The following is a 51,996-nucleotide window of genomic DNA, read 5'->3' as shown; positions in this document are numbered from 1 at the left end:
TTCGTCAATGTCCATTCAGGGATTTTAATTATTTTCACGAGTCAAAAGTTAACATCACTATCGTCTGTTTACAAGAAATTTCTGTCAAATGTGAATTTGTCAGGAAAGATGTGGGTAATGATCAGCCTTTAGGGAGCGGCTATGCCTGGGTCGCCTTCTTTGGCATACCTTTCTTGGCGACGCAAGAAAGGTATGTAGCTGTCGGACTAGTCCCGACCGGCAATCGTTAATGACGTGTAACGTATTTGAAAACAGATGCGTAAAGCACTACGAATTTGAAATTAATATACCTAACAGCAGGCAACGAACGCCGCTGGATTCCTGCCAAAAACACGCAGGAATGACGTCAATAAAATTGTGCTGGCATTGAAGACAACGCAGCTTGTATGTACCTTAATCCCTTCAACACATTGCGACAAAAAAATAAGAAATGGGGAGCGAGCTCCCCATTTCCATAATTGCATTTATAAAGACGTTGAATCAGGTTTAATGCTGCGCACCACCACCCAGATAAGCCGCTTTCACCGCCGGATCATTCTGCAAACTGGCCGCCGGACCATGTACCGATATCCTGCCATTTTCCAGCACATAACCATAGTCCGCCACGGCCAGAGCAGCAGCCGCAAACTGCTCCACCAGCAGCATGGTCGTGCCCTGCTCTTTCAGGCGTACGATGATGCGGAAGACTTCATCGACCAGGATAGGTGCCAGTCCCATGGAGGGTTCATCCAGCAAGACCACGTCAGGATTGAGCATGACCGCTCTCGCCATCGCCAGCATTTGCTGCTCACCGCCAGACAAGGTACCCGCCAGTTGGTTCTTGCGCTCCTTCAAGCGCGGGAACAATTCCATGGCTTTTTGCAGATCACTTTCTATGTCGCCACGCGGGCGGCTGCGGGTGAAACGCGGGAAGGCACCGAGCAAAAGATTATCGGTCACTGACATGGTGGCAAACACACGCCGGCCTTCTGGCGAATGGGCCAATCCTGCCCTGGCGATCTTGTGTGAATCGAGGCCGGTGACATCTTTACCGGCCAGTGTCACCGTACCTTCTTTGGGTTTCAACATACCAGAGATGGCGCGCATGGTGGTGGTCTTGCCGGCACCGTTGGAACCAATCAGCGTGACAACTTTACCCTTGGGCACTTCCATGGAAATACCATGCAAGACTTCGACCTTGCCGTATGCCGCATGCAAATTTGATATAGTTAACATTGCTCTCTCCTCAGGCGGCTGCGGTTTCAGCGACGCTGCCACCGAGATAGGCTTCAATCACTTTAGGGTCGGCCTGCACTGCTGCAGGTTTGCCCTCTGCGATTTTCTGGCCAAAATCCAGCACAGTCACGGTATCGCAAATCGACATGACCACATCCATATGATGTTCAATGAGGATGATGGTGATGCCATGTTCCCGTATCTTGCGGATGATGGCGATCAGGTCCTTGATGTCAGGCGCAGTTAAACCAGCAGCAGGTTCATCGAGCAGCAACAGCTGCGGATTGAGACCCAATGCCCGGCCAATTTCGAGCAGGCGTTGTTTGCCGTAGGGCAGATTGCGCGCCTCTTCATTGGCCAGGTCAGCCAGGCCGACGAATTGCAGGATGCTGGCAGCACGCGCTCTTGCCAGCCGCTCTTCGCGCAGATAGCGTGGCGTGTGCAGCATGGCATCGACCACATTACTGCGGAACGTGCTGTGCAAGCCCACCAGGATGTTTTCTGTCGCCGTCATCTCGCCAAACAATTGCACGTTCTGGAAAGTACGTGCCACACCACCCAGGGCAATGGCAGAAGGCGTGCTGCCAGAGATGACTTTGCCGCCAAACTCCACGACGCCATCGGTAGGCTGGTAAATACCGGTCAGCACATTCATCATCGTGCTCTTGCCTGAACCGTTGGGGCCGATCAAACCATGTACCGTGCCTTTGTTGATTTGCAGATCGACCTGGTTCAGCGCTTTCAAGCCACCGAATTGCATGAGGATTTTCCGGCCAGTCAGCAACACACCGACGCGGGTATCGCTGGCGTTGACAATGGCGTTACCGGCATTGGTCTCTGCGCTTTCTACATTGACGACCAGATGCTGCTGTCCCTTGCCCAGCAAGCTGTTGACGAAGCCGACGATGCCATCCTGCAGGTAGTACACCACGAACAAGGTCATCAGACCAAAGATGGTCAGACGCCAGTCAGTGATGTTTTCCAGTTTGTAGGAGAACAAGGCCATGGCCACAGTCGCACCGACAGGTACGATGAGTTCCCTGACTGTTTTGCGTTGCTTGGCGATAGCCGCACCACCAGCGAGCACGGCGATGACTGCAGCGACGGTTGCAATCTTGCGGAACAATTCGATGTCGGCCAGCAGTGATGGCAACATCACGACAATCAAGGCCCCCAGTAATGAACCGGTACGGGTTTTGCGCCCACCCATGATGACTGCCAGCAGGAACATGATGGTCAGTTCAAAGTTGTAGGTATTCGGTGAAATATATTCTTCCGAATAGGCATACAGGCTGCCTGCAAGGCCAGCCAGTGCGGCGCTGATGACGAAGGCAATGACTTTGTACTTGTAGACAGAAACACCCATGCAGTCAGAAGCGATTGGGCTGTCACGCAAGGCCTGGAAGGCACGGCCATAATGAGAGCGCAAGATGCGGTGAACCACAATCAGTGCCAGCACCAGCATAATGGCAACCAGATAGAAGAAACCAACCTCACCCAGCTTTTGCCCAAAGATGACAGGCTTGGTGAGCTTGATACCCATTGGCCCTTCAGTCAGGAAACTCATTTCATTGATGAGTATCTGGATGATGGTACCAAAGGCCAGTGTCACCATGGCCAGGTAAGGCCCGGTCACACGCAAGGCAGGCAGGGCCAGCAAGGCACCAAATACAGCCGTAACGGCGATACTGCAAGGGATGGCGACAAACACCGACATGCCCAGCTTGAACACCAGCACGCCCGTTGTATACGAGCCTATGCCAAACAAACCGGCATGACCGAGTGACACCTGACCAGTGTAACCAACCACGATGTCCAGACCAAACAGGAGGATGGCGTAGATCAGTATGGTCTCTGCCAGATGCAGGTAATAAGGGTTATGCATTACCACGGGTGTCAGCGCCAAAGCGCCTAGACCGAGGATGGAAAGAGCGAGAGTCTGCTTATTCATACTTGCGCCTCACACTTTCTTGATGACAGCTTTGCCAAACAAACCGGCAGGTTTGACGGCCAGCACCAGCAGCAACAGGACCAGGCCCGGTACTTCCTTGTAGCCGGTAGAGATGTAGAAGCCGGTCAGAGTTTCGGCAATGCCCAAAATCAGGCCGCCGACGATCGCACCCACACCAGAAGTCAGGCCACCGATAATTGCTACGGCAAAGGCTTTTAAACCGAGCGCTGAGCCCATGGTGGCACCGGTCAGTGTCAGAGGTGCCACCAGCACACCTGCGAAGGCGGCGGTAGCAGATGACAGCGCATAAGAGAAAGTGATAACCATGCTGGTATTGATACCCATGAGGCCAGCGGCATCCCTGTCATTCGATGTGGCGACGACGGCTTTGCCGTAAATGGATTTGCGGTTAAAGAACTCAACCGCCAGCATCATTGCCAGGGCACCGATGACGACCACGACCTGCATGGCCTGCACGTTGGCGCCAAACACTTGGAAAGGTGCGGCAGACAAGGGGGACGGAAAGGTGAGATCATCCTTGCCCCAGATATTTTCTGCGACATTCTTGAAAATGATGGCAAGTGCAATCGTGGACATGATCCAGCCAAATTCTGATTTGATCTTGATGGCCGGGCGCACACCTATCCATTCAACGACCATGCCTTGCAGGCCGCCAAAGATCAGGACTATCGGTATCATCAACCAATAGTTCATATACGGGCCGCCATGTACATTGCCGACCACGCTGAGACCGACCAGGGCACCCAGCATCAGGGCTTCACCCTGGCCAAAGTTCAAGGTGCCTGAAGTCGCAAATGTGAGCTGATAGCCAAATGCGATGACAGCATAAATCATCCCCAGGGCTATGCCACTGAAGACGAGCTGAAGTAAAATTTCCATGTTGTTCACCCAAGGAGTGCAGCCTGCCAGGACCATCCACACCATGCTGGATCGGCTTGAAGCTGTCTATCTGAATAACAGCCCAGTCATATTGCACAATACTCTGTGCAGGTGACCGGGCTGAGGGCTAATCCAGGCGCTGAGGCAGCGCCGTGTCTTTATTTACCCTGGACGATGTGGCCGCCTTTGGCTTCGCCCATGACAGGCATGCCAGGCTTGATGGCTTCATGATCGTCATGCGTGTAAGGCTTGTTGTAGGTGGTGATCACGCCTTCCACTTTTTCAGTCAGGTTTTCCAGTGCTTCGCGTACTTTGACACCGTCAGTACCGCCAGCTTGCTTGATCGCTGCAGCCAGCAGGTAGATGGAGTCATATCCCTGGGCGGCAGACACGGCGGAAGGCATACGGTCAACCTTGTAGGCCTTTTGATAGGCTTCGATGAAGGCTTTGCGTTTTGGTGTGTTTGGGTCTTGAATGAAAGTTTGCGGCATGGTCGCGCCATCACCGTTTTTGCCGGCGTTGTCGAGGAAGTTACCCATGGACAAAGTCCAGCTACCGATGATAGGTACTTTCCAGCCCAGTTTTTCCATACCGTTGGCGATTTGTGCCAGCTCAGGGCCAATGCCATAAGTCAGCACGGCTTGTGCGCCGCCCTGCTTGGCTTTCAACAACTGGGCTGTCATGTCGACATCCTTGATATTGAATTTTTCTACGGCGACTGGCTTGATGCCTTTGGCACCCAGGGTTTTTTCCAGATCTTCACGACCCAGTTGACCATAGTTGGTTGAGTCAGCCAGGATGGCGACCTTGGTGAATTTGTTCTTGACCACGGCTTCGTCAACGATCATCGCAGACTGGATGACATCATTGGCCGCCGTGCGGAAGATGTAATTATCTTTGTGTTCAGGTCCCACGAACTGCTTGGTGATCACACTGCCTGTCGCCACATTGTTGATGACAGGGATTTTGGCTTCCTGATAAAACCGCTGCGATGCCAGTGCCACACCGGTATTGATATAACCGACTGTAGCAACCACTTTTTCTTTGTTGATGAGCTCTTGGGCGACCTGCACACCGCGTTCATTTTTGGCTTCATCATCGCGTTCTACCAATTGCAATTGTCTGCCCAGCACCCCGCCTTTGGCATTGATTTCACTGACGGCGAGCTTGACGCCATCACGCATGGATACACCCATAGGGGCTGAACCACCAGTGAAAGGGCCGGCAACACCTATTTTGATAGGTTCTGCTGCATTGCTTGCAGCAGCCAGACCCAGAACAATAGACGCGACGAGGGCTTTGACTTTGTATGACATGTTTGTCTCCTGATTTTTTATATAGGTACTTCAAAAACTGAATTTATGAATTACACATATAAATTAACAGGAAATGAGAAAAATCTCATGCTTCGTTCTACTTAAGTAATACTACGCAAAAATGCGTAGTCAGTAGTAATGCCGGGAGTACAGAAGGAGCAAAGCCTTATGCAGTAAGGCTTTGAGCAGATAATTGCATGCCGCATGCTGCAAAATGGTGCATGCGTTTGTTACAGAAAGAAACTCTTTCAAGCTTTCGATGAAAGATTTTCATGTTACCTGCATTAAAAAATTTCTTCCTGAGAATGGAGTGCTGCAAAAAAGCCGCAACATTTTCATCGGAGCGGGATACTGCGTATCTGCGGCTCGTGGTTTTATTTGGGGGACAAGACCTATCTGCTGTCTTGTCACGCTGCATTGAGATGAATCTGAAGCTTATTTCAATAAACTGAATACCTTGCTGATAGCCTTGCTGCCAGCACCGAGCGGGTCCTGACGTATGGCTTTTTCTTCTTCAGCAATCATGAGGAACAAGGCATCCATGGCTTTTTGGGTCACATAGCCCTCAACCGTTGCTTCTTGTTTGGCGACTGCACCAAACTTTTGTGCCTGGCCCATGACGGCATTGTATTTGGCCGACAAGCCAGCCTTGTCAGTCACGCCTTTGACCATAGGCAAAAATTTTTCACTTAAAGACGTGGAAGTTTTTTCCCTGAAGAAATCCGTAACGGAAGTTTCACCGCCAGTCAGGATATTTTTGGCGTCAGTCAGGCTCATGGATTTGACGGCATTCACGAGCAAAGGTTTAGCCATGGGCACGGCAGATTCTGCGGCGCGGTTCATGGAGACAACCAGTTCATCAAGCTGCTGGCCCTTGCCTGTCATTTGCAGGATAGGGCGGGCTTTTTCAAGGATGGATGGGAGTTGTATCTTGACCTTGTCATTATTCAGGAAGCCACCATCGACACCCAGCTTGCTGACGGCTGCGGATGAACCCTTGTCCAGCGCAGCCTTCAAGCCTGTACTGGCGTCCTGGTTGCTGAGATCAGCGAACGACATGGCGTGGGCTGCTGTAGTGGCGATAACAAAGCTGCTGGCAAGCAGCAGGCGGGCAAATATAGTTGGCATGGACGGCACGGTTTCCTCCTGGTAAAGACTTGGTATTCTATACAAAGTACAGTCTATATCCAGAGTTTAAAACTACAAATTATGTAAAGACAACACAGGGAGAGAAATGTCCGACAACTGGAGATGACTGCAAAGCCAGTTTTCTCTGGTCGCTAAATTTCATCCACCATGTATAAGCGTTTGTGTTCACGCATGGCATAGCGGTCTGTCATGCCGGCGATATAGTCGGCAATTTTTCTGACTTGCAATTGCTGTTGCTCTTCGCTGCCTGCCTGGCTTACCTGATAATCTGGCGGCAGCAGGTTGGGCTGAGCATGCAGGGCATCAAATAACCCGGTGATGGTACGCCTGGCCTTGAAGGTCATACGGTTGACCTGGTAATGGCGGTACAGGTTTTCAAACAAAAACTGCTTCAGGGTTTGCGCTTCCTGGTACATGCTGTCTGAGAAAGCGATCATTCTTTCCATATTGCGGACGTCATCGACTGAGCGCGGCTGACAATCCTGGATTTTCTGTGCCGATGTCTCAATCAAATCGACGATGAGGGTGTTGATCATGCGGCGTATGGTCTCGGCGATGCCACGGCGGCCACTGATGCCGGGATAAGCTGCATCGACAATTGCACGGTGACGCGCATAAATGTCCACTTCAAGCATCTGTGACTCAACTAACAGGCCAGAGCGCAAGCCGTCATCAATATCATGATTACTGTAGGCGATGGAGTCTGCCAGGTTGGTGACTTGCGCTTCCAGCGCCGGACGTTTTTTATCGATGAAACGTTGCCCTACGTCACCCAATAATCTGGCATTCGTGAGGGAACAATGTTTGAGTATGCCTTCGCGGGTTTCATACGTCAGGTTAAGGCCATCAAAAGCACCATAGCGCTCTTCCAGCTCATCGACCACACGCAGGCTTTGCAGATTATGTTCAAAGCCGCCAAAAGGCTTCATGCAAGCATTCAGGGCATCCTGACCTGCGTGACCAAAAGGCGTGTGCCCGAGATCATGTGCCAGTGAAATTGCTTCTACCAGATCTTCATTCAGGCGAAGGTTGCGGGCGATTGAGCGGCCTATCTGGGCGACTTCCAGGCTATGCGTGAGGCGGTTGCGGAACAGGTCACCTTCATGATTAACGAAGACCTGAGTCTTGTATTCGAGGCGGCGAAAAGCGGTACTGTGGATAATGCGGTCACGGTCGCGCTGGTATTCGCTGCGCGAGGAAGAGGACTCTTCAGTGTAACGCCGCCCTCGCGAACTGGCAGATTGTGCAGCATAAGGAGCGAGGTGGGCGTCAGTGAACATAGGCCTTAATGAGTAATGCAGCTACGCAGGGTTTGTAGCAAAATCTCTTTGGGTACGGTGGTGATGTGCGCTTGCCCCAGGGGTTTTAACAAGATGAATTTGATTTTGCCGCCTTCATTTTTCTTGTCGACTTCCATCAACTCCAGCCAGCGGTCGTCACCAAGATCAGGCGCTACGGCTGGCAAACCTGCCGCTTCCACCACTTGCTTGATACGAGTCTTGGTCACGTAATCGATATAACCCAGGCGGCAAGATAAATCCGCGGCCATGACCATGCCACAGCCTACTGCTTCGCCATGCAGCCATTTGCCATAGCCCAGGCCAGATTCTATGGCGTGGCCAAAGGTGTGGCCAAAATTCAGGATGGCACGCAAGCCGCCCTCACGCTCGTCCTGACGGACGATATCGGCCTTGATTTCGCAGGAGCGTAAAATCGCATGCGTCAGTGCCTTGGGGTCTTTGGCACGCAGGGCGTCCATATTGGTTTCTATCCAGTCGAAAAACACAGGATCGATGATCGCACCATGCTTGATGACTTCGGCGAGGCCAGCGGAGAGTTCATTATCAGGCAGGCTTTGCAGGCTGCCGATGTCTGCTATCACGGCCTCGGGCTGGTAAAACGCGCCTATCATGTTCTTGCCCAGCGGGTGGTTGATGCCAGTCTTGCCACCAACGGATGAATCAACCTGGGACAGCAAGGTAGTGGGAATCTGCACGAAAGGCACGCCGCGCATATAAGCAGAGGCGGCAAAGCCTGTCATATCACCGATGACACCACCGCCGAGTGCCAGCAAAGTGGTCTTTCTATCGCATTTATGCTCAAGCAGGGCATCAAAAATCAGCATCAGGCTGGCCCAGTTCTTTTGCTCTTCACCATCAGGCAATACCACGGACAATACTTCCTTACCAGCGGCGCGCAGAGAGGCTTCCAGCGTGGCAAGATAAAGCGGAGCAACAACGGTATTGGTGACGATGACAGTTTTCTTGCCCTTGATTTTCGACTGCAGGAACTGGCTATCGGATAACAGGGAAGTACCTATGGCGATGGGATAGCTGCGTTCACCCAGATCCACGTTCAGGAGCGTGGTAGTACTACTGCTGGCGGTGCTTTCTGCTGACATAGTTGTTTTGCTATTGCTAAGTAGAGCGTCAGGAATGTCGAACAATTTTTCCTGCGCTAATTTATCCAGGACGGTTTGCACCAAAAATTGTACATTGGGCCTGCCGGTCTCAATGCTGATGTGGGCAACTTCCTGGTAGAGGGGAGCTCGCTGGGATTCCAGCTCTTCAAGTTTCTTGCGCGGGTCTGCAGTGCGCAAAAGAGGACGGTTCTTGTCGTGACGGGTACGCTGCAGAATGCTGTGTATACCTGCCCGCAAATAAATGACAATGCCGCGTTCATGCAGATATTGACGACTCTCTGCATTCAACACGGCACCACCACCTGTAGCCAGGACTATATTTTCTTGCCTAGTCAGGTCACGGATCACATCCGCCTCCCGCTGTCGAAAACTAGCCTCGCCTTCAATCTCAAAAATCACGGGAATCGAGACACCAGTACGTGCCTCAATTTCGTGATCAGTATCAATAAAACGTTTATTGAGTTTTTTTGCCAGGGCCCGGCCAACCGTGGTTTTGCCGGAGCCCATCAGGCCTACGAGAAAAATATTCTTCAAAACTGTTTACCTGGCTTGTTACTTTTGCTGACCTCCCCCAGACTTTACAGCCCAGGAGAGTATTTCCGGTTCGAAGCAAATAAACTAAGTTTATCAGTGTTTCTTGCTCTTACCAGATATTAACAGCCACCAGTGGTCAGATTCAGTATCCTCATGGTGCTGGTAACAGTTGCATTATTACTGTCTTTGACGGTAATAATAACCGGAGTGTCAGCAGCCACACAACGTGTACCCTGTGTACCCAGGCCTACATTTATGGTACGGCCATTAAACGAGAGCGGGTTCAAAGGATCAGGATTTGTACCAGCAACACTACTCAACAGCGTGTTGTTAGTAAATACCTGGAAAGGAATAGTACCGCCAGAGATGGTCAATGCGATGACACCGTTGTTGGTTTCATTGATGCTCCAGTCTACAGGATTGACACCCAGAGCGGCAGACACTGCGTTGACAACCACTGGCACTGTGAAAACAGTACCTTGCGCATCTGCCACTGTAAGATTAGTGGTGCGTCCGACATTGAGCAAAGCAACAGTGACTGTTCCGGCGCTATTCAGCGTTGCACCACTGACAACCGCCACATTTGTTGGGTTGGTTGAGGTTGTTGTATAAGGTGCACTACCACCAGAAATTGTGATAGCAACTGTATCTCCCACATTGCCAGTAATGGAGATCGGCAACACTGACAAGTTCGCATTTTGACCAGTAACAACCGTAACTGCAACACTAATGGGAGCGCCAACGCTATCAACCAGTCTGACTGTCGCAGTACCTGCGGCAACAGCCGTAATTGTCATCGTGCTGCCAGAAACTACGACAGTCGCAACACGAGTGTCACTACTAGTCGCGAAGTAAGGTGCTGTACCACCACCTACGGCATAGACCGGTGCAGCACCGGGTGCCAGAGAAATCGTCGTAGGTGCAGTACTAAACAAGGCTACAGTCGCACCTGTACCAACGCTGACAGCAATCGTGACAGGGTTCCCTGCCGCATCTTTTACGATGATATTGGCAGAACCGGTTGCAACACCAGTAATGGTGAAATTAGTACCGTTAAGAGTAGCTGTTGCAATCGCAGGATTGCTGCTGCTGATCGAATACGGTGCAGAACCACCACCAATTTGATAAGCAGGACTAGAACCAACAGCGATCGTCACTGCACTAGGTGCGGTTGTGAAAATGGCGTTCACATTACCCGAACCCAAAGTGACATTGATTGGGAGTGTTGCACCTGCCGCATCACGCAATATAACGACAGCCTTACCTGATCCAACGCCAGTCAATATCAAATTATTTCCCGAAGCCGACGCTGTAACAACGGAGGTATTACTACTCGTTGCCGTGTAAGGAGCGCTACCGCCACCCATGACATAAGTGCCACTACCATTGACAGCCAAAGTAATATCGGTAGGCGCAGTCGTATAGAACGCAGCACCAGAACCAATAGTAACGTCTATTGACACATTGGCACCCAGACTATCTTTCACTATGACTGTCGTTTTACCCGCAGAAACACCATTGATAGTAAATTTATTTCCATTGATACCTACGCCAGCAATCTGGGTGTTTCCACTCGTAACTGTGTAGATCTGACTACCGCCACCAATAGTGAATGTCGGGCTGGATGTCCCTATACCAACAGTCAGGATAGCTGGCGCAGAAGTGAACAAATCTGCCGTTGACCCTACTGTCACCTTGATTGTGACATTACCAGATGTTGCATCACGAAGAATTACATTCGCGGTACCAACACCCACGCCAGTAACAGTCAATTTTGTGCCCGAGATATTGGCAGTTGCAACGGCAACATTGCTGCTTCCCACGCTATATGGACCATTACCGCCACCAACTACGTAGGTTACAGCCGAACCAACACCCACATTGATATCAGTGCCAGAGGTAGAAAACAGTGCATCCACCGAACCGACGGTAACCTGGATTGTTACCAGCCCACCGATGGAGTCACGTACACTCACCGTGGCCTTACCACCGCTAACGCCAACTATAATGAAACGGTTACCCGAGACAACGACGTCTGCGATCTGATTATTGCTGGAGCCAACTGTATATGTAAGGCTACCACCACCTATCGTATATTCAGCCGATTGTGCACCGACACCTACTGTCACCGCATCTGGTGCATTAGTAAACAGTGTCAGACCACTACCAATAGTCACTTCGATTGAAACAGAAGCACCCGACGAATCTTTTACCGTCACGGTTGCCGAACCACCACCACCGCCTTTGATGGTCAAGGTCTTGTCAGAAACTGTGACGATAGCAGCACCATTACTACTGTTTGCGGAGTAGCCTGGAACACCCCCACCTATGGTGAAGGTTTGGGTCGCACCTGGCGCTACCGTAATTTTGTCAGCAGCAGTTGTAAACAACTTGGCACCGTTACTGGTATTACCAGCAGAACCTCCGCCACCGCCACAGGCCGTGAGGCCTATCAGTAAGATCAGTGCGAATAAACCGCGTATATACTTCATCATGAAACACCTATATTTTTTACGAATTCAGAAAATCGGTAGCCATTCTATGACACACATCTCAAGCCCAGAACTCTTTATTGTTTGTTGCTAAACTTCTCAGCAACAATCTTGGGAGTAATAAAAATCAGCAATTCAGTTTTGTCATTAGTGCGGCCAGTGGTTTTAAACAAATTGCCAAACAATGGAAGATCGCCAAAGAACGGTACTTTTGTCACACTATCACGCTCGGTTTGCTGGAAGATACCACCCAGTACAACAGTGCCGCCATTTTCTACCAGAACGATGGTTTTCACCTCTTTGGTATCAATCGCAAACCCCGCCCTGGTTTCCTGTCCAACACTATCTTTATGGACGTCAACATCCAGGATGACATTTCCATCAGGCGTAATTTGTGGCGTCACTTCCAGTCGCAAAGTGGCTTTACGGAAGAAGATGGAGGTCGCACCACTTGAAGTAGCAACCTGATATGGCAACTCTGTACCTTGTTCTATCGATGCTTTCAATTGGTCGGCAGTCACAACGCGAGGACTTGACACTATTTTACCCTTACCATCAGCTTCCAGAGCTGACAATTCCAGATTCAGGAAACGGTTGGCAGCAGAGGAGAACAAACTGACAGCCAAACTACCCGGATTCAGGCCATTAATACCTGCCGCAGGCAAGCTAACAAATTGCGTGTTCGGAATAAAACTTTGATCAGTCACTTTTGCTTGCAGAGTTTGCTCACCGACACCAAGGTAGTTACCAGTCAGCGCCACTCGCTGATTTCCAGCGACCTGATAGCCAGCATTTCCGCCTGCGAAGCCCCGCATGTCAATAAAACCCAGTTTAGCTCCAAGATTCTTGCTGAATTTATCATCGGCTTCGACAATACGCGCTTCTATCAATACCTGCCTTGAAGCGATATCGGTTTTGGCAATCAACTTGCGCACCTCTTCCAGTTTGGAAGGAATATCAGTCACAAACAATTGATTGGTACGTGGCTCAATGACTGCACTACCCCGCTTGGACAGAATACGGTTGGTACTGCCGCCATCCACACCAAAAACCTGTTTGAAAGCTTCTGCTTTTTGATAGTTGAGTTGGAAGGATTCAGTTTTTACTGGCTCCAACTCTGCGATTTGCGCTTTTTGCTCAAGTTCAAGTTTTTCTTTGGTCAGCAACTCTTCTTTTGGCGCAATCCAGATGACAGAACCATTCTTGCGCATATCCAATCCCTTGGATTGCATGATGATGTCGAGTGCCTGATCCCAAGGCACGTCCTTCAGACGCAAGGTAATCGTGCCGTTGACTGTATCGCTAGCAATAATATTAAGGCTGCTGACTTCTGCAATGATTTGTAAAATGGCACGTATTTCAATATTCTGGAAGTTGAAAGACAAGCGTTCACCACGGTAGCCTTGTGTACCTTGCGTCAGCTTGTTCGGATCTTCTTTGATCGGTTTGACTTCGACGACAAATTGGGTGTCGCTTTGATAAGCACTATGCTCCCACAATCCGGTCGGCTCAATGACCATACGGACATTTTCACCATTTGGGGTCGTTGTAATCAGTTGCACTGGCGAGCCATAGTCTGCAACGTCAAGGCGACGGCGCAGGGATTCTGGCAAGCTGACCTTGAGGAAATCAACGATGATTTTTTGCCCTTGCTGACGTATATCGACGGCAACTTGATCCACCGGCAAATCAATAACGACACGACCCTCACCTGCCGAACCACGACGGAAATCGATATCACGCAAGGCGCGTTTTCCAACTACCGCTGGCTGCACATTGACTGGCAATCCCAGGGAATTAACCGCGGTCGCAACACCACCAGAAGCATCAATCGTCACAATCAGCGAATTACCGTCAATCGCAGTTGCATAATTAAGTGACTTGTTGAGATTGAAAATCAGGCGCGAACGCCCGGTCGCCTCAATCAGGTTAATCACACGCAAATCGCCCATGTTCATATCGAACGTAGTTTTACCGGTGTTATTACTAACATCTGCAAAATCGATGGCAATCCTGGATGGATTGGCAATAGCAAAACCCAAGGGAAGTTTTTCCAATGGCTTTTTCAAGGTGATCTTGACGATAATGTTTGCACCCTGCTGATTGGCTGTCAGTGACTCTATCGAGTTCGTCTGCGCAAAAGCAGCACTGCAAAAACCTAGCAGCGCAAATAAAATAAATTTAACCAATTTGGCGCCCCTTATACTTGTATTTATCAACGCATTCATTTCTTTGCCTCCTGCAACTCTAACTTGGATTGCCGCTCTGTCCAATCACCCGCCGCATCCTGAACCGTTTCCTTGATTTCGATTTCACTCTCCGAAATTTTTGTAATCATTCCAAAATTCTGACCCAGGTAGGATCCCAGTTTGGCTTGATACACAGTCTTGTCTACTTGTACGAGGGCATAAACCAGCTTGTTTTTTTCTATCGTGCCCACCATCTTCAGACTATCCATAGGAAACGACTCTAACGCCTCCCTTGGTCTGGCCAGGTCAGGTTTGAGGCCATTGCTTGATTCCGCTTTCAGGCGTGCCAGCACAGCAAGCAGTTTGGCGGGGTCAAAGGGCTCGATACTCTCTTTTCCGCTATACGCAAATGGAACATAAACCTTAGGGGGGCTAAGCTTGGGAATAACTGCTTTCGCCTGAGTTTTCTCTGTAGCCATCCAGGCGCGTAATTCAGTTTCCTGACTATCACCGCAAGCAGATAAGGAAAGCGCCAGGAACAAACAAAGCGTCGGCTTAATGACGATGTTCTTCATTTTTTAGGCTCCTTCTTCTTCTTCTCAGCCTGATCGAGAACTTCGTCCCTATTCAAATAACGGAATGTCTTTGCTGTAACGTCAAGCGTCAGATTGCCATCGGTAGTACGGGTAATGTTCAGATTGTTCAGGGTGACAATCCTTGGCAATTTCGCGATATCAGCAACGAATTGTCCGAGGTCGTGATAATTGCCCTGAATTTTGATGGCAATCGGCAGTTCCGCATAATAATCTTTGACTGCTGGCAAGCCGGGCACAAAGGAGTCAAAAGCCAATCCACGCCCCTGACCTGCCTGATTAATATCGGCCAGCAACGCTGCCATCTCTGCCTGGCTAGGCAATTGTCTCTCCATGGTAGCAACATATTGTTGCACCAGCTTGCGTTGTTCTTTCAAGGCATCCAGGTTAATCGCCTGTTGCAGTTTTTGTTTGTATTCGCCCCGGAGCTTGACCTCTTCAGCCTGGCCCGTTTCTATGGCCGTCATCTGGCTATCCCATTGGAAATACCAGCCCAGTGCGACCACCACAATCAAGACACCTAAAGCAGACGCCATGCGGGGTGCAACTGGCCACAAGCCAGGGTGCAGTCCATTCAAGCCTTGAAATTGGGCACTTATAGACTGGCCAACTTCATTCAGATTAATCGCCATTTACAATCTTCCGTTGCATTGCATAAATAATCATACACTAAGGTTTTTTGGCTGCATCGACGGCTGACGAAGCAGGCGCTGGTGCAGCAGCAGCAACAGAACCAGGTGTAGCAGTAGCGGCAGCGGCCGAAGCAGCGGCTTGCGAAGCTGCCTCTTCTCTCTCACGCGGACGCTTGATACCTGCATTCACCTTAAACTCAAATACTTTCTTTGCATCCCTGCCTTGCCCCAAACCGGTTGAGTGAATGTCATTCAGCTCTGGCTTGAACATCCAATCGGATTTATTGCCCAGGTTACGGATAAATTCAGCGACTCGGTCCTGAGATTGCGCATAACCAGCCAGAGTAACCTTCTGACCATCCTGATTCAATTGCTTGAGGTAAACCCCTTCAGGTGTCAACTTGACCAATTCATCAAGCAAATATACAGGCTGATTACGATCTCCCTGCAAATCCTCAACAGCTTGCTGGCGGGCTTTCAACCCGTCAATTTCCTGCCTTAGCGTAGCGATTTCTTTGATGCGATCATCAAGCTGGGCAATCTCTTTCTTGATAAAATCATTTTTATCACTTTGAATTGACAGTTCACGCCCAAAGTAAGCACTCACGGCAACCACCACAAGGGCACCAGCTATTGCGGCCAACAACAACAGACCATAAAAATCGCTTTTGAGCTGCTTGCGTTTTTCTTCCCTGTGCGGCAGGAGATTAATCTTGATCATCAGCCAAATCTCCGTAACGCCAATCCGCAAGCAACCATGTAAGCCGGCGCATCATTGCGTAAAGCTTTTTCATTGACCCCCGACCCCAGTTCCATACCCTTGAACGGGCTGACCACTGCTGTAGAAATCTTGGTACGTTCAGCAATAATATCGACCAGGCCTGGTATCACCGCACAACCACCAGACAGGTAAATCTGATCTACCCGTGTAAAAGGTGTGGAAGTGAAGAAGAACTGTATGGCACGCGTCACTTCCAACGCAGCACTTTCCAGGAAAGGTTCCAGCAATTCCATTTCATAGGTATCAGGCAGATCACCATTTTTCTTTTTCTGCTCTGCTTCTTCTATGGACAAGCCATAATTCCTGACGATATCCTGAGTCAGCTGGGCACCGCCAAACTGCTGCTCACGCTCATAAATGACTTCGCCATTAAGCATGATGAAGATATATGTACGTTTGGACCCTATCTGGAATATTGCGTAAATCTGATCCTTGCCAGCATTTGCCTGCTGATCAACCAGACGTGAAACGGCAGCACGCGCAGCATAGGATTCAATATCCATGACTTTGGCTTGCAACCCCGCTGCCTGTATGATGGCTACGCGATCTTCAATTTTTTCTTTTCTGGACGCAGCGAGCATCACTTCTATATCTTCTTCCGCATTGGCCGCCGGCCCCAGCACACAGAAATCCAGGCTGACTTCATCCATGGAGAAAGGTATGTACTGACTTGCCTCTGACTCTACCTGCACTTCAAGTGCCTGTTCAGTCAGGGTACCGGCGAGTATAATTTTTTTTGTAATGACGGCAGATGCCGGCATTGCCATTGCTACGTTTTTTGCCGAGGTTCCGCTTTTCTTCACGAGTTTGCGGACTGCCTCGGTCACTTGTTCAATATTCTCGATATTGCCATCCAGCACCGCGCCTTTGGGCAGTGGTTCTGAGGCATAGCGCTCAAGTCGATACGACTTGTTGCTTCCTTCCGAAAGTTCAACAAGCTTGATATCGAGAGAACTGATATCCAGACCAAATAGTGGCGGATTTTTTCTGCCGAGCAACGAAGCCAGATCTAAAGCCAAGAATATCCCCTCACGATTACATCATCATTTCAATTTACACAAAATTACATGTGCGAAACATTATATTGCCAAAAGTAAATTGCCTTTAAAAACCGCTATTTACAAGACAATTATCCAAGCTTACATGAAATCCTAGCAATAAGACTGGCATTGGTAAAGCAATTTCCGCGCAGCACTACCCTTATGCGTTGCCAAATATCCACGTACATTCCGAATATTCTGAAAATTTGCTTACAAATCCGCTTATCTGCTGACAGTCTAATGCTCACCGAAGACAGCTATAATGTGCGCTGCCTTATTTACAATTAGCCCCTATGTCAGAGCAAAATAAAGAACCCGACAATCAACCTGAGCCACAAAAGCGCAGTGCTGGAAAGCTTTTCGCCCGCATTGTACTCGGAACTGCGGGTGTTTTATTCGGATTAGTTGTAGCAGGAGTATTAATTATTGGTTTTGCACTTACAATGGCTTATCCAAATCTGCCCGAACTGGATTCCATTACCAGCTATAAACCCAAAATGCCGCTGCGGGTTTTCTCGGCTGACAATATGCTCATTGCTGAATTTGGTGAAGAGCGACGCAATGTCGTGCGCTTCAAAGATATCCCGGAGATCATGAAAAAAGCCGTGCTGGCCATTGAGGATGACCGTTTCTACGAGCATGGTGGGGTTGATTACCAGGGTATTACAAGGGCAACAATACATAATCTGACTGGCGGTGCCAAACAGGGTGCATCTACTATTACCCAGCAGGTTGCGAGGAATTTCTTTTTATCCAGCGAGCAAACCTTCAAGCGCAAGATTTATGAAATCCTGCTGGCCTGGAAGATAGAACAAAATCTGAGCAAAGATCAGATTCTGGAAATCTATATGAATCAGATTTATCTGGGACAGCGCGCTTATGGATTTTCTTCCGCCGCACAAATCTATTTCGGCAAAGACCTGAAAGACGTCAGCATTGCCGAAGCGGCCATGCTGGCTGGCTTGCCAAAAGCACCATCTGCCTACAATCCGGTCGCCAACCCAAAACGCGCGACTGTCAGGCAGCAATACATCTTGCAACGAATGCGCAATCTTGGCTACATCACCGAAGCGCAATACGAACAAGCCAAGAATGAAGAACTGATCACCAAAACCAATAGCAATGAATTTGGTATCCATGCCGAATATGTTGCAGAAATGGCGCGTCAACTGGTGTACGAGCAATTCAAGGAAGAAACCTACACCCGTGGCCTGAATGTTTACACCACCATCACCAAGACAGACCAGGATACGGCCTACCTGTCTTTACGCCGTGGTGTCATGGATTACGAAAAACGTCATGGCTATCGGGGACCGGAAGCCATCATCACCATACCAGAAGGCAAGGAAGCCGCCGAAGACGCCATAGAGAAGGAACTGGCTGAACATACCGACAGCGATGATTTGCAAGTCGCCATGGTGCTGGAAGCCGCACCTAAACTGGTACGGGCAGTGCTGTCATCAGGAGAAGAAATCCGCATAGAAGATACCGGCCTCACTTTCGCCGCCAGCGGCCTGTCGCCCAAAACACCGGCTAACAAGCGTATACAGCGCGGTGCCGTAATACGTGTGGTACTGGAAGGCAAGAGCTGGAGCATTACTCAGATGCCTGAGGTGCAATCGGCCTTTGTTGCGGCGAATACCACCGATGGAGCGATCCGCGCCCTGGTCGGTGGTTTTGACTACAACCTGAATAAATTCAACCATGTGACCCAGGCATGGCGCCAGCCTGGTTCCAGTTTCAAGCCCTTTATTTATTCGGCATCGCTGGAAAAAGGCCTCTCGCCATCCACCATCATCAATGATGAGCCGATCAGCTTTGATGCAGGACAAACGGGTGGCCAGGCTTGGGAACCCAAGAATTATGATGGCAAGTATGAAGGCCCGATGACCATGCGCCGTGGCCTGACCAAATCCAAGAACATGATTTCCATCCGCATCCTGCACAAGATAGGGGCGAAATATGGGCAGGAATATACTAGCCGCTTTGGCTTTTTGCCGGAAAAGAACCCGCCTTACCTGACACTGGCACTGGGTGCTGGCGCTGTCACTCCTTTGCAAATGGCTGGCGCCTATGCTGTGTTTGCAAATGGTGGCTACAAGGTTAACCCTTACCTGATTTCCAAGATTACCGACAGCTATGGCCAGGTATTGGTGCAGACCAAACCTGACATGGCGGGCAATGAAGCCAATCGCGTCATTGATGAACGCAATGCCTTCCTGATGGACAGCATGATGCGCGACGTTGTCAAAATGGGTACGGCAACCAAGGCATTGATCTTGAAGCGTCCGGATATTGCCGGCAAGACAGGCACCACCAATGATTCTTTTGATGCCTGGTTTGCCGGTTATCAATCCAAAGTCGTCGGCATTGCGTGGATAGGTTTTGACCAGCCAAGAAACTTGGGCAATAAGGAAACTGGTGGTGGCCTGGCCCTGCCTATCTGGATAGGCTATATGCAAAAAATCCTGAAAGAATTCCCGATAGAAGAAAGGCCAGTGCCAAAAGGCATTATTGCTGCTGACGGCGATTATTATTACGCTGAAAACCCGCCAGGAGCTGGCGTGACTACCCTGGCACCACCGATGAGTATCATAGAAGAGTAGTTATAAAGCGCTGTTCAGTGACCTTGTTCTTGCGCCACGCGGGACAAGGTTGCAAACAATTCTGAGCCATCACGGGTATTGAGCCAGTGCTGGCCATCGTATTTATAGTGGAAACCACCGCTGCGTGCCGCCACCCACATCTCCTGCATTGGTGCCTGGCTGTTGACGATGATTTTTGAGTTGGTATCGATAAATTCCACTGTCAGCACATTGCCGCTACGGCTGCACTCAACATCGTACTCATCGTTTTCAAAGGCTTGCTCAAATAATTCCTCGACTTGCTGCAAGCAAGTGTCTGCCAGTACCAGGAATTCAGATTCAGTCATGCTACACTCCAGCGTCTTTACATGTAAAAACGCCATTCTATACGGTGTTCAGGGAATACAAGATGCGTAAACTGATTAGCCTATTTTTCATCATGTCTTTATTGACGGCTTGCGGCCAGAAGGGCCCGTTGGTCATGCCAGCCAAGCCTGCTCCGGCAACACCTGCCAGCACAGCACCTCAACCCTGAGTATTTCCCGCTGACGCCTCCAGGCATAAAGCAATGGCGTCAGCCTGCGCAGGATGGCAGCCTTGCCCCTTGGTAAAGAGCTGTGATACACGCCATATCCCGTGCACGGTCACCTGTCACGGCCAGATAGTCAACCAGCGAGACTTCACGTTTGGCAAAATCAAAATAGACACAACCTAGCGGCACATTTGCCGTGGTAGCAATATGATAAAAGCCACTGCGCCAATAAGGCTTCTTGCTAGGTGTCCTTCCGGCGTAATCGCCAGCCAAACAGATAAAGGATGCTAATTGCGACACGCTGTGTTAGCGAAGCAGCCTTTTTCTTTTTCGGTAAATAGTCGTCCATGTTTTACACGCATGAAAGGGTCTCTGCCCGCATTCTTCAAAAACGCGATTTTGCCGCGAAGAAATATGCGCTGCAAAACAGGATCAATAAGCGCCCGCAACATGGCAACTTAAATTGCGGCTAAATCTCAAGGCTTGGTGGCAACAACTGAAGCGCGGTCAGACCAGCGCCACCACAAACGTATCATGAGCAAAGCAGCAACGAGGATGCCAAACAATACCGGTTGGGAAAAATCATGCTTGCCCGCCTTCATCCAGAAGTAATGCAGCACCCCAAGCGGGACGATCAAATAGATCAAACGATGCAGCCACTGCCAGCGCTTGCCGCCCAGGCGTTTGATCATGCCATTGGTACTGGTCGCAGCCAAGGGGATCAGCAAGACAAAGGCAATGAAACCAACGGTGATAAAGGGGCGCTTGATGACATCCTTCCACATTTCTGCCATATCAAAGAAATGGTCAAACCAGAGGAAAGTCATGAAATGCAGGAAAGCATAAAAGAAGGCATAGACGCCCAGCATGCGACGGCAACGCAGTAGCCACGGCATGTGCAACAGCTTGCGCAGCGGTGTCACGGCCAACGTCATGCACAGGAAATACAGGGTCCAGTCACCTGTATTACGGGTGATGAATTCAACCGGGTTCGCTCCCAGCTTATCCAGGAATACAAAACTGACCAGCCGGATAAACGGCAACAATGCCAGGATAAACAAGACTATCTTGAACTGGGAAACCTGCTTATTGGTGAGCAACATGAGTGCGTCTATCCTAGAAAAACTTCTTCAAGTCCATGCCTGTATAGAGTGATGCCACTTCGCTATAACCATTGAACATCAGGGTTTTGCGCTTGCGGGCAAACAGACCATCTTCACCGATACGGCGCTCAGTCGCCTGCGACCAGCGCGGGTGATCAACGTCAGGGTTCACATTCGAATAGAAACCATATTCATTGGCTGCCGCCAGGTTCCAGGCTGTGCGTGGCTGCTCCTTGACGAAGCGTATCTTGACGATGGATTTGGCAGATTTAAAACCATACTTCCATGGCAAGACCATGCGTACCGGTGCACCATTCTGATTGGGCAAGACTTCGCCATACATGCCAAAGGCCAGTAATGCCAGCGGATGATTTGCCTCGTCCATGCGCAAACCTTCTACATAAGGCCATTGCAGCACAGGGCTACGCAAGCCTGGCATTTGCTTCTTGTCATCAAGTGTGACGAATTCTATGTATTTGGCATTACCTGTAGGTTCAACTTTTTTGATCAGGTTGGAGAGCGAATAACCTGCCCAAGGTATCACCATGGACCAGCCTTCAACACAGCGCAGGCGATAAATACGTTCTTCCATTGGCGCCAGTTTCATCAGGCTGTCCAGGTCCAGCGTCATGGGCTTCTTGACTTCGCCTTCTATGCTGACAGACCAGGGGCGCGGCTTGAGTGTGTGAGCAGTCACTGCCGGGTCGGCCTTGTCGGTCCCGAACTCATAGAAATTATTGTAGGTGGTTGCGTCCTTGTAGGCGGTATGCTTTTCCATCAGCGCATAGGCAGAATTCGGATTTGCGGCCAGTTTTTGCGCGCCAGGGTTCTGGGCAAAAGCACTGCGGTTGGCCATTTCAAACAAGGCTGTACCAGCAATGGAACCCAGCGCCATCTTGCGGATAAAATCACGACGCGCCTCAAACACGGCGCGCGGGGTGATTTCAGAAGAGAAAGGCAAGTCTATGCCATTAGGACTACGTTTGATCAGCATGGTGGACTCCGTGGTTGAGTATGGCGCAACAGCGATTAGACATCGCTATTACGCCCTAGTTTCTCATGAGTCGGAGTTTCCTGCCAATCCTTACAAATGAAGGGATATATTTATAGCTTGCCGTAAGAATGCAGGCCTGACAAGAACATGTTCACGCCCAGGAAAGCGAAGGTAGTCACCAACAAACCTACCAAAGCCCACCAGGCAGCAACCTGACCGCGCAGACCTTTCATGAGGCGCATATGCAGCCAGGCGGCATAGTTAAGCCAGACGATCAGCGCCCAGGTTTCTTTCGGGTCCCATGACCAGTAGCCACCCCAGGCATCGGCAGCCCACAAGGCACCAAGGATAGTCGCAATCGTAAAGAAGGCAAAGCCGACGGCAATCGCCTTGTACATGACATCATCGAGCACTTCCAGCGTTGGCAGGCGATCAACCAGATAGCCTTTGGACTTGAGCAAATAGGCAATCGACACCATCGCAGCCAGGGAGAATGTGCCGTAACCGATAAAATTGGCTGGCACATGTATCTTCATCCACCAGCTTTGCAAGGCTGGCAACAAAGGTTGAATCTCTGCAGCTTCACGGCTGAACATATACCACAGCAAAAAGGCAACTGCGGCGGTAATCACCAACATCACGAAAGGTCCCAGCTGGCGGGTACGGTATTGCTGCTCGTAGTACAAATAGAACAATGCCGTAATCATGGCAAACAGGATAAACACTTCATACAGGTTGGATACAGGGATATGGCCGACATCCACACCGATCAGATAAGACTCATACCAGCGCACCAGCATGCCGGTAAAACCCATGACGACAGCAGACCAGCACAGAACCGAACCGACAGAAGCACCAAAATCAGAACGCGCGATCAGGCCGCCCCAGTAAAACAGGGTGGAAAGCACAAACAGCACGCTCATCCACAAAATGGCAGACTGGCTCGACAGCAGGTATTTCAGGAAGAACTTCTTGTTCGCCATGTCCAGCGAGCCACCATACATCTGTATCGCCAGCAGGCTCAAGGCCGCCAGTATCACCAGCAGCATACGTATCGGCTTCCAGTGCCAGCCCAGCCAGGCAAAGGTGGGGGCAGCGAGGACGACTATGCCTTTTTCATAGACATCCATGTAGGCGCCAAAACGGTTCAGAGCAAACAAGGATGCCATGCACAAAGCCACAGCATACAGCCAGTCAGCGATCGACAGGCGCTTAAAGAATCCCTGATAGGGTGTGTAATGCTGCGTGATTTCCATCATATTTCCCCAGATGCCAGGCCACCAGGCCCTATGCTTCATAGTGTAGTCGATTAAGCTGCGTTTCGTGGTTTCCAGACTTGCATCTATTAGCCAGTCTGGCTAGTCAGTTGATGTAAATGCAATTTCAACTGTTCAAATTCTTTTTCAAAGTCCAGCGTTTTTCTTTGCGAACTCAGGGCCATGAGAGTATGCGCACCCGCCCCCGCATCCCTGACCCAGACCCAAAGGCGGCGCTCGCGGATATAGAACATGGAAAACACACCAAGCACGAGAAGCAGGCTACCCAAATACACGATATTTTTACCGGGCGAACGGGTGATTTGCAAGACAGTTGCCTTGACCTCCTCAAAGCCCGTAAGTTGCAAATAAACTGGTGCTCCGTAAAATCCCGCATCAGAAATTGAGCCTATCGCCAGTTGCAGGAAGCGGTCATGCTTTTCGTCATGTGCCAGCACAGGCAATCCATCTTTTTCGCGGGCAACCATCCATAACTCCCACATACTGCTGTTCAAGATGCTGATCAGGTTTGCAGCAAGCTTGGCCTGTTCAGCCTGAGGGGCTTTTTCCAGCTTTTTGGAAATGGCAGAAAATCCAGATGAATTTCCGTCACCCGCAAAAACTTCCAGACTGATCTTGGACGAAGTTGCCCATACGGCCTTTCTGTCTGCATCGCCTCCCTGGTTTAACTTCATCGCGTGCTCAGCAAAGCGTGTGGCGGCCAAGGCACGCAGTTCAGGGTTTTGTACCGCCGCGCGCAAACGCATCCACTCCCTGATACTGTCTTCATCGTCTGCAGGTATACGCAGGTAGCGGAAAGCCTCATTTGGAGCGTCACGCGTGCCCGACAGTATCATATAGTCGCCATCAATCAGGATGGGCTGCATGTAGTTATGGAACTCCCTCGCCTGACCAGTCTTGTCGCGCAATTTGTATTGCACACTGGGCCCGACGTTTTTAAAGTCTTTGCTATCTGCATTCTTTGCAGCCGATCCCAGATGCTTGTCGAGCTTGGCCATGATTTTTTCATTCAGGCTCTGGTCGGGATTAGCTGTCTTGGCTGGATTAGCATCACCGCCGTTAGCTACCATGTTTTCAACATTGAACGGCCGGAAGTCTGACCACTCTATCGTAAAGTCATTATCATTCCCCAGGGCAAGAGGGGTACTTTCCTTCATGATTCCGCTCATTTCCTGGGTGGTGGTATCCGGCCCCAGCATAGGATATGACTTGATCTTTAAACGGGTACCGCCATCTTCAAAGCTCGATTGATAAATGGCAATTCCCTTGTAATTCAAAGGTTCATTGACCTTGATGAGCGCAGAAAAAGTCTTGCCAGTCTCGTGATCAATCACTTCCACATCACTGGAGTACAGCTTGGGCATGCCCTTGGAATAAAAGTCGATCGTAAATTTTTTCACCTTGATGGTGAAAGGCAAGTCTTGAATCAGGACGCCGTCCGCTTGCGGCAAAATGGCTGTGCTGCTACTGGCACCCTCCGGGATCATGGCATTGCCACGGAAAGTGGGATTGGCCAGGGACAACCGGTGTTGTTCAGGTATCTTGGAAATGAGGCCAGCACCGTCATAGGCAACCTTGCCCATGAACCATTTCTGAAAGCGTATTGGCAATTCGGAGTCGAGCAAACCACCTATGCAGATGATGACTATGGCACTGTGGGCAAAGATATAACCCCATTTATTGGCCGCGCCCTGCTTGGCGGCGATCAGGGTTGCGCCTTCTTTTTCAACCAATTTGAAACGATAACCGACACGCGCCAGATGGGCCAATATCTGCTCAGTCACTTTACCCCGGCCATTGCTGCTTTGCCACTCGGAACGATGATGGAAATTACGCAAGGATTGTTCACGTACATTATCGCGCCAGCTCCGCATATCCTTGATCATCTTCGGTGCATTGCGTACTAAGCACAATGAAGTCGAGATAACCAGGAAAGTCATGATGAGCAAGAACCACCAGGCGGAATACACTGCATACAGACTGAGTTTGCTGTAAATCTCAAACCAGAACGGGCCAAACTTGTTCACATAGTTAGGCATGGGGTCATTTTGCACGAGCACCGTCCCTATGACCGAGGCAATCGCGATCAGTGTCAACAAGCTGATGGCAAAACGCATGGAAGACAGCAACTCCACTGCGTCTGCCAGCCAGGCGCGCCGGGTTTGCAGCTGTATGCCGCCAGTATCTGCAGGCTGATCGCCTTCTATCTTGTTTTCCATACTCTCTGCTTATTACTTGGGATATGACAGATGATGCTTGCGCAAAATGATTGCTGCAGATGTTAAAAGAAACATCCTTGCCAGGACGTGTTTTATATCAATATCCGGGCGCAACGAATAGTACACGCTTCATAAAAACCTGGCTCATTACATGTAATGGCCCTACACAGACATCCATCATGAAAAAAGGGGATGGCTATTGCCACCCCCTCCTCGAATACTTTACTTGATATATTACTTCAGACCAGCAACGTAGTCTGCAACAGCCTTCATTTCGTCTTCAGACATTTTCTTGGCTATCGTCATCATCTGCGCACTGTTTTGACGGGCACCGGTGATTTTTGCGCCATCCTTGCGGGAACCATTCTGGAAACCTGTCAGCTGGGCAATCGTGTAGTCCTGATGTTGGCCTGCAATGCGTGGGAATTGTGCAGGAATACCAGCACCATTCGGGCTATGACAGCCAGCACAGGCAGGAACGTTTTTCTCAGCGATACCACCACGATAGATTTGCTTGCCCAGTTCAACGATATCTTTGTTTTTTGCTGTACCTGGTTTAGATTTTTGTGCTGACAAATAAGCTGCAACGTTTTTCATGTCATCTGCAGTCATGGCCTTGGCAAAGGTGGTCATGATGGCATTTTTGCGTGTATCACCAGTAAAATCGGTCAGTTGCTTGACCAGATAAGCCTCATGCTGGGCAGACAGTTTAGGATTGGCAGCAATGGTGGAATTACCGGCTGCACCGTGGCAGGATACGCATGCAGTAATGCCGCGGGTGGCATCGCCATTGCTATACAGTGCTTCACCTTTGACTGGATCAGCCTTGGCTGGCTTGGCTACTTCATTAGCATGGACCGAAGAGGCAAAAGACGATACCGCCAGGATTGCGACGCTGATGGACTTGGACAACGATAAAAAAGCACGGTTCATTCAAACACCCTGAGACTAAATAATAGAAATCTGCCCTAATGGCGACGTATTGCAGCGAGTTGATACGTAAAAGGCACTTTTTTGCAACGAAATACGTACAAAACCGGTATATGGACATGGTTTTAATCGCTGCCCAAGACCTAACCCCTTATTGTACAATAGCTTTCGGGCGTTTTTACTGCCTTATGTTGCATTTTTCCATTATTCCTTTCCTCTATGTCTATCCTCTGGCAAGCCCGCTTCTTCACTACGGTGAATCATCTGCGCGATCTCCCGCGTACCCATGTGCCCGAAATTGCTTTCGCTGGCCGTTCCAACGCTGGCAAATCGACCGCAATCAATACCCTGTGCAATCAGAAAAAACTCTGTTTTGCCTCAAAAACACCGGGCCGCACACAACATATTAATTATTTTTCCATCGGCGGAGCCCATGTGGGCCAGCACCGCAAGGATGAAACCAGGGTCGATGAAATCCGCGCCCTGTTAGTCGATTTGCCGGGCTATGGCTATGCGGAGGTACCTGGTGCCGCCAAGCAACACTGGAACCAGTTGCTTGGTGCCTATGTACAAAGACGCACGCAACTGGCCGCCCTGGTGCTGATCATGGATGCCCGCCGTCCATTCACTGACCTGGATATACAGATGCTGGAATGGTTTGCGCCGACTGGCCGCCCCATCCATTGCATTTTGACCAAGGCAGATAAACTTAACCGTAGCGAATGTACTGATGCCTTGCGCAAAGCCAAGGCGGTGCTTGACAGTTACGTGGATGATGAAGGCCCGCTCTTCCCTTTCAGCCTGCAATTGTTTTCTGCACTGAAACGCATAGGCATAGAAGAAGCCGATGCAGCAGTACAACGTCTGGTTGGACTGGATAGAGACCCTATCGTTGATACTGATGATACCGGTCAAACAGATGCAGAGGCTGATGTAAATACAAGCCCAGACGCCAACGCAGATACAGCCAACGCACCTGCAAAAGCCCAGGCAAACAAACCGGCTGACGCAGAATAAAAAAACCCCGGCAAAGAGTCTTTTTGCCGGGGTAATAACACCGTTACGAATAGGGACGCACGGTGCCCGCTCAGGGAGGAGAAGCGGTAGGCGTGGAGTTGATCCAACCTGTGCATTAAGATGTTGCAACTTAAAAAAAGTTTCATTAACCTGCATAAAATTATTTTCATTGATTGTCATCTGACCATGTCATCTACTAAGCCATCCACCAAGCCATCTCACCCCTCTGCGCATTTCCCCGCCATCCGTATGCGCCGCATGCGTAAAGATGCATTTTCCCGGGCGCTCATGCGTGAAAACGCGGTGACTGCATCTGATTTGATTTACCCGGTTTTTGTCATCGACGGCGTCAATCAAAGTGAAAAAGTTTCATCCATGCCTGGCGTGGAAAGAGTAACGATAGATTTGCTGATGGGCGTGGCCGAAGATTGCGTTGCCCTGGGCATACCAGTGCTGGCATTGTTCCCTGCCATCAACCCGCAATTGAAAACGCCGGATGGCATAGAAGCGACCAATCCCAAAGGTTTGATCCCACGCGCAGTGCGCGAACTGAAAAGCCGCTTCCCTGAGTTGGGCATATTGACCGACGTGGCGCTGGACCCTTACACCAGCCATGGACAGGATGGTTTGCTGAATGCTGACGGTTATGTCCTCAATGATGAAACCACGGCCATGCTGGTACGCCAGGCACTGGTGCAGGCAGAAGCCGGTGTTGATATCGTTGCCCCCAGCGATATGATGGATGGCCGTATCGGTGCGATACGGCATGCGCTGGAAGCGAATAATTTTATCCATACCCGCATCATGGCTTATTCAGCCAAATATGCCTCGGCCTTTTATGGTCCTTTCCGTGAAGCAGTGGGTTCTGCCGCCAACCTGGGCAAAAGCGATAAAGCCAATTACCAGATGGACCCGGCGAATAGCGATGAAGCCTTGCGCGAAGTCGCACTGGACCTGGCCGAAGGTGCTGACATGGTCATGGTCAAACCTGGCATGCCTTATCTGGATATCGTGCGCAGGGTCAAGGATGAATTCAAGGTGCCGACCTTTGCTTATCAGGTCAGTGGTGAATATGCGATGATCAAGGCAGCAGCACAAAATGGCTGGCTCGATCACAACAAGACCATGATGGAATCCATGCTGGCATTTAAGCGTGCCGGTGCTGATGGCATACTGACATATTTCGCCCGTGATGTTGCGCGCCTGCTGAAACACACTGGCTGATTGCCATGCCTAAGATGTTGCGTGCTGTCTTCATTTTCATTTTTGCTGCACTGGCAATTGCCGGTGCTGAATGGGGGAAAGAGATAGGCAGTGCGCAATATCTGCACTATATTTTCAAGCCGCTGACAACACTCGCCATCTTCTTTTTTGCATGGCGCAATCAACCTGTCATCAGTCGCACCTATCAAACCGCCGTACTGATTGGCATCATCTGTTCGCTGATTGGTGACATCTTTCTGATGTTACCTGGCACAGTATTTCGCCATGGTTTTTTATGTGGTTTGCTGAGTTTTTTGCTGGCACACATCTGCTTCCTGCGTGCAATGATCAGTGACAGCCGCTTTGCTGGCAAGCCTTTGGCTTTTGCTGGTATCGCTGCACTTGGCATCATTAACCTGGTGATATTGTGGCCGGGTTTGCCAACGGCGTTGCACATCCCTGTTGTTGCCTATGTTTGTTTGTTGCTTTGCATGACAGCACAAGCCATCAGCCGCGGCTTGCAATTGCGCAGCCTGTCTGGCCGCCTGGGGTTGATTGGCGGCCTGTGCTTCATGCTGTCTGACACTCTGCTGGCCTATAACCGCTTCTACATACCTATTACGCATTCTCCTCTCCTCATCCTCAGCAGCTATTATCTGGCGCTGTGGCTGATTGCTGCTTCGGTTACGTCATCCCCTACTGAACAAGGCCAGGATCATGCATGAAAAAATCATTACCTTTGCCAGTCCGGTTTTTTTCATCCTGATCGCTCTGGAGTTTATGGTGGCGCGCAAACGCCAGCGTCATTTGTACCGCATGAATGACTCCCTCAATAGCCTGAGCCTGGGCGTCATGAGCCAGATCATAGGGGCATTCTCCAAGTTGTTTTCGATAGGCATGTATGCACTGGTGCTCAAGCACCTTTCATTATTCAGCCTGCCATCGGACAATATCTGGGTGTGGATAGCGGCACTGCTGCTTTATGATTTTTTATATTACTGGTTGCACAGGATGGGACACCAGACCAATCTGTTATGGGCTGCCCATGTGGTTCATCACCAGAGTGAACAATACAATCTGAGCACGGCCTTGCGGCAAACCAGTACTGGGCCCTTGTTTGGCTGGATTTTTTATTTGCCCATGGCTGTCATCGGCTTTCCTCTCGATGTGTTTATTGCAGTCGCCCTCATCGATTTGCTTTACCAGTTCTGGGTACATACAGAACAGATAGGCAAACTGGGCTGGTTTGACCGCGTGTTTGTATCCCCATCCAATCACCGTGTGCATCATGCTGTCAATGATATATACCTGGACAAGAATTTTGGTGGCATCCTGGTCATCTGGGACAGGTTGTTCGGCACTTTCATCGAAGAACGGGATGACGTAGGCATCGTCTATGGTACACGCAAGCCCTTGCGTAGCTGGAACCCCTTGTGGGCCAATCTCGACGTGTATGAGCAGGTGTGGCGCGATGCATGGCATACGCGACGGTGGAGGGATAAATTACAGATCTGGTTGCGCCCGCCGGGCTGGCGTCCTGCTGACGTCATGGCACAATGTGCTCCATCAACATTTGATATTCACAGACCGGCTTATGATCCGGCAATGAGCACCGCCACGACCTGGTATTGCATAGCGCAATTTATCTTGTTATTGCAGGCAGCAACGTATTTTCTGATCGTGTATAAATCCATCAGTGCCCTCAATGCCGGCATCTATGTCAGTTGGCTGGTCATGGGCTTATGGTGCATAGGTGGCCTGATGGAAAGGGGCCGTATTTATTTGTTGCCTGAGACTGTGCGTATACTGTGCATCTTAATGATGAACTTGCTTACTGCCAGTTGGTTTTATTCTTTTGAGTTAAGCACACCAGTACAGGCATTGCTAACTGCCACTTGCCTGATTTCGCTGGGTGGACTCTGGCTTATTTTTTCACGACAAAAGACGCATGGACATCTTCCACATTAATGATACGCAGACACTGCAAAATCCTGACAAGCCAGAAGCCCTGGTCAATGCAGGTGGTTTTTTATGGCTCGATGCCAGCCATGAAGAAGTCGCCGCAGACCCGATTGCATGGCGCAATCGTGTCGAAGCTATCACGGGTACGCAGATTTATGAATTGCATCTCAAGGATGTGACGAATCTCACGCACCCTTCTTATTTCGATGCCACCGAAGAATATGAAATGGTGGTATTTCGCAAGCTGACACTGACAGAAGCAAGTGCCGACAACAAGAACGGTGTGAAGCGCAAGATACCGGCTGCGCTGAATAAACTGGCGACCACGCCTGTGTCTTTTTTACTCATGCAAAATGTGCTGGTGACCGTGCGCCCGGCGCAAAGCCGCACGGTAGAACTGGCACGCCAGCGCCTGCTGGATTATAAATCAAGGGCCGAGAATAATACCCATGGCAGCCGCCTGCCAATCTCGCCAGAAGAATTGATGTTACGGCTCTTGAACGCCATGGTCGATCAATACCTGGAATTGCGCCAGCCGCTGACCCAGCAACTTGACCGCTGGCAGCATGCCTTGCTGGACCCGCGCCGCCCCTTCAATAACTGGCTGGCCTTGCTCGATTCTCGCGTCGAATTGCGCAAGCTTGACAACCTGTGTGAAGAACAGCGCGATGCCATGCAAGAGTTGCGCGACCATATCGTCGATACCCATGATGGCAATAGCCGCGCCAAGGACTTGCTGCTGGTGCGCACCAATGATGTCATGGAACATATCAGCCGCGTACTGAACCATGCACGCCGCCTTGAAGCCTCGCTGGAATCGGCAGTGCAGATACACTTTGCAGCAATGGCACACAGAACTAGCGAAATCATGCGCACCCTGACTGTGATCACCGCCCTGTTCATGCCACTGACACTGATCACAGGCATCTTTGGCATGAACTTTGAAGTCATGCCCCTGCTCAAGCATGCATCCGGCTTTTGGTACACCATGGGTGCCATGGGTGTCATTGTCGTGCTCTTGCTGATTTATTTCCGCAGCCAGCGTTACTTGCAAGATCAGGCCAGCCGCAGGATAGAGTAAGTTGCAAAAAAATCTCCGAGTTCAGAACACATAATTAAATTCAAATACAATGCAAGAACACACCTTTCTCTGGCATGACTATGAAACCTTTGGCGCGGTCGCCCGTCGGGACAGGCCTGCGCAATTTGCTGCCATACGCACGGATGCCCATCTCAATGAAATCGGCAAACCAGTCATGCTGTATTGCCAGCCCGCCAATGATTTCTTGCCTGACCCGCAGTCTTGTCTGATCACCCATATCACGCCACAAACCTGTCTGGAGCGCGGCATACCTGAGCATGAATTTGCAGCAAGGATAGAGCAGGAACTGGGCAAAACCGGCACCATAGGCGTGGGCTATAACACCATACGCTTCGATGATGAAATTACCCGCTTCATGTTCTGGCGTAACCTCATCGATCCATACGCACGCGAATGGCAAAACAATTGTGGCCGCTGGGACATCATGGACATGGTGCGCACCTGTTATGCGCTGCGCCCTGAGGGCATCAACTGGCCAAAGAATGATGAAGGCAAGCCCAGCTTTCGCCTTGAACACCTGACCAAGGCGAATGGCATTGCGCATGAAGCTGCTCATGACGCGCTGTCTGATGTGCGTGCCACCATCGCCCTGGCGCGCCTGATACGCGAGCGCCAGCCCAAGCTGTTCGAGTTTTGCTTTGCCCTGCATAAGAAAGACAAGGTTGCGGCGGAAATCGATATGCCGGAGCTGAACAAAGCTTTTTTGCATGTATCCGGCATGTTCCCTACCGAGCGCGGTTGCCTGGCCGTGATGTGGCCACTAGCCATGCACCCCAAGAACAAGAATGAAGTCATCGCCTGGGACCTGTCCCATAACCCGTCGGAGCTGGCTGGGCTAGATGCAGAGGCCATACAGCTACGCATGTTCAGCAAGAGCGATGCCTTGCCCGAAGGCGTACAACGCCTGCCTGTGAAAAGCATACACATCAACAAGTCCCCTATCGTTATCGGCAATTTAAAAACCTTGTCGGCTGCCATGGCTGAGCGTTGGAAGATAGACATGCATCAAGTGCAGGAGCACATCATCAAGGCAGCGTCCTTGCCTGACGCTACCAAAGCGATATGGGAAGAGGTGTATGCACGCCCAGAGGCCGCAGCCAGCGATGTCGATGAAGACTTGTATGGCGGCTTTGTCGGTGCCGGTGACCGCCGCCTGTTGAATGATTTACGCCGCATGAATGGCACGCAACTCGCCAAGGCCAGTACCAGCTTCCAGGACCCGCGTCTGGCAGAATTACTGTTCCGCTACCGCGCCCGCAACTTCCATGACAGCCTGAGCATGGAAGAACAAGAAAACTGGGAAGAACACCGTGCCGCACGTTTGCTCGATGGTGTTGGCAACGCCAGGACTGTGGAGATGTATTTCAATGAGATCGATGCTTTGTCGGAAACAGCAGATGAAGCAGCAGAAGAGATACTGGGCGCTTTGTATGACTATGCTGAAATGATCGTACCTTCGAGATAACTCCCATTTTTCGAACTGAAAAACAAAAGCCACGAATCGCGCGTGGCTTTTGTTTTACCCTGATGCACTGCATGAGTTGCGCAAAATTGTCCCAGCAAGGCTATCGCTTTCAGGAAACCTCCCTTGCAAGGGAGGGTCGTTGCATCGGCAGGCAACATGTTGCCTGAAATCCCGACTACACCGTCAGCGACGAAGACAGTACTTTAGTACCGAATTTACTAAGTGCCGGAGCTACAACGCAGCCGGGGCGGTTTTGCGCAAGTCATGGTTTGTTTGGCTGTGGTGTCACGCGCAGATATGGGCGGGCAGCAGTATAGCCTTTAGGATATTTCTGTTTGATCACATCTTCATCCTTGACTGACAAAGGGATGATCACGTCATCACCATCACGCCAGTTGCCTGGTGTGGCGACAGTGTAGCCATCGGTCAATTGCAGCGCATCAATGACGCGCAAGACCTCATCAAAATTACGACCAGTGGTCAATGGATAAGTGATGATGAGACGAACTTTTTTATTCGGATCGATAACAAACAATGAACGCACAGTCACAGTCTCGGACTGGTTAGGGTGGATCATGTCATACAGTGCTGCAACTTTCTTGTCAGCATCGGCCACGATAGGGAAACCAACGACTGTATTTTGTGTAGCTTCAATATCCTTGATCCATTGCAGATGGGATTCTGCACCATCAACTGACAGAGCAATCGCTTTTACATTGCGCTTGTCAAACTCTGGCTTGAGCTTTGCGGTCAAACCCAGCTCTGTCGTGCAGACTGGCGTAAAGTCAGCCGGGTGGGAGAATAAGACTACCCAGGAATTGCCTGCCCATTCGTGAAATTTCAAAGGGCCGATGGAAGAGTCTTGTTCGAAATCAGGGGCGATATCGCCTAAACGCAAAGTCATTTTTTTCTCCAAAAAGAAATGAGAACTCGAATATAGCCGCTCTACCTCTCTTACTCAAGGATAGATTAGTTGCATGCTTATACATTCTTTGAATATACTTTACTTACTTTCTGCACGATTCAAGGATTGCAAGAATTTATCTGCATTCTGATAACCGATGACGCGCTGACCGGGAATTTCTTTACCCCGTGCATCAAAGAAGATAATGCCTGGCGGACCAAACAAGCCAAAGCGTTTCAGCAAGGCTTTATCGTCGGCATTATTGGCGGTGACATCGACTTGCAGCAAAAGCATATTGTCGAGTTTGGCTTTGACTTTGGCTTCGGAGAAAGTCAGTTTTTCCATCTCTTTGCAAGAGACGCACCAGTCCGCATAAAAATCCAGCATGGCTGTCTTGCCTTTGGATTGCGCCAAGGCTGCATCAAGTTCAGCAACACTGCGTACACGTGTAAATTTCACATGTTCTGCACTGCCACCGTACAAGTGGGCAACAGGAGAAAATACATCACGCCCTCCTGTGACAACGCCCACCAGTTGCACGGCACCAAGCAGGAAAAATATGACCGATACGACTTTAGCGAACATGCCACTGCGCTGGAAAAATAATTGATAGCTGGCATAAGCGATCAGCAAAATAGACCAACCGAGCATTTGTGACCACACAGGTATCACCGGGCTAATCATCCACAAAGCCATGGCCAGCATCAAGACACCGAAGAAGCGCTTGATACTTTCCATCCACATACCTGCGCGTGGCAGCAAGCTACCTGCTGAGATACCCACCAGCAGCAAGGGTACACTCATGCCCATCGCCATCGCAAACAGGGCCGAGCCACCAACGACAACATCGCGAGTTTGACTGATATATACCAAAGCACCTGCCAGCGGTGCTGCGACACAAGGGCCAACAATCAGAGCAGAAATTGCGCCCATGACAAACACGCCTACCAATTTGCCGTTGCGTTGCCCTTCTGAAGCCACCGTCAACTTGGTTTGTAAAGCCGCTGGCACCTGCAATTGATACACATTGAACATGGACAGCGACAATATGACCATCAGCAAAGCAAACGCACCGAGTACCCAGGGATTTTGCAAGGTGGCCGACAAGCCTTCACCAACCAGGCCAGCAGCAATACCAAGGGCGGTGTACACCAGCGCCATACCCAGGGCATAGCACAAGGACAGCAGAAACCCCCGGCTGCGTTTAATGCCAGCACCTTCACCCACGATGATGAAGGACAGGATAGGCACCATGGGCAAGACGCAAGGAGTGAACGACAAGCCCAGACCAAGCAGCAGAAACAATGGCAGGATCAAGACAAGCCTGCCACTTTTCAAAGCGGCGCTGATGCTGCTGGTCTCTTCATCACGACTGGCTTCTGTAGCTTTGCTGCTGGTTTCTGTACCAGCGCTGCTCACTGAGTTAGCACTCACATTTGCGGCCACTTGCGCGCCAGCCGTGCTGGCGCCAGCAATCTGCAATTTAACCGGTGTTTCCAGTGGTGGGTAGCATAGCCCGCCATCGGCACAACCCTGACGCCCTATCTTCAGGGTGAAAGCTGTTGCTGCCTGCACAGGTATACGAACCACCAGGGAATGGCGGTAAGTCTCTACTTCCTTTTGAAAGGTTTCGTCAAACTTGACCTTGCCCTTGGGCATGTCGATATCGCCTAGTTTGGCATCGTCGGAGCTGAATTTGAAACGTTCGCGGTAGAGGTAATAACCATCGGCTATCGTAAAAGTCACTTCGGCCATACCTGGCTCTGCCATTCTGGCGGATACCTTGAACGCTTCTTCGGGGTCGAGAAAGTCTTCTGCGCTGGCAAAGGGAGCCGATAGCGAAGCAAACAATATGGCAAGCACCAGGCCGCACAAGCGCCATAACTGCGATATCCGCAAGTTCTTTGGCTGAGCAGGCATGTGTGCAGAAAACAGTGGCGTAGAGGTGTTCATGGCGTTTCGGTTTCTTTTCTCACCCAATCCAGGTAAGCCGGCAATCCGGCCACCAGGGGGATGGCTATTATTTCGGGTAGATCATAGGGATGCTGGGCGAGAATCAGTGCTTCAAGGGAAGCATAGCAGGCTTGCCGGGTCTTGATCATCAATTGCACTTCAGTGTCAGCGTGCTGCTCACCATCCCAGTTGTAGATGGACAATATATCAGCAGAAATGTTCACGCAGGCAGCCAATTTTTCGGCAACGAGCTTGCTGGCCAGTTTTGTGGCGGCTTCGCGATCTGGCAAATTAGTCAATACCAGGATCAAATTGTCATTATCCATCGCTATTTCCTATTCGCTGGCAGTGTTATTGCACTTGATAAAACCTGCATGATGTTTGGTCGGATGTACAGCCAGATGCATTACAGCATACCGCGAAATAAATGCCTGCAAGAACCTTGCTTGAGCGCGTCCTCAAGCGTGCATATGAGCGTGACCTTAAACATATTCAAAAGCACGCACCCATAAGCAAAAAGCCGTTCAGTTTACACTGAACGGCTTCTTTAAGTTTTAAGCAGTCTGGGCATAAGACCCAAATATGCTAATTACTCAGCAACTGGTGCATCAGCTGCATCTACGCCTTCTGGACGGTCCAGCAGTTCAACGTATGCCATAGGAGCATTGTCGCCGACGCGGAAACCCATTTTCAGGATACGCAGGTAGCCGCCGTTACGATTTGCGTAACGTGGGCCCAGTTCAGCAAACAGCTTGACTACCATTTCGCGGTCGCGCAAACGGGAGAAAGCCAGACGCTTGTTAGCCAGTGTGTCTGTTTTACCCAAAGTCAGAATCGGCTCGATAACGCGGCGCAGTTCTTTGGCTTTTGGCAAAGTTGTTTTGATGGCTTCATGACGCAACAGGGATACTGTCATGTTGCGCAGCATTGCCAGACGGTGGGAAGAAGTACGATTCAGCTTACGTAAGCCGTGACGATGACGCATGGTATTTCCTTTCAGATTTAAATGCCAGCTCTTCTATCGATAAGAAACTTATCGCGGGCCGGTAATTATGTTTACTACGGTTAAAAAACGGGCAGGCTGTCTCAGCCCACCCGTTGGGACAAAATTATTTTTCCAGGCCAGCTGGTGGCCAGTTTTCCAGTTTCATGCCCAGAGACAAACCACGGGAAGCCAGAACTTCCTTGATTTCGTTCAAGGACTTGCGACCCAGATTTGGTGTCTTCAACAGTTCATTTTCGCTACGTTGGATCAGATCACCAATGTAGTAAATGTTTTCTGCTTTCAGGCAGTTGGCTGAACGTACTGTCAGTTCCAGATCATCAACTGGACGCAACAGGACAGGATCAACTGCAGGTGCGCGGGATGGGGCTTCAGCGGCGGCTTCAGTACCTTCCAAGGCAGCGAAGACATTCAATTGATCAACCAGCACGCGGGCAGATTGACGGATTGCTTCTTCAGGAGAGATAACGCCGTTGGTCTCAATATTAATGACCAGTTTATCCAGATCAGTACGTTGTTCAACGCGGGCAGATTCGACAGCGTAAGAAACACGGCGTACTGGGGAGAAAGACGCATCCAAAATCATACGACCGATGGTTTTGTTCGCATCTTCAGACAAGCGACGAACGTTACCTGGCACATAGCCACGGCCTTTTTCTACCTTGATCTGCATGTCCAGCTTACCGCCGGCTGTCAGATTGGCGATAACGTGATCCGGGTTGATCAGTTCTACGTCATGCGGCAGATCGATGTCGGAAGCCAATACAGCGCCTTCGCCATCTTTTTTTAATGTCAGCGTGACTTCATCACGGTTATGCAACTTGAAGACAACGCCCTTCAAGTTCAACAGGATGTCAACGACGTCTTCTTGCACGCCATCGAGGGAAGAATATTCATGAACGACACCGGCGATCACAACTTCAGTCGGTGCATAACCAACCATCGTGGACAACAGTACACGACGCAATGCGTTACCCAGTGTGTGGCCATAGCCACGTTCAAACGGTTCCATCACGACTTTAGCGTGACCGGCACCCAACATTTCCACATCGATAATACGTGGTTTTAACAGATTGTTTTGCATGAATGTCCTTTTCAATACCCTCGGTTCGTTACACCGATAAGGCTGACGGCATTAAAGAAAAAAGCCTGCCTGTAATAAAACAGGCAGGCGGTGAAACTTGAATATTAACGAGAATACAATTCAACGATCAGGGATTCGTTGACATCGTGAGCGATATCGCTACGATCTGGCATGGACTTGAAAGTACCTTCCAGTTTTTTCGCATCAACAGCTACCCATGTAGGCATGCCGGATTGTTCTGCCAGGGACAGCGCTTCAGCGATACGAACTTGTTTCTTCGCTTTTTCACGAACCGCGATCAAATCACCAGCTTTAACCTGGTAGGAAGCGATGTTAACAACGATACCGTTGACTGTGAATGCTTTATGGCTGACCAGCTGACGTGCTTCAGCGCGTGTGGAGCCGAAGCCCATACGGTAAGCAACGTTGTCCAGACGGGATTCCAGCAATTTCAACAGTGTTTCGCCAGTGTTGCCTTTTTGACGGTCAGCTTCAGCGAAGTAGCGGCGGAACTGACGTTCCAAAACGCCGTACATACGTTTAACTTTTTGCTTTTCGCGCAATTGGTTACCGTAGTCAGAGGTACGAGCACCAGAAGTGCGACCATGTTGACCTGGTTTTGCGTCCAGTTTGCATTTGGAGTCCAGGGAGCGGCGTGCGCTCTTCAAGAACAGGTCCGTGCCTTCGCGACGGGAAAGTTTTGCTTTTGGTCCGATATAACGTGCCACGATGTTTTCCTTGTAAATGACGTAATGTTTTCTACACTACGCTAGTCTGATCTACCTGCGAGCAGACGGTGGTCTTAACAACAAAGGTTCTAAGCCTTTGATTAATTTTTACTACTCTAGAATTTCCACAACACAAAACCCGCCAACGGAATGGCGGGTCTGCATTCTAACGGAGATTCCGCCAGAATGCCAGCAGAGAATAACTCTGCTTGGTTAAGGCGCTTAAACAACAAGCGTCTTGGTGTTCCAGCTTAGATACGGCGACGCTTTGGAGGGCGGCAGCCGTTATGTGGGACTGGAGTAACGTCTTGAATCAGGGAGATCTTGATACCCAGATTGTTCAAAGCGCGTACTGAAGATTCGCGACCTGGGCCTGGGCCTTTGATACGAACTTCCAGATTTTTGATACCGCATTCAACAGCCACTTTACCTGCTGCTTCTGCTGCGACCTGCGCTGCAAACGGAGTAGATTTACGTGAGCCTTTAAAACCAGCACCACCGGCAGTTGCCCAAGACAACGCGTTGCCTTGACGATCAGTGATCGTGATGATGGTGTTGTTGAAAGAAGCGTGAACGTGAGCAATACCTTCTGCAACGTTCTTCTTAACTTTCTTACGCGCACGTGCTGCTGCGGCGTTATTTTGAGCTTTTGCCATAATGTTTTCCTTGGATCCGGGCTAGCCTGGATTATTTCTTCAAAGATTGCGCTGCTTTACGTGGACCCTTACGAGTACGCGCATTGGTGCGGGTACGTTGGCCACGGCAAGGCAAGCCTTTACGATGACGGAGACCACGGTAGCAACCCAAGTCCATCAAGCGTTTGATGTTCATGGACAGTTCACGACGCAAGTCGCCTTCGACGATAAATTTACCGATTTCGTCGCGAAGCTTCTCGAGTTCGTTGTCATCCAGATCTTTAACCTTTTTATTGGTCAAAACACCTGTTGCGTCACAGATTTTCTGTGCGCGTGGACGGCCAATACCATAGATAGCTGTTAAGCCGATTACGGTATGCTGATGATTTGGGATATTAACCCCTGCGATACGTGCCATTCGTTATTCCTCGTTCAATAACGTTAAATTAACCTTGGCGCTGCTTATGGCGTGGTTCTGTGCATATAACACGAACAACACCCTTGCGCTTGATGATTTTGCAGTTGCGGCAGATCCGCTTGACTGATGCGAGAACTTTCATTTTTGCCCTCTTTCCTTCTAGTTCATTTTAAATTTACTTGGTACGGAACACTATTCGCGCCCGGCTCAAATCATAAGGCGTCAATTCCACTGTCACCTTATCACCTGGAAGAATACGAATATAGTTCATTCGCATCTTCCCTGAAATATGGCCAAGTACAACATGCCCGTTTTCCAACTTAACTCGAAATGTTGCATTCGGAAGATTCTCAAGAATCTCGCCCTGCATCTGTATAACGTCGTCTTTTGCCATTCGATCTGCTGTCCCCTGGGCGATTACCTTGAAGGAATTCCGCCCTTGAAATTTGCTTTACGAAGAAGCGATTCATATTGCTGGGACATCACATAGTTCTGTACCTGCGCCATAAAGTCCATGGTCACCACCACGATAATCAGCAGAGACGTTCCGCCGAAATAAAATGGTACTTTCCACTTCGCAATCAAAAATTCTGGCAACAGACAAACCAGCGTAATGTAAATCGCACCTGCTAGCGTCAAACGCATCAAAATCTTGTCGATATAGCGTGCGGTCTGGTCACCAGGACGTATCCCGGGAACAAAAGCACCGCTCTTCTTCAAGTTATCAGCGGTTTCCTTGCTGTTGAATACCAAAGCGGTATAAAAGAAGCAGAAGAAAATGATCGCTATTGCATACAACAAAGCGTGTATAGGTTCACCAGGCGCCATCGACGCTGCCAGATCCTTCAGGAAAGTGATAAAACCACTTGTGGAAGATTCTGCACCCTTGGTAAACCAGCTCGTGATCGTCGCCGGAAACAAGATAATCGATGAAGCGAAAATAGGAGGAATGACACCAGCCATATTCAACTTCAGTGGCAAATGACTGCTTTGACCACCGTATATCTTGTTACCAACCTGGCGTTTCGCATAATTCACCAGGATCTTGCGTTGACCGCGTTCTACATACACTACCGCAAACGTTACTGCAGGTACAACAATACAGATAACCAGTGCTGCAAAGTTACTCATTTGACCGGTACGGACCAGTTCAAACAAATTACTCAGGCCACCTGGCAAACCTGCTGCGATACCGGCGAAAATGATGATGGAGATACCATTTCCCAGACCGCGCTCAGTGATTTGCTCACCTAACCACATCAGGAACATAGTGCCTGTCACCAGCGACAATACCGTCGTTAAACGAAATGCCATGCCAGGATCAAGTACCAGGCCGGACTGACCTTCCAGACCAAATGCGATAAAGTAACTCTCGATTAAGGCCAGAACCACAGTGCCATAGCGTGTAAATTGCGTAATCTTTCTACGGCCTGATTCGCCCTCTTTTTTGAGCGCTTCCAGCTGCGGAGAGACGATCGACATCAATTGCATGATGATCGACGCAGAAATATACGGCATGATACCCAGGGCGAATACAGTGAATCTTTGCATCGCACCACCAGAGAACATATTGAACATACCCAGCAAACCACCCTGGTTTTGTTTGAACATGTCTTCCAGCACTTTGGCGTCTATACCCGGCACAGGAACATGTGCACCAATCCTGTAGACAACCAGTGCCGCCAGCAAGAACCAGAGTCGCCCCCAGGGAAACCCGCTTGCAGCACTTTTAGCTTGTTGTGGAGATGTTGCCAATTAATGCTCCGGTTGTCTGCTTCGATTAAGCGATTGTGCCACCAGCAGCTTCGATTGCAGCTTTAGCGCCTTTAGTGACGATCAAGCCGTTCAAAGAAACTTTCTTGGTGATCGCACCAGACAAGATCACACGGACTACGCGTGCGAGCTCAGAAACTACGCCGGCTTGTTTCAAAGCCAAAACGTCGATCTCTGTGACTGGCAGGTTTTCCAGATCTGTCAAGCGAACTTCTGCTTTGTACGGTGTTGCCAGTGATTTGAAACCACGTTTTGGCAAACGACGTTGCAGAGGCATCTGACCGCCTTCAAAACCGACTTTATGAAAGCCGCCTGAACGGGATTTTTGGCCTTTATGACCGCGACCCGCTGTTTTACCTAAGCCTGAACCGATACCGCGACCAACACGACGTTTGTAGTGTTTTGCGCCATCAGCTGGCTGGATTGTATTCAATTCCATAATTTGCTCCGATCGCAAACCTGACGGCTTACGATACAACCTTCACAAGATACGAGACTTTATTGATCATGCCGCGTACGGATGGCGTGTCTTCCAGTTCGGAAACTGAATTAACACGACGCAGACCCAGGCCACGTACAGTTGCACGGTGATCCTGGCGTGTGCCGATCAAACCTTTAACCAATTGCACTTTTACTGTCTTAGACATGAGGTGCTCCTTAACTGAGAATTTCTTCAACAGTTTTGCCACGCTTCGCAGCGATTTCAGATGGAGTACTCATCTTGGCCAAACCGTTCAAAGTTGCACGAACCATGTTGTATGGATTTGTGGAGCCGTTGGATTTCGCCACGACGTTTACAATACCCATTACTTCAAAAATCGCGCGCATTGGACCACCAGCGATAACGCCAGTACCTTCTTTTGCTGGAGAAATCATGACGGAAGACGCGCCGTGCTTGCCAGTAACGGTGTGTTGCAGAGTACCGTTCTTCAAAGTCACTTTGATCATCTTACGACGTGCTTCTTCCATCGCTTTTTGTACAGCAACTGGAACTTCTTTCGATTTTCCTTTGCCCATACCGATACGGCCATCGCCGTCACCAACGACTGTCAGCGCCGCGAAACCCATGATACGACCACCCTTGACCACTTTGGTCACGCGGTTGATCGCGATCATTTTTTCGCGCATGCCATCATCCGGCTTGTCGGCTGCTGTTTTTGCTTGCATTTTTGCCATGACAAATTTTCCTTAGAACTTCAAGCCAGCTTCACGGGCTGCTTCTGCAAGCGCCTTGACGCGACCGTGGTAACGGAAACCGGAGCGGTCAAACGCAACTTCGGTAACCCCTGCTTTGATTGCCTTCTCTGCAACACGTTTGCCGATCAAGCTCGCTGCAGCAGCGTTGCCGCCTGCACCAGACTTGCCAGCCAACTCTGCACGTACTTCTGCTTCTACTGTAGAGGCAGATGCCAACACTTTGGCGTCTGGGCCAATAATGTTTGCATAGATATGCAGGTTTGTGCGATGCACGGCCAGGCGGTTCACTTTGAGTTCTGCGATCTTGGCACGGGTTTGACGTGCGCGGCGCAGACGTGATTGTTTCTTGTCCATCGTCAACCCCTATTACTTCTTCTTGGTTTCTTTAATCACAACCACTTCGTCCGCGTAGCGAACGCCTTTGCCTTTATAAGGCTCTGGACTGCGGTATGCACGAACTTCAGCAGCAACCTGACCAACTTTTTGCTTATCAATCCCTTTAATCAGGATTTCAGTAGGAGTTGGTGTTGTGCATGTAACGCCTGTTGGCATTGCGTGAACAACCGGGTGCGAGAAACCGAGAGACAAATTCAATTTGTCGCCTTGAGCTTGCGCTTTGTAACCAACACCGACCAGATTCAGTTTCTTTTCGAAACCTTTAGTGACGCCATTAACCATATTGTTGACCAGGGCACGCAGGGTACCGCTCATCGCATTGGCTTCACGACCATCATTAGCTGGGGAAAAACTCAAAGTGCCATTGTCGTTCGCAACTGTCACCAGGCCGTTCAAGGCTTGAGACAACACGCCCTGTGGGCCTTTAATTGTAATCTGCTCTGTCGAAATGGTGACTTCAGCACCTGCCGGCAAAGCGATTGGCATCTTACCTACTCGAGACATCTTTCACTCCTTAGGCGACGTAGCAAATCACTTCGCCACCGACACCGGTTGCGCGCGCTTTGCGGTCAGTCATAACGCCTTGTGGTGTGGAAACGATCGCCACTCCCAAACCGTTCATGACACTTGGGATCTCGTCTTTACCTTTGTAAATACGGAGACCTGGACGTGATACACGTTCCAAGCGTTCAATCACAGGACGTCCTGCGTAATATTTCAAGCCGATTTTTAATTCGGACTTACCTGCAGTTTCAGAAACTGCGAAATCTTCAATGTAACCTTCGTCTTTAAGTACGTTCGCAATTGCGATCTTTACTTTGGAGGACGGCATCGCGACGACAGTCTTTTGAACAACTTGTGCGTTACGGATGCGGGTCAGCATATCGGCGATAGGATCGCTCATACTCATTGCTTATTCTCCTATTACCAGCTGGCTTTAGTCATACCCGGGATTTCACCACGCATGGCGACTTCACGGAGTTTAATACGGCCCAAACCAAATTTACGGAATGTGCCACGAGGGCGACCTGTCAAGGCGCAGCGGTTACGCTGACGGGTCGGATTGGAGTTACGTGGCAAGGCCTGCAACTTCAGACGGGCAGCGTACTGCTCTTCTTCGGTCTTTGATTGGTCATCAATGATGGCCTTCAATTCGGCACGCTTACCAGCGAATTTCTTCACCAGGTCTGCACGCTTTTGCTCACGATTAATCAGTGCCAGTTTTGCCATGGCGACCTCAGTTTCTGAACGGAAATTTAAATGCGGCGAGGAGTGCTTTCGCTTCGTCGTCGGTCTTTGCTGTTGTCGTGATACTGATATTCATACCACGCAACGCGTCGATCTTGTCGTATTCGATTTCAGGGAAAATGATCTGTTCCTTGACACCGATATTGTAGTTACCACGACCATCAAACGCACGACCAGAAACGCCACGGAAGTCACGTACACGTGGCAATGCCACTGTGATGAAACGGTCCAGGAATTCATACATCTGAGCGCCACGCAAAGTTACCATACAACCAATTGGATAACCTTCACGGATTTTAAAACCAGCGATCGCTTTGCGAGCTTTGGTAACTACTGGTTTTTGACCAGCAATCTTGGTGAGGTCACCAACCGCATGCTCAATAATCTTTTTGTCTGCAATTGCTTCAGACAAACCCATGTTCAGGGTGATTTTCAAGATACGTGGAACTTCCATAACTGATTTGTACGCGTACTTTTCAGTCAGTTCACCAACGATTTTATCTTTATATATTGCTTGTAGACGGGCCATGATGTTATGCCTTCACAACTTCGCCAGTCGACTTGTAGATACGGACTTTCTTGCCATCCACTACCTTGAAGCCTACACGGTCTGCTTTGCCAGACGCTGCATTAAACAATGCAACATTCGACACATGAATCGGCATCACTTTATCCACGATGCCACCTACTGCGCCAGTCATTGGGTTAGGCTTAACAGCTTTTTTAGCAACGTTAATACCTGCAACAACAACGTAATCGCTATCGATGCAAACCTGCACCTGACCGCGCTTACCTTTGTCTTTACCCGTCAAGACGATGACTTCGTCGTTTTTACGAATTTTATTCATCACGACCCCTTACAGCACTTCTGGAGCCAAAGACACGATTTTCATAAAGCGCTCAGTACGCAGTTCGCGTGTTACTGGGCCGAAAATACGAGTACCAATAGGCTCAAGTTTTGCATTCAACAATACTGCAGCATTGCCATCAAATTTGACCAACGAGCCATCTTGACGACGAACACCCTTAGCTGTCCTCACGACAACGGCGTTGTAAATTTCACCTTTTTTTACACGACCGCGCGGAGCAGCAGACTTAACAGTGACTTTAATTACGTCACCAATACCCGCATAACGACGCTTGGAACCGCCCAACACTTTAATGCACAGAACTTCGCGCGCACCAGTATTGTCAGCCACTTCCAGCCGGCTTTCTGTTTGAATCATAATGTTCTCTTTCCCAACTTAATCCACACAACTTGCGCAATGCAAATTTGTAGTCAGTCTTGGTCCCGCCAGCTAACCCCTACATAACCTACAATGCACGAGCCAACTGATTAGGTGGACGATTTTTTTAACACTTTCACAACAAGAGGGCGTTATGAAAGACATTTAGGCTGTCACTCGCATACTTTGCAAATGACAGCCCATTATTATTACACCAAAAAACGATTTGTGCAATAAATTTATACTACTTGTGCGACTTGAACCACACGTGTCACTGTCCAAGCTTTAGTCTTGGAGATAGGACGACCTTCTTGAATTTCAACGGTGTCGCCGGCCTTTGCCTGGTTCGCTTCATCGTGTGCGTGGTACTTGGCACTACGGACGATGATCTTGCCATACAAAGGATGCTTGACGTGACGTTCAACAACCACTGTTACGGTTTTGTCCATCTTGTCGGAAACAACCTTGCCAATCAATGTGCGCTTCAGTGCGACTTTAACTTGATCGTTCATTATTTGGCATCCTTCTGGTTCATGACGGTTTTCACACGCGCGATGTCACGACGAACTTTCTTCAATTGAGAAGTGTTAGTCAGCTGTTGCGTAGCGATTTGCATACGCAGGCTGAATTGTGCCTTCAACAATTCATTCAGTTCTTTGGTCAAAGCCGCCTGATCCTTACCTTGGAGTTCAGATACTTTCATTTACAACTCCTATTATTGGCCGACTTGACGGACGACGAACGTTGTCAACAGCGGCAATTTAGCTGCAGCCAAGCGGAACGCTTCGCGTGCCAGCGTCTCATCGACACCATCCATCTCGTACAACATTTTGCCTGGTTGAATCTCGGCAACGTAGTACTCAGGATTACCCTTACCATTACCCATACGGACTTCCGCTGGTTTCTGGGAAATTGGCTTGTCCGGGAAAATGCGGATCCAGATACGGCCACCGCGTTTAATGTGACGAGTCATTGCACGACGCGCTGCTTCAATCTGACGCGCTGTGATACGACCACGACCAACTGCCTTCAAGCCAAACTCACCGAAGGAAACTGCTGTACCACGAGTATGCGAGATACCCTTGTTACGGCCTTTCTGTTCCTTGCGATATTTTCTGCGTGCTGGTTGCAGCATGATTATTCTCCTGCTTTCTCAGCCGGTGCTGCAGCGTCAGCTTTTGCGCGTACGCGCTTGGCTGCCGGGGCTGCTGCGCCGGTCGTCGGTGTTTGTCCTTCTGGACGCTTGGCGCGTGGACGGCTATTTGGCTTGCCATCATCACGACGTGGACCGCGACGTTTTTTGTCGTCTTCCGGTGTCGATTCGATAACAGGCGCATCGCCATTTGCCAAACGATCGCCTTTGTAGACCCATACTTTTACGCCAATGATGCCGTAAGTTGTGGATGCCTCGCCAAAGCCGTAGTCGATGTCAGCACGCAGGGTATGCAGAGGCACACGGCCTTCGCGATACCATTCTTTACGTGCGATCTCGATACCGTTCAAACGACCACCAGACATGATCTTGATACCTTGCGCGCCCAAACGCATTGCATTTTGCATCGCACGTTTCATCGCACGGCGGAACATGATGCGTTTTTCCAGCTGTTGAGCGATAGAATCAGCGATCAGTTGAGCATCGATTTCTGGCTTGCGAATTTCTTCGATGTTGACGTGAACTGGCACGCCCATCAATTTCGACAATTCAGCTTTCAATACTTCAATATCTTCGCCTTTTTTACCGATCACAACGCCTGGACGGGAGCTGTATATCGTGATGCGTGCGTTTTTAGCAGGACGCTCAATAACGATGCGGCCTACAGACGCGTTTTTCAGTTTCTTCTTCAGGTATTCACGTACCTTCAGATCTTCGATGAGCATGCTGGCAAAGTTACCATTGCCAGCATACCAACGAGAAGACCAGTTACGTGTTACTGCCAAGCGAAAACCGGTTGGATGTATCTTCTGTCCCATCGTGACTCCTTAGTTACCAACGGTCACATAAATGTGACAGGATTGTTTAGAGATACGATCACCACGACCTTTAGCGCGTGCTGTGAAGCGCTTCAGAATCGCACCTTTTTCGACATAGATAGTCTTTACTTTCAGCTCATCGATGTCCGCGCCATCATTGTGCTCGGCGTTTGCAATTGCAGACTCCAACACTTTCTTGATGATCGCAGCACCTTTTTTAGGGCTGAATGCCAGGATATTCAATGCCTGATCTACTTTTTTACCGCGAATCAGGTCAGCCACCAGGCGACCTTTTTGCTCAGACAGACGCACACCGCGCAAATTTGCTTTAGTTTCCATCATCGGTCCTTATCTCTTAGCCTTTTTATCGGCAGCGTGACCCTTGAACGTACGGGTCAGCGCGAATTCGCCGAGCTTGTGACCAACCATGTTTTCGGAAACATAAACTGGTACGTGTTGCTTACCGTTATGAACCGCAATGGTCAAACCGATGAAGTCCGGCATAATTGTCGAACGACGGGACCAAGTCTTGATTGGCTTCTTGTCTTTAGTCGCTTGCGCGGTTTCGACTTTCTTCACCAGGTGGGCGTCGCAAAACGGCCCTTTTTTCAATGAACGTGTCATGTTTTATCCCTTATTTCTTGCCACGGCGTGAGACGATCATCGAAGTAGTGCGCTTGTTGCGACGAGTCTTCTTACCCTTGGTTTGCTGACCCCATGGTGATACTGGGTGACGGCCGGCTGCAGTTTTACCTTCACCACCACCGTGCGGGTGATCGACCGGGTTCATGACCACACCGCGAACGGTAGGACGAACACCACGCCAACGCATTGCACCAGCTTTACCGATTTTGCGCAGGTTATGCTCACCGTTACCTACTTCACCGATCGTCGCGCGGCATTCGATATGAATACGACGAACTTCACCGGAGCGCAGACGAACTTGAGCGTAAGTACCTTCGCGTGCCATCAGAACAACGCCAGCACCGGCTGTACGTGCAATCTGAGCACCTTTACCTGGCAGCATTTCTACGCAATGCATAGTAGTACCGACCGGGATATTACGGATAGGCAAACAGTTACCAGATTTGATCGGCGCTTGAGAGCCGTTCATGACCTGATCACCAGCAGCCATACCTTTAGGAGCAATGATGTATGCACGTTCGCCGTCCGCGTAGCACAACAAAGCGATGTGTGCTGTACGGTTAGGATCGTATTCAATACGTTCTACTTTTGCAGGAATACCATCTTTGTTGCGTTTGAAGTCAACCAGACGATAATGCTGCTTATGACCACCACCGATATGACGGGTAGTGATGTGACCGTTATTATTACGGCCAGCAGTTTTTGATTTCTTTTCCAACAAAGCAGCGAACGGACGACCTTTGTAGAGGCCTTCTGTCACTACCTTCACCATACCACGACGACCTGGTGAGGTTGGCTTCATCTTAACGAGTGCCATGCTTATGCCCCCTCAGTGAAGTTAATTTCCTGACCTGGCTTCAAGCATACAAAAGCGCGTTTTGTATGATTGCGGCGGCCATTAAATTTACCGGTACGTTTTTGTTTACCTTGGCGATTTGCTACTTGTACAGATTCAACTTGTACTTTGAACAGCAATTCGACGGCAGCTTTGATTTCTGGCTTGGTTGCATCTGGCATAACCAGGAAAACCACTTGCTCATTCTTTTCAGCAACCATGGTTGCTTTTTCAGAAATCACAGGAGCCAGCAACACCTTCATCAGGCGTTCTTCGCTATGTTTGACTGGTGCGCTCATGCCAGCATCTCCTCAATCTTTGCCAGTGCTGGCTTGGTGATCAACACTTTCTTGTAGAACACCAAAGAAACTGGATCAGCATAACGTGGTTCAACGACCAATACGTTTGCCAGGTTACGCGCTGCCAACATCAGGTTTTCATTGAATTCGTCAGTGATGATCAGGACGGAATCCAGGCAACCCATTGCCTTCAGTTTGTCGGACAACAGTTTTGTCTTAGGTGCATCAACAGTGACATCGTCAACCACATTCAAACGACCTTCACGAGCCAACTGGGACAGGATCGAGCAGATACCTGCACGATACATCTTTTTGTTAACTTTGTGAGAGAAATTCTCATCAGGCGAGTTCGGGAATATACGACCACCGCCACGCCACAATGGAGAAGAGGACATACCAGCACGGGCACGACCAGTACCTTTTTGACGCCAAGGCTTCTTGGTTGTGTGATGGACTTCTTCACGGTCTTTTTGTTTGCGATTACCGCTACGAGCATTGGCTTGGAATGCAACGACGACTTGATGAATCAAGGCTTCATTGTAGTCACGACCAAAGATAGTATCAGGAGCGGCTACGTTCGACGCTGCTTGACCTTGTTCGTTTAGGAGCTTCAGTTCCATGGATTAGGCTCCCTTCTTGGCTTTAACTTTAACAGCAGGAGATACAATCACCTGACCATTTTTTGCACCCGGCACGGCACCCTTCACCAGCAACAACTGACGCTCTGCATCTACGCGAGCGATTTCCAGATTTTGCACAGTACGAGTTGCATCACCCAGATGACCAGTCATGCGCTTACCAGGAAATACACGACCTGGATCCTGCGCCATACCGATAGAACCAGGTACATTATGCGAACGGGAGTTACCGTGAGTTGCACGACCAGAAGAGAAGTGATGGCGCTTGATCGTACCGGCATAGCCTTTACCAATCGTTACACCTTGCACGTCCACTTTTTGACCAGCTTCGAACATGCCAACAGGCACAACATCGCCTGCTTTCATTTCAGCGGCTTTAGCAGCATCAATACGGAATTCTTTTAATACAGTACCAGCTTCAACACCTGCTTTTGCGAGGTGACCGGCAGCCGCTTTTGTTACACGGGATGCACGGCGCTGACCGAAAGTTACCTGAACAGCGGAGTAACCGTCTGTTTCAGGAGTTTTGACTTGCGTCACGCGGTTGTTGGATACGTCCAGAACAGTAACAGGAATCGAATCCCCATCATCTGTAAAGATGCGCATCATACCAACCTTGCGACCAACTAGGCCCAAGCTCATTGTTTTCTCCATTCTCACCTACGATTGGGTGAGGCTGATGTTTAAAAAACTTAAACGAATAGGCCAGCCGGAGCTGACCTACATCTAAGCCTTCGATTATAGCCCGCAAATTTTTTATTTACAAGACTAATTTATTTGAATTTTCGAAAAATTGTGGTATGTCGAATTTTCAGTATTTTTCTGAACATACTAATTTGCATCAGTATGTTCAAATCAATAAGAATTATTGCAATTTGATTTCTACGTCAACGCCAGCTGGCAGATCGAGCTTCATCAACGCGTCAACTGTTTTGTCAGTTGGGTCAACGATGTCCATCAAACGCTGGTGAGTACGGATTTCGAATTGATCACGGGAAGTTTTGTTCACGTGCGGGGAACGCAGTACGTCGAAACGCTGGATACGTGTAGGCAAAGGAACCGGGCCTTTAACAACAGCGCCAGTGCGCTTGGCTGTTTCTACGATTTCCAGAGCGGACTGATCGATCAGCTTGTAATCGAAAGCTTTCAGACGGATACGGATTTTTTGATTTTGTGTGGACATGTTCATTCCTATAAAGAGCGAGCCAGGTACGGCAGAGCCGCCGGCATATTGAATAAAGAGCGAAAACTAAATTGGCTGTCGCATTAAATTCAATACGACAGCCAGCTAGTATACTACAAATTACGACAGATATTACTCGATGATTTTAGCAACAACGCCAGCACCGACTGTACGGCCACCTTCACGGATAGCGAAGCGCAAGCCTTCTTCCATCGCGATCGGGTTGATCAGTTTTACAGTGATAGAAACGTTATCAC

Annotated in this window: 61 protein-coding genes and 1 pseudogene; 9 read left to right on the top strand and 53 right to left on the bottom strand. The window is 49.7% G+C overall.

Features of this window, described 5'->3' with window-relative positions; all coding sequences use genetic code 11:
• Positions 1-230, top strand: a 230-nt coding sequence (locus tag ACO0LG_RS28850; protein ID WP_423031942.1) for a hypothetical protein, incomplete at its 5' end; no start/stop codon positions are given.
• Positions 231-486: 256 nt separating this feature from the next.
• On the opposite strand, the gene ACO0LG_RS28845 is transcribed toward ACO0LG_RS28850, so the two are convergent.
• The 13 genes from ACO0LG_RS28845 to ACO0LG_RS28785 form a co-directional block, all read right to left on the bottom strand.
• The gene (locus tag ACO0LG_RS28845; RefSeq protein ID WP_162039592.1) at positions 487-1,215 is read right to left on the bottom strand and encodes an ABC transporter ATP-binding protein; all 729 of its coding nucleotides are present in this window, start codon (positions 1,213-1,215) and stop codon (positions 487-489) included.
• Between the two features lie 10 nt (positions 1,216-1,225).
• Positions 1,226-3,166: an ABC transporter permease subunit gene (locus ACO0LG_RS28840; protein WP_423031939.1), complete on the bottom strand. Its 1,941-nt coding sequence runs from the start codon at positions 3,164-3,166 to the stop codon at positions 1,226-1,228.
• Positions 3,167-3,175: 9 nt separating this feature from the next.
• Positions 3,176-4,066, bottom strand: a complete 891-nt coding sequence (locus ACO0LG_RS28835; RefSeq protein ID WP_423031937.1) for a branched-chain amino acid ABC transporter permease — start codon at positions 4,064-4,066, stop codon at positions 3,176-3,178.
• 158 nt (positions 4,067-4,224) lie between these two features.
• Positions 4,225-5,382: an ABC transporter substrate-binding protein gene (locus ACO0LG_RS28830; RefSeq protein ID WP_423031935.1), complete on the bottom strand. Its 1,158-nt coding sequence runs from the start codon at positions 5,380-5,382 to the stop codon at positions 4,225-4,227.
• A 435-nt stretch (positions 5,383-5,817) separates the two neighbouring features.
• Entirely contained in the window at positions 5,818-6,510 is a 693-nt protein-coding gene (locus tag ACO0LG_RS28825) for a DUF4197 domain-containing protein (RefSeq protein ID WP_423031933.1), read from the bottom strand.
• Positions 6,511-6,662: 152 nt separating this feature from the next.
• On the bottom strand, positions 6,663-7,811 hold the full coding sequence (locus tag ACO0LG_RS28820) for a deoxyguanosinetriphosphate triphosphohydrolase (RefSeq protein WP_423031931.1): 1,149 nt from the start codon (positions 7,809-7,811) through the stop codon (positions 6,663-6,665).
• 5 nt (positions 7,812-7,816) lie between these two features.
• Positions 7,817-9,460 carry a bifunctional shikimate kinase/3-dehydroquinate synthase AroKB gene (gene aroKB / locus ACO0LG_RS28815; protein WP_423031944.1) on the bottom strand — a complete coding sequence of 548 codons (1,644 nt, stop codon included), beginning with the start codon at positions 9,458-9,460 and terminating at the stop codon, positions 7,817-7,819.
• A 146-nt stretch (positions 9,461-9,606) separates the two neighbouring features.
• Positions 9,607-11,979: a beta strand repeat-containing protein gene (locus ACO0LG_RS28810; protein ID WP_423031929.1), complete on the bottom strand. Its 2,373-nt coding sequence runs from the start codon at positions 11,977-11,979 to the stop codon at positions 9,607-9,609.
• A 77-nt stretch (positions 11,980-12,056) separates the two neighbouring features.
• A complete protein-coding gene (gene pilQ, locus ACO0LG_RS28805; protein WP_423031927.1) occupies positions 12,057-14,207 on the bottom strand; it encodes a type IV pilus secretin PilQ in 2,151 nt (716 codons plus the stop codon).
• Complete coding sequence (locus ACO0LG_RS28800; protein WP_423031925.1) at positions 14,204-14,743, bottom strand: pilus assembly protein PilP; 540 nt, start codon at positions 14,741-14,743, stop codon at positions 14,204-14,206. The genes pilQ and ACO0LG_RS28800 overlap by 4 nt, the downstream gene beginning before the upstream one ends.
• Positions 14,740-15,393 carry a type 4a pilus biogenesis protein PilO gene (locus tag ACO0LG_RS28795; protein ID WP_423031923.1) on the bottom strand — a complete coding sequence of 218 codons (654 nt, stop codon included), beginning with the start codon at positions 15,391-15,393 and terminating at the stop codon, positions 14,740-14,742. The genes ACO0LG_RS28800 and ACO0LG_RS28795 overlap by 4 nt, the downstream gene beginning before the upstream one ends.
• Before the next feature lie 37 nt (positions 15,394-15,430).
• The gene (locus ACO0LG_RS28790; protein ID WP_423031921.1) at positions 15,431-16,114 is read right to left on the bottom strand and encodes a PilN domain-containing protein; all 684 of its coding nucleotides are present in this window, start codon (positions 16,112-16,114) and stop codon (positions 15,431-15,433) included.
• Positions 16,114-17,193, bottom strand: coding sequence for a pilus assembly protein PilM (locus ACO0LG_RS28785; protein WP_423031919.1), 1,080 nt, complete (start codon positions 17,191-17,193; stop codon positions 16,114-16,116). The genes ACO0LG_RS28790 and ACO0LG_RS28785 overlap by 1 nt, the downstream gene beginning before the upstream one ends.
• 464 nt (positions 17,194-17,657) lie before the next feature.
• Between ACO0LG_RS28785 and ACO0LG_RS28780 the strand changes: the two genes are divergently transcribed.
• Positions 17,658-19,820, top strand: a complete 2,163-nt coding sequence (locus tag ACO0LG_RS28780; protein WP_423031917.1) for a penicillin-binding protein 1A — start codon at positions 17,658-17,660, stop codon at positions 19,818-19,820.
• A gap of 14 nt (positions 19,821-19,834) precedes the next feature.
• On the opposite strand, the gene cyaY is transcribed toward ACO0LG_RS28780, so the two are convergent.
• Positions 19,835-20,146, bottom strand: coding sequence for an iron donor protein CyaY (cyaY, locus tag ACO0LG_RS28775; protein ID WP_423031915.1), 312 nt, complete (start codon positions 20,144-20,146; stop codon positions 19,835-19,837).
• 62 nt (positions 20,147-20,208) lie between these two features.
• On the opposite strand from cyaY, the gene lptM reads away from it, so the two are divergent.
• Complete coding sequence (lptM, locus tag ACO0LG_RS28770) at positions 20,209-20,334, top strand: LPS translocon maturation chaperone LptM (protein WP_423031913.1); 126 nt, start codon at positions 20,209-20,211, stop codon at positions 20,332-20,334.
• Positions 20,335-20,373: 39 nt separating this feature from the next.
• Here the strand turns inward: lptM and ACO0LG_RS28765 are convergent, their stop codons facing one another.
• The 6 genes from ACO0LG_RS28765 to ACO0LG_RS28740 form a co-directional block, all read right to left on the bottom strand.
• Positions 20,374-20,631 carry a hypothetical protein gene (locus tag ACO0LG_RS28765; protein ID WP_423031911.1) on the bottom strand — a complete coding sequence of 86 codons (258 nt, stop codon included), beginning with the start codon at positions 20,629-20,631 and terminating at the stop codon, positions 20,374-20,376.
• Positions 20,632-20,807: 176 nt separating this feature from the next.
• A complete protein-coding gene (locus ACO0LG_RS28760) occupies positions 20,808-21,434 on the bottom strand; it encodes a sulfite oxidase heme-binding subunit YedZ (RefSeq protein ID WP_423031909.1) in 627 nt (208 codons plus the stop codon).
• Between the two features lie 13 nt (positions 21,435-21,447).
• Positions 21,448-22,428, bottom strand: coding sequence for a protein-methionine-sulfoxide reductase catalytic subunit MsrP (gene msrP, locus ACO0LG_RS28755; RefSeq protein WP_423031907.1), 981 nt, complete (start codon positions 22,426-22,428; stop codon positions 21,448-21,450).
• Between the two features lie 110 nt (positions 22,429-22,538).
• Positions 22,539-23,687, bottom strand: coding sequence for a c-type cytochrome biogenesis protein CcsB (ccsB, locus tag ACO0LG_RS28750; RefSeq protein ID WP_423031905.1), 1,149 nt, complete (start codon positions 23,685-23,687; stop codon positions 22,539-22,541).
• 86 nt (positions 23,688-23,773) lie between these two features.
• Positions 23,774-25,924: a cytochrome c biogenesis protein ResB gene (locus tag ACO0LG_RS28745; RefSeq protein ID WP_423031903.1), complete on the bottom strand. Its 2,151-nt coding sequence runs from the start codon at positions 25,922-25,924 to the stop codon at positions 23,774-23,776.
• 234 nt (positions 25,925-26,158) lie between these two features.
• Entirely contained in the window at positions 26,159-26,857 is a 699-nt protein-coding gene (locus ACO0LG_RS28740; RefSeq protein ID WP_423031901.1) for a c-type cytochrome, read from the bottom strand.
• Positions 26,858-27,073: 216 nt separating this feature from the next.
• On the opposite strand from ACO0LG_RS28740, the gene yihA reads away from it, so the two are divergent.
• From yihA to sbcB, 6 genes are all read left to right on the top strand, one after another.
• Positions 27,074-27,871: a ribosome biogenesis GTP-binding protein YihA/YsxC gene (gene yihA, locus ACO0LG_RS28735; protein ID WP_423031899.1), complete on the top strand. Its 798-nt coding sequence runs from the start codon at positions 27,074-27,076 to the stop codon at positions 27,869-27,871.
• 186 nt (positions 27,872-28,057) lie between these two features.
• Entirely contained in the window at positions 28,058-29,095 is a 1,038-nt protein-coding gene (gene hemB, locus ACO0LG_RS28730) for a porphobilinogen synthase (RefSeq protein WP_423031897.1), read from the top strand.
• A gap of 5 nt (positions 29,096-29,100) precedes the next feature.
• The gene (locus ACO0LG_RS28725; RefSeq protein ID WP_423031895.1) at positions 29,101-29,799 is read left to right on the top strand and encodes a lysoplasmalogenase; all 699 of its coding nucleotides are present in this window, start codon (positions 29,101-29,103) and stop codon (positions 29,797-29,799) included.
• Positions 29,792-31,042, top strand: coding sequence for a sterol desaturase family protein (locus ACO0LG_RS28720; protein ID WP_423031893.1), 1,251 nt, complete (start codon positions 29,792-29,794; stop codon positions 31,040-31,042). The genes ACO0LG_RS28725 and ACO0LG_RS28720 overlap by 8 nt, the downstream gene beginning before the upstream one ends.
• The gene (locus ACO0LG_RS28715; protein WP_423031891.1) at positions 31,023-32,117 is read left to right on the top strand and encodes a magnesium transporter CorA family protein; all 1,095 of its coding nucleotides are present in this window, start codon (positions 31,023-31,025) and stop codon (positions 32,115-32,117) included. The genes ACO0LG_RS28720 and ACO0LG_RS28715 overlap by 20 nt, the downstream gene beginning before the upstream one ends.
• Before the next feature lie 49 nt (positions 32,118-32,166).
• Positions 32,167-33,603: an exodeoxyribonuclease I gene (gene sbcB, locus ACO0LG_RS28710; RefSeq protein ID WP_423031889.1), complete on the top strand. Its 1,437-nt coding sequence runs from the start codon at positions 32,167-32,169 to the stop codon at positions 33,601-33,603.
• 262 nt (positions 33,604-33,865) lie between these two features.
• On the opposite strand, the gene ACO0LG_RS28705 is transcribed toward sbcB, so the two are convergent.
• The 33 genes and pseudogenes from ACO0LG_RS28705 to tuf form a co-directional block, all read right to left on the bottom strand.
• Entirely contained in the window at positions 33,866-34,507 is a 642-nt protein-coding gene (locus tag ACO0LG_RS28705; RefSeq protein ID WP_423031887.1) for a peroxiredoxin, read from the bottom strand.
• A 99-nt stretch (positions 34,508-34,606) separates the two neighbouring features.
• A complete protein-coding gene (gene dsbD, locus ACO0LG_RS28700) occupies positions 34,607-36,460 on the bottom strand; it encodes a protein-disulfide reductase DsbD (RefSeq protein WP_423031885.1) in 1,854 nt (617 codons plus the stop codon).
• The gene (gene cutA, locus ACO0LG_RS28695; RefSeq protein WP_423031883.1) at positions 36,457-36,786 is read right to left on the bottom strand and encodes a divalent-cation tolerance protein CutA; all 330 of its coding nucleotides are present in this window, start codon (positions 36,784-36,786) and stop codon (positions 36,457-36,459) included. The genes dsbD and cutA overlap by 4 nt, the downstream gene beginning before the upstream one ends.
• 263 nt (positions 36,787-37,049) lie before the next feature.
• Positions 37,050-37,445, bottom strand: a complete 396-nt coding sequence (gene rplQ, locus ACO0LG_RS28690) for a 50S ribosomal protein L17 (protein WP_110255935.1) — start codon at positions 37,443-37,445, stop codon at positions 37,050-37,052.
• A 124-nt stretch (positions 37,446-37,569) separates the two neighbouring features.
• Positions 37,570-38,547, bottom strand: coding sequence for a DNA-directed RNA polymerase subunit alpha (locus tag ACO0LG_RS28685; RefSeq protein WP_110255934.1), 978 nt, complete (start codon positions 38,545-38,547; stop codon positions 37,570-37,572).
• Between the two features lie 104 nt (positions 38,548-38,651).
• On the bottom strand, positions 38,652-39,275 hold the full coding sequence (gene rpsD / locus ACO0LG_RS28680; protein ID WP_422948925.1) for a 30S ribosomal protein S4: 624 nt from the start codon (positions 39,273-39,275) through the stop codon (positions 38,652-38,654).
• Positions 39,276-39,526: 251 nt separating this feature from the next.
• Positions 39,527-39,931, bottom strand: coding sequence for a 30S ribosomal protein S11 (gene rpsK / locus ACO0LG_RS28675; RefSeq protein ID WP_110255932.1), 405 nt, complete (start codon positions 39,929-39,931; stop codon positions 39,527-39,529).
• 31 nt (positions 39,932-39,962) lie between these two features.
• Positions 39,963-40,328 carry a 30S ribosomal protein S13 gene (gene rpsM / locus ACO0LG_RS28670; RefSeq protein ID WP_186950499.1) on the bottom strand — a complete coding sequence of 122 codons (366 nt, stop codon included), beginning with the start codon at positions 40,326-40,328 and terminating at the stop codon, positions 39,963-39,965.
• Between the two features lie 28 nt (positions 40,329-40,356).
• A complete protein-coding gene (gene rpmJ / locus ACO0LG_RS28665) occupies positions 40,357-40,470 on the bottom strand; it encodes a 50S ribosomal protein L36 (RefSeq protein ID WP_014004415.1) in 114 nt (37 codons plus the stop codon).
• Positions 40,471-40,503: 33 nt separating this feature from the next.
• Entirely contained in the window at positions 40,504-40,722 is a 219-nt protein-coding gene (gene infA / locus ACO0LG_RS28660; RefSeq protein WP_005663428.1) for a translation initiation factor IF-1, read from the bottom strand.
• A 23-nt stretch (positions 40,723-40,745) separates the two neighbouring features.
• Positions 40,746-42,083 (bottom strand): preprotein translocase subunit SecY, encoded by a 1,338-nt coding sequence (gene secY, locus ACO0LG_RS28655; protein ID WP_423031880.1) that lies wholly within the window; start codon positions 42,081-42,083, stop codon positions 40,746-40,748.
• Between the two features lie 25 nt (positions 42,084-42,108).
• A complete protein-coding gene (rplO, locus tag ACO0LG_RS28650; RefSeq protein WP_110255929.1) occupies positions 42,109-42,540 on the bottom strand; it encodes a 50S ribosomal protein L15 in 432 nt (143 codons plus the stop codon).
• Between the two features lie 28 nt (positions 42,541-42,568).
• Entirely contained in the window at positions 42,569-42,748 is a 180-nt protein-coding gene (rpmD, locus tag ACO0LG_RS28645; RefSeq protein ID WP_110255928.1) for a 50S ribosomal protein L30, read from the bottom strand.
• Positions 42,749-42,758: 10 nt separating this feature from the next.
• The gene (gene rpsE, locus ACO0LG_RS28640; protein ID WP_423009068.1) at positions 42,759-43,277 is read right to left on the bottom strand and encodes a 30S ribosomal protein S5; all 519 of its coding nucleotides are present in this window, start codon (positions 43,275-43,277) and stop codon (positions 42,759-42,761) included.
• 12 nt (positions 43,278-43,289) lie between these two features.
• A complete protein-coding gene (rplR, locus tag ACO0LG_RS28635) occupies positions 43,290-43,652 on the bottom strand; it encodes a 50S ribosomal protein L18 (RefSeq protein WP_110255926.1) in 363 nt (120 codons plus the stop codon).
• A 12-nt stretch (positions 43,653-43,664) separates the two neighbouring features.
• Positions 43,665-44,198, bottom strand: coding sequence for a 50S ribosomal protein L6 (gene rplF, locus ACO0LG_RS28630; RefSeq protein ID WP_423031878.1), 534 nt, complete (start codon positions 44,196-44,198; stop codon positions 43,665-43,667).
• Between the two features lie 10 nt (positions 44,199-44,208).
• Positions 44,209-44,604, bottom strand: coding sequence for a 30S ribosomal protein S8 (gene rpsH, locus ACO0LG_RS28625; protein WP_110255924.1), 396 nt, complete (start codon positions 44,602-44,604; stop codon positions 44,209-44,211).
• A gap of 14 nt (positions 44,605-44,618) precedes the next feature.
• Positions 44,619-44,924 carry a 30S ribosomal protein S14 gene (rpsN, locus tag ACO0LG_RS28620; protein ID WP_110255923.1) on the bottom strand — a complete coding sequence of 102 codons (306 nt, stop codon included), beginning with the start codon at positions 44,922-44,924 and terminating at the stop codon, positions 44,619-44,621.
• 7 nt (positions 44,925-44,931) lie between these two features.
• Positions 44,932-45,471 (bottom strand): 50S ribosomal protein L5, encoded by a 540-nt coding sequence (gene rplE, locus ACO0LG_RS28615; protein ID WP_110255922.1) that lies wholly within the window; start codon positions 45,469-45,471, stop codon positions 44,932-44,934.
• Positions 45,472-45,475: 4 nt separating this feature from the next.
• Positions 45,476-45,790 (bottom strand): 50S ribosomal protein L24, encoded by a 315-nt coding sequence (gene rplX / locus ACO0LG_RS28610; RefSeq protein ID WP_110255921.1) that lies wholly within the window; start codon positions 45,788-45,790, stop codon positions 45,476-45,478.
• 9 nt (positions 45,791-45,799) lie between these two features.
• Positions 45,800-46,168, bottom strand: coding sequence for a 50S ribosomal protein L14 (gene rplN / locus ACO0LG_RS28605; protein WP_006464924.1), 369 nt, complete (start codon positions 46,166-46,168; stop codon positions 45,800-45,802).
• Between the two features lie 239 nt (positions 46,169-46,407).
• Positions 46,408-46,680, bottom strand: a complete 273-nt coding sequence (gene rpsQ, locus ACO0LG_RS28600; RefSeq protein ID WP_110255920.1) for a 30S ribosomal protein S17 — start codon at positions 46,678-46,680, stop codon at positions 46,408-46,410.
• A complete protein-coding gene (gene rpmC / locus ACO0LG_RS28595; RefSeq protein ID WP_110255919.1) occupies positions 46,680-46,871 on the bottom strand; it encodes a 50S ribosomal protein L29 in 192 nt (63 codons plus the stop codon). The genes rpsQ and rpmC overlap by 1 nt, the downstream gene beginning before the upstream one ends.
• A gap of 12 nt (positions 46,872-46,883) precedes the next feature.
• Positions 46,884-47,303, bottom strand: a complete 420-nt coding sequence (rplP, locus tag ACO0LG_RS28590; protein WP_110255918.1) for a 50S ribosomal protein L16 — start codon at positions 47,301-47,303, stop codon at positions 46,884-46,886.
• Between the two features lie 2 nt (positions 47,304-47,305).
• Positions 47,306-48,139 (bottom strand): 30S ribosomal protein S3, encoded by an 834-nt coding sequence (rpsC, locus tag ACO0LG_RS28585; protein ID WP_422948928.1) that lies wholly within the window; start codon positions 48,137-48,139, stop codon positions 47,306-47,308.
• A 9-nt stretch (positions 48,140-48,148) separates the two neighbouring features.
• Positions 48,149-48,481 carry a 50S ribosomal protein L22 gene (gene rplV / locus ACO0LG_RS28580; RefSeq protein WP_174244915.1) on the bottom strand — a complete coding sequence of 111 codons (333 nt, stop codon included), beginning with the start codon at positions 48,479-48,481 and terminating at the stop codon, positions 48,149-48,151.
• A 6-nt stretch (positions 48,482-48,487) separates the two neighbouring features.
• Positions 48,488-48,763 carry a 30S ribosomal protein S19 gene (gene rpsS, locus ACO0LG_RS28575; protein ID WP_110255916.1) on the bottom strand — a complete coding sequence of 92 codons (276 nt, stop codon included), beginning with the start codon at positions 48,761-48,763 and terminating at the stop codon, positions 48,488-48,490.
• 10 nt (positions 48,764-48,773) lie between these two features.
• A complete protein-coding gene (gene rplB, locus ACO0LG_RS28570) occupies positions 48,774-49,601 on the bottom strand; it encodes a 50S ribosomal protein L2 (RefSeq protein WP_186950513.1) in 828 nt (275 codons plus the stop codon).
• Positions 49,602-49,603: 2 nt separating this feature from the next.
• A complete protein-coding gene (rplW, locus tag ACO0LG_RS28565; RefSeq protein WP_422989131.1) occupies positions 49,604-49,918 on the bottom strand; it encodes a 50S ribosomal protein L23 in 315 nt (104 codons plus the stop codon).
• Entirely contained in the window at positions 49,915-50,538 is a 624-nt protein-coding gene (rplD, locus tag ACO0LG_RS28560; RefSeq protein WP_186953126.1) for a 50S ribosomal protein L4, read from the bottom strand. Before rplD ends, rplW begins: the two co-directional genes overlap by 4 nt.
• Positions 50,539-50,541: 3 nt before the next feature.
• The gene (rplC, locus tag ACO0LG_RS28555; protein ID WP_186953125.1) at positions 50,542-51,198 is read right to left on the bottom strand and encodes a 50S ribosomal protein L3; all 657 of its coding nucleotides are present in this window, start codon (positions 51,196-51,198) and stop codon (positions 50,542-50,544) included.
• 223 nt (positions 51,199-51,421) lie between these two features.
• Positions 51,422-51,739 (bottom strand): 30S ribosomal protein S10, encoded by a 318-nt coding sequence (gene rpsJ, locus ACO0LG_RS28550; protein WP_110255911.1) that lies wholly within the window; start codon positions 51,737-51,739, stop codon positions 51,422-51,424.
• A gap of 132 nt (positions 51,740-51,871) precedes the next feature.
• A pseudogene (tuf, locus tag ACO0LG_RS28545) lies at positions 51,872-51,996 on the bottom strand (elongation factor Tu); the annotation flags it as partial.

Origin of the sequence: Undibacterium sp. Ji42W (genome assembly GCF_049340405.1) — a bacterium.
Taxonomy (GTDB): domain Bacteria; phylum Pseudomonadota; class Gammaproteobacteria; order Burkholderiales; family Burkholderiaceae_D; genus Undibacterium.
Note: the sequence above shows the minus strand (reverse complement) of the source record. Positions and strands in the feature narration are given on the sequence as shown.

Coding starts and splice junctions, on each gene's coding strand:
- rplQ (WP_110255935.1), bottom strand. CDS start 37,445: ATGCGTCATCGTCACGGCTTACGTAAGCTGAATCGTACTTCTTCCCAC.
- rplB (WP_186950513.1), bottom strand. CDS start 49,601: ATGGCACTCGTTAAGATGAAGCCAACCTCACCAGGTCGTCGTGGTATG.
- rpsM (WP_186950499.1), bottom strand. CDS start 40,328: ATGGCACGTATCGCAGGGGTTAATATCCCAAATCATCAGCATACCGTA.
- rpsK (WP_110255932.1), bottom strand. CDS start 39,931: ATGGCAAAAGCTCAAAATAACGCCGCAGCAGCACGTGCGCGTAAGAAA.
- rplN (WP_006464924.1), bottom strand. CDS start 46,168: ATGATTCAAACAGAAAGCCGGCTGGAAGTGGCTGACAATACTGGTGCG.
- pilQ (WP_423031927.1), bottom strand. CDS start 14,207: ATGAATGCGTTGATAAATACAAGTATAAGGGGCGCCAAATTGGTTAAA.
- ACO0LG_RS28715 (WP_423031891.1), top strand. CDS start 31,023: ATGGACATCTTCCACATTAATGATACGCAGACACTGCAAAATCCTGAC.
- ACO0LG_RS28745 (WP_423031903.1), bottom strand. CDS start 25,924: ATGGAAAACAAGATAGAAGGCGATCAGCCTGCAGATACTGGCGGCATA.
- ACO0LG_RS28810 (WP_423031929.1), bottom strand. CDS start 11,979: ATGAAGTATATACGCGGTTTATTCGCACTGATCTTACTGATAGGCCTC.
- ACO0LG_RS28835 (WP_423031937.1), bottom strand. CDS start 4,066: ATGGAAATTTTACTTCAGCTCGTCTTCAGTGGCATAGCCCTGGGGATG.
- rplD (WP_186953126.1), bottom strand. CDS start 50,538: ATGGAACTGAAGCTCCTAAACGAACAAGGTCAAGCAGCGTCGAACGTA.
- ACO0LG_RS28795 (WP_423031923.1), bottom strand. CDS start 15,393: ATGGCGATTAATCTGAATGAAGTTGGCCAGTCTATAAGTGCCCAATTT.
- rplR (WP_110255926.1), bottom strand. CDS start 43,652: ATGGACAAGAAACAATCACGTCTGCGCCGCGCACGTCAAACCCGTGCC.
- sbcB (WP_423031889.1), top strand. CDS start 32,167: ATGCAAGAACACACCTTTCTCTGGCATGACTATGAAACCTTTGGCGCG.
- ccsB (WP_423031905.1), bottom strand. CDS start 23,687: ATGATGGAAATCACGCAGCATTACACACCCTATCAGGGATTCTTTAAG.
- ACO0LG_RS28720 (WP_423031893.1), top strand. CDS start 29,792: ATGCATGAAAAAATCATTACCTTTGCCAGTCCGGTTTTTTTCATCCTG.
- ACO0LG_RS28830 (WP_423031935.1), bottom strand. CDS start 5,382: ATGTCATACAAAGTCAAAGCCCTCGTCGCGTCTATTGTTCTGGGTCTG.
- msrP (WP_423031907.1), bottom strand. CDS start 22,428: ATGCTGATCAAACGTAGTCCTAATGGCATAGACTTGCCTTTCTCTTCT.
- rplX (WP_110255921.1), bottom strand. CDS start 45,790: ATGAATAAAATTCGTAAAAACGACGAAGTCATCGTCTTGACGGGTAAA.
- ACO0LG_RS28760 (WP_423031909.1), bottom strand. CDS start 21,434: ATGTTGCTCACCAATAAGCAGGTTTCCCAGTTCAAGATAGTCTTGTTT.
- rpmJ (WP_014004415.1), bottom strand. CDS start 40,470: ATGAAAGTTCTCGCATCAGTCAAGCGGATCTGCCGCAACTGCAAAATC.
- rplO (WP_110255929.1), bottom strand. CDS start 42,540: ATGGAATTGAATACAATCCAGCCAGCTGATGGCGCAAAACACTACAAA.
- rpsS (WP_110255916.1), bottom strand. CDS start 48,763: ATGACACGTTCATTGAAAAAAGGGCCGTTTTGCGACGCCCACCTGGTG.
- rpsE (WP_423009068.1), bottom strand. CDS start 43,277: ATGGCAAAAATGCAAGCAAAAACAGCAGCCGACAAGCCGGATGATGGC.
- rpsC (WP_422948928.1), bottom strand. CDS start 48,139: ATGGGACAGAAGATACATCCAACCGGTTTTCGCTTGGCAGTAACACGT.
- ACO0LG_RS28845 (WP_162039592.1), bottom strand. CDS start 1,215: ATGTTAACTATATCAAATTTGCATGCGGCATACGGCAAGGTCGAAGTC.
- yihA (WP_423031899.1), top strand. CDS start 27,074: ATGTCTATCCTCTGGCAAGCCCGCTTCTTCACTACGGTGAATCATCTG.
- rpmD (WP_110255928.1), bottom strand. CDS start 42,748: ATGTCTAAGACAGTAAAAGTGCAATTGGTTAAAGGTTTGATCGGCACA.
- rplE (WP_110255922.1), bottom strand. CDS start 45,471: ATGGCCCGTCTACAAGCAATATATAAAGATAAAATCGTTGGTGAACTG.
- lptM (WP_423031913.1), top strand. CDS start 20,209: ATGCGTAAACTGATTAGCCTATTTTTCATCATGTCTTTATTGACGGCT.
- rplV (WP_174244915.1), bottom strand. CDS start 48,481: ATGATGGAAACTAAAGCAAATTTGCGCGGTGTGCGTCTGTCTGAGCAA.
- rpsN (WP_110255923.1), bottom strand. CDS start 44,924: ATGGCAAAACTGGCACTGATTAATCGTGAGCAAAAGCGTGCAGACCTG.
- ACO0LG_RS28790 (WP_423031921.1), bottom strand. CDS start 16,114: ATGATCAAGATTAATCTCCTGCCGCACAGGGAAGAAAAACGCAAGCAG.
- rpmC (WP_110255919.1), bottom strand. CDS start 46,871: ATGAAAGTATCTGAACTCCAAGGTAAGGATCAGGCGGCTTTGACCAAA.
- infA (WP_005663428.1), bottom strand. CDS start 40,722: ATGGCAAAAGACGACGTTATACAGATGCAGGGCGAGATTCTTGAGAAT.
- cutA (WP_423031883.1), bottom strand. CDS start 36,786: ATGGATAATGACAATTTGATCCTGGTATTGACTAATTTGCCAGATCGC.
- dsbD (WP_423031885.1), bottom strand. CDS start 36,460: ATGAACACCTCTACGCCACTGTTTTCTGCACACATGCCTGCTCAGCCA.
- rplF (WP_423031878.1), bottom strand. CDS start 44,198: ATGTCTCGAGTAGGTAAGATGCCAATCGCTTTGCCGGCAGGTGCTGAA.
- rplC (WP_186953125.1), bottom strand. CDS start 51,198: ATGAGCTTGGGCCTAGTTGGTCGCAAGGTTGGTATGATGCGCATCTTT.
- rplW (WP_422989131.1), bottom strand. CDS start 49,918: ATGAGCGCACCAGTCAAACATAGCGAAGAACGCCTGATGAAGGTGTTG.
- ACO0LG_RS28705 (WP_423031887.1), bottom strand. CDS start 34,507: ATGACTTTGCGTTTAGGCGATATCGCCCCTGATTTCGAACAAGACTCT.
- ACO0LG_RS28840 (WP_423031939.1), bottom strand. CDS start 3,166: ATGAATAAGCAGACTCTCGCTCTTTCCATCCTCGGTCTAGGCGCTTTG.
- ACO0LG_RS28825 (WP_423031933.1), bottom strand. CDS start 6,510: ATGCCAACTATATTTGCCCGCCTGCTGCTTGCCAGCAGCTTTGTTATC.
- rpsQ (WP_110255920.1), bottom strand. CDS start 46,680: ATGAACGATCAAGTTAAAGTCGCACTGAAGCGCACATTGATTGGCAAG.
- ACO0LG_RS28820 (WP_423031931.1), bottom strand. CDS start 7,811: ATGTTCACTGACGCCCACCTCGCTCCTTATGCTGCACAATCTGCCAGT.
- rpsJ (WP_110255911.1), bottom strand. CDS start 51,739: ATGTCCACACAAAATCAAAAAATCCGTATCCGTCTGAAAGCTTTCGAT.
- ACO0LG_RS28725 (WP_423031895.1), top strand. CDS start 29,101: ATGCCTAAGATGTTGCGTGCTGTCTTCATTTTCATTTTTGCTGCACTG.
- rpsH (WP_110255924.1), bottom strand. CDS start 44,604: ATGAGTATGAGCGATCCTATCGCCGATATGCTGACCCGCATCCGTAAC.
- aroKB (WP_423031944.1), bottom strand. CDS start 9,460: ATGGGCTCCGGCAAAACCACGGTTGGCCGGGCCCTGGCAAAAAAACTC.
- ACO0LG_RS28780 (WP_423031917.1), top strand. CDS start 17,658: ATGGCTTATCCAAATCTGCCCGAACTGGATTCCATTACCAGCTATAAA.
- ACO0LG_RS28740 (WP_423031901.1), bottom strand. CDS start 26,857: ATGAACCGTGCTTTTTTATCGTTGTCCAAGTCCATCAGCGTCGCAATC.
- hemB (WP_423031897.1), top strand. CDS start 28,058: ATGTCATCTACTAAGCCATCCACCAAGCCATCTCACCCCTCTGCGCAT.
- rplP (WP_110255918.1), bottom strand. CDS start 47,303: ATGCTGCAACCAGCACGCAGAAAATATCGCAAGGAACAGAAAGGCCGT.
- ACO0LG_RS28685 (WP_110255934.1), bottom strand. CDS start 38,547: ATGCAAAACAATCTGTTAAAACCACGTATTATCGATGTGGAAATGTTG.
- ACO0LG_RS28800 (WP_423031925.1), bottom strand. CDS start 14,743: ATGAAGAACATCGTCATTAAGCCGACGCTTTGTTTGTTCCTGGCGCTT.
- cyaY (WP_423031915.1), bottom strand. CDS start 20,146: ATGACTGAATCTGAATTCCTGGTACTGGCAGACACTTGCTTGCAGCAA.